Genomic DNA, 57,671 nt, shown 5'->3' with positions numbered 1-57,671 from the left:
AGTTCCACATGAAGCGGCGCAGCTCATCCCAGTTGTGGGAAATCACCACTTCCTCGTCGGCGTCGGTCACCCGGCTTTCATCCCAGGCTGGCAGCGGCACGGCTTTCGGCTTTTCCTGCTGTTCGATGTACTTGGCGGCGGCGCGGCCGACCACCACGCATTCCAGCAGCGAATTGCTGGCCAGGCGGTTGGCGCCGTGCAGGCCGGTGTAGGCGGTCTCGCCGACCGCATACAAGCCCGGCAGGTCGGTACGGCCGTTGAGGTCGGTGACGATGCCGCCGCAGGTGAAGTGGACCGCCGGCACCACAGGAATGGCCTGCTTGGTGATATCGATGCCGAGTTCCAGGCAACGTGCGTAGATGGTCGGGAAATGTTCTTTGAGGAATTCCGGCGATTTGTGGGTGATGTCGAGGTCGACATGATCCAGCCCGCGTTTCTTCATCTCGAAGTCGATGGCGCGGGCGACTACGTCGCGTGGCGCCAGTTCGGCGCGCTCATCGTGGGCCGGCATGAAACGCTGGCCGGCGTCGGCGCCTTCGGTATCCGGCAACTTGAGCACGCCGCCTTCGCCGCGAATAGCTTCGGTAATCAGGAAGGATTTGGCATACGGGTGATACAGGCAGGTCGGATGGAACTGGATGAATTCCATGTTGGCGATGCGGCAGCCGGCGCGCCAGGCCATGGCGATGCCGTCGCCGGTGGCGCTGTCGGGGTTGGTGGTGTACAGATAGACCTTGCCGGCGCCGCCGGTGGCCAGCACCGTATGATCGGCCGCCAGGGTCAGCACCTTGCCGGTCTTGACGTTTTTTGCGTACAGGCCGAGGCAACGCGGTTCGGTATCGCCGGTAGCGACCTTTTTGGAAGTGATCAAGTCAATCGCGTAATGATCTTCCAGCAGCGTGATGTTCGGATGAGCGCGCACCTTCTGTTCCAGCGTGACCTGCACCGCATGGCCGGTGGCGTCGGCAGCGTGAATGATGCGGCGCTGGCTGTGGCCGCCTTCGCGGGTCAGGTGGAAGCCCAGTTCGGCATTGGCGTCGGGCGTGAAAGGCACGCCTTGTTCGATCAGCCATTCGATTGCAGCGCGGCCGTTTTCGACGATGAAGCGGGTCGCGCTTTCATCGCACAGGCCGGCGCCGGCGACCAGCGTGTCGTCGATGTGCTGCTGGTGGCTATCGCCGGAATCCAGTACGGCAGCGATGCCGCCCTGAGCCCAGTTGCTGGCGCCGTCGAGCAGCGCGCGTTTGGAAATCACTGCGACCTTGTTGTTTTCCGCAAGGTGCAGTGCGACTGAAAGGCCGGCTAGTCCGCTACCGATAATGGCGACATCGAATTTCATGGCAAGTTGTTGGTTGTTTTTCTATTGGGATCGCCCCGGTCGGGGCGATGTCTCTTTCATTTGCTGCAGATGCTTCTGTCTTGGTGATTAGCCGACCACCACCGGTTTTACCTTGGCGGCAGCCTGTTTCGCCCGCGTGCGTGCAGTCTCGACATCGTCCGCGGTGGCCAACGCAACGCCCATGCGCCGGCGTGCGAACGATTCCGGCTTGCCGAACAGGCGGATATCGATGCCCGGCCCGCGCATGGCGTCCGCCACGCCCTCAAATGCAATTCCCTTGGCATCGTGCTGGCCGTAGATCACCGCCGACGCTGCCGGGCTGCGCAAGGCGACATTGACCGGCAAGCCGAGGATAGCCTTGGCATGCAGTTCGAATTCGCTTTGCTGCTGGCTGGCCATGGTCACCATGCCGGTATCGTGCGGACGCGGGCTGACTTCGGAGAACCAGACCATGTCGTTCTTGACGAATAATTCAACCCCAAACAAGCCCAGGCCGCCCAGGTTGTCGGTCACTTTCTTGGCGATATCGCGTGCCTTCAACAGCGCATCTGGATGCATCGGATGCGGTTGCCAGGATTCGACATAGTCGCCTTGCACCTGGACATGGCCGATTGGCTCGCAGAAATGGGTGGCGACGCTGCCGTCTTGTTCCAGCGCGCGTACGGTCAACAAGGTGATTTCATAATCGAAATCGATGAAGCCTTCGACAATGACCCGGCCCGAATCGACCCGGCCGCCGGCGGCAGCATAGGCCCAGGCGGCTTCGACTTCGTCGGCGCCGTCGATCTTCGACTGGCCTTTGCCGGACGAAGACATGACTGGTTTGATGACACAAGGAAAGCCGATTTCAGCGCAAGCGGCTTTCAGTTCCGCCAGGTTATTGGCAAAACGGTAAGGCGATGTCGCCAAGGCCAGCGTCTCGCCAGCCAGGCGGCGGATGCCTTCACGGTTCATGGTCAGCCAGGCGGCGCGCGCGGTTGGAATCACGGTGACCTTGCCGGCGGCTTCGAGGGCGACCAGGGTTTCGGTGGCGATGGCTTCGATTTCCGGCACGACCAAGTCCGGTTTCTCTTGCGCAATCAGCGCTTCCAGCGCGGCGCCATCGGCCATGTTGATGACGTGCGAACGATGTGCAACCTGATGGCCTGGCGCATTCGGATAACGGTCGACAGCAATCACTTCGACACCAAGCCGTTGCAGCGAAATAATGACTTCCTTGCCGAGTTCGCCGGAACCCAGCAGCATGACTTTGGTGGCGGAAGGAGAGAGCGGGGTACCGAGTCTGATTGGTGTCTTCATAGTGGAAAGGGGCTGCGACGATGGATGCATCGCAATATTCGTGGATGGATAAGATGAATGATGGCAGCGGCGGTACGGGTACGTAAAGGTTGATGCTATTTTGTTAACTTCAATTGACTATGAAATTCGCCACCGGTATTCGCGGCCAAGGGGCTGACAATACCAAATAATGCGGATCATGGACAGGGGACCTCGAAAAACCTGCTGCACGCTGGAGTAATAAAAAAAGCCGCCAGAACCATCTGGCGGCTTGTCTTGCAGCTCAGGCATAGCCGTAAGGATATGCCATTTATTTCATTAGCGCTCTTCTTGGTAGATATCGTAGTCCTTGGTTTCCTTGACGAACAACATGCCGATCACGAAAGTGGCGGCAGCGATCACGATCGGATACCACAGGCCGTAGTAAATATCGCCCTTGAACGCCACCAGCGCAAACGCTGTGGTTGGCAGCAAGCCGCCGAACCAGCCGTTACCGATGTGGTAAGGCATCGACATCGAGGTGTAGCGGATGCGGGTCGGGAACATTTCCACCAGCATCGCTGCAATCGGGCCGTACACCATGGTCACGTAGAGCACCAGGATGAACAACAGCAGCAAGACCATTGGCTTGTTCATCTGATCCGGATCAGCCTTGGTCGGATAGCCTGCACCCTTGATGTCGGCCGCCAGTTCAGCCGTGAAGGCCTTGTCCTTGGCGGCAGCTTCTTCCTTCGACAGGCCGCTGGCATCGTACGAGGTCAGGATCTTGTCGCCGATCTTGATGGTGGCGGGAGAGCCCGGCGCGCCGGCGACATTCTCATAGTTCACCGAAGCCGCTGACAATTTGGCTTTGGCGATATCGCAGGAAGAGGTGAACTTCTTGGTGCCGGTCGGATTGAACTGGAACTGGCAGGACGCAGGATCGGCAGTGACGATCACCGGTGCGCTTTTCAGTGCAGCTTCCAATGCTGGATTTGCATAGTGGGTCAGGCCGGAGAAGATCGGGAAGTAGGTCAGTGCCGCGATCAGGCAGCCGGCCATGATGATTGGCTTGCGGCCGATCTTGTCCGACAGCGAGCCGAAGATCACGAAGAACGGCGTTCCCAGCAACAGGGCCAGCGCGATCAGGATGTTGGCGGTCGACATGTCGACCTTGAGCGACTGGGTCAGGAAGAACAGTGCGTAGAACTGACCTGTATACCAGACCACGGCTTGGCCGGCGGTCAGGCCGATCAGCGCCAGGATCACCAGTTTCAGGTTTTTCCATTGGCCGAAGGCTTCGGTCAGCGGCGCCTTGGAGGTCTTGCCTTCCGCTTTCATCTTGGCGAACGCAGGCGATTCATTCATCGACAGACGGATCCAGACCGAGACGGCCAGCAGGATCACCGAGACCAGGAACGGAATGCGCCAGCCCCAGGCCGAAAACGCTTCTTCGCCGACCGCGCTACGCACGCCGAGGATTACCAGCAGCGACAGGAACAGTCCCATTGTTGCAGTAGTCTGGATCCAGGAAGTGAAGGCGCCGCGCTTGTCGTCCGGAGCGTGCTCGGCGACATAGGTCGCAGCACCTCCGTACTCACCGCCGAGTGCCAGACCTTGCAAGATGCGCAGGACGATCAGGATGATCGGTGCAGTAATGCCGATGGTTGCGTAATTCGGCAGGATGCCGACGATGAAGGTCGAAGCCCCCATGATCAGGATCGTCACCAGGAAAGTGAATTTACGGCCGATCATGTCGCCCAGGCGGCCGAACACCAATGCGCCGAACGGCCGCACGATAAAGCCCGCCGCAAATGCCAGCAGGGCGAAAATGAAGCCGGTATTCGGATCAGTGCCGGAAAAGAACTGCTTGGCGATAATTGCCGCCAGCGAGCCGTACAGGTAGAAGTCGTACCATTCGAAAACGGTGCCGAGGGATGACGCAAAAATGACTTTGCGTTCCTCTGGAGTAATGCCGCGTGCGGCCGGTTTAAGCCCACCTGCGGTCGGTTGTAATGTGGCCATGCCTGTCTCCTAGATTATTTATATTTGTACAGCTAATCTGGAGTGTGCAATTGAAACCTTACGCAGGACTTGCTTGAAACTTACGGGAAGCTTACATAAGACCTGCTCAGCGCCTTACTCCCAGGCTGTAGACGGTGGTTTGTCGATACACCTGGCCTGGACGCAATATGACCGCCTCGGCATCAGGGCCGTTGACCTGATTGGGATAGGCCTGCGCTTCCAGGCAGAAGCCATCGTGCGTTGCATACGGCACGGCGCCGCGCCCCTGCACGCCACCCAGGAAATTGCCGCTATAGAACTGCAAGCCGGTTTCGGTGGTGGCGACCGATAGCTCGCGTCCCGAGCCGGGGTCATAGACGTTGGCTACCTGGCGCAAGCTGCCGCGCTCTTCACCCTCTTTCCAATCCAGGCAATAACAGTGATCGAAACCGCCGGCCAGCGCAATCTGTGCATCCGGCCAGGACAGCCGCGGGCCGATCGGAGCCGGCTGGCGGAAGTCGAAGGCGCTGCCGGCGACTTCGGCGGGGTCGGTCGGAATCAGTTGCTTGTCGATCTTCAGGAAGTGGTCGGCATCAATCGTCAGCAAATGATCGCCGATGCCGCTGCTGCCGCCATTCAGATTGAAATAGCCGTGAGAAGTCAGGTTGACCGGCGTCGGCGCGTCGGTGATGGCCTGGTAGTCGATCGACAAGCTGCCCTGGTCGTCCAGCCGGTACAGTACTTCGACCTGCAGGTTGCCGGGAAATCCGGCTTCGCCCTCGGGTGACGTCAATGTCAGTCGCAAGCCGTCGGCTTCCGGCCGGGCTTGCCAGCGCGCCAGGTGGAAGCCGCTGTCGCCGCCGTGCAGGTGGTTGCCGGCTTCATTGCGATCGACCAGGTAGTCGGCGCCGTCGAGCGCGAAGCGGCCGCCGGCAATCCGGTTGGCCCAGCGTCCGACCAATGCGCCGAAGTACTCCTTGTTGCCGACATAGGCTTGGGCATCCGGGTAACCGAGCAGGATATCGGCCATGCGGCCGTAGCGGTCTGGAGCGAACCATGAGATCAAGGTGGCGCCGCGATTGCTGATGGTAATACGCATGTCTTGCGCATTCTGCAGCGTGTACAAAGTATCGCCGTTGTCGGTGTCGCTGCTGGAAATGGGAAATTGGATCATGGCTTGAAATAGGAAGTGGTGGCCGATTGGTTGATCATGATTACGGTTGCTTGACGGCGTGTAACGAAGCCTGCGCAGTGCGCTCCTGGTATTCGCGCGGCGTGCAGCCCAGTTCACGCTTGAACACCGCGTGCATGTACTGGACTGAGGTGAAGCCGCAACTGACGGCGATGTCGGCGATGCTGCGGGTTTCGTGTTCGAGAATGGTCTTTGCCGCATCGAGCTTGAAGCGCAGGATTTCATCGTGCACGCTACGCCCGAGTTCGCGCCGGAAATACGATTCCAGCGACGAGCGCGAGACACCGACATAGTCGGCGACTTGTTCGGTCTTGATGCCCTGGCAGGCGTACTGGCGAATGAAATGCAGCGCCTGCATCACGTGCGGATGGCTGAGCGGTTCATGCTGGCTTGAGGCGAGCACATTGATGCCGATCGGCGGCACCAGGATGCAGCTGCCGCCGAGCTGTACGCCATGCAGCATCTGATGCAGCAAGTGGGCCGCGGTGCGCCCCATTTCTTCGGTGCCCTGGATTACCGAACTAAGCGGCACCCGCGTCAGCGTACGCGCCAGTGGATCGTTGTCGATGCCGATCAGCGCCACTTGTTCAGGCACCGCGATGCCGGCGCTCAGGCAAGCCTGCAGCAATTGCCGCGCGCGCGCATCGCTCACAGCGATAATGCCGATCGGTTTGGGCAGGCTGTGAAGCCAGGCGATCTGCTGTTCCACCGCAGTATCCCAGGCCGGCGCGCTGGTGCTGACCCCGCGATAAATTTCGGCATCCATGCCATCTCTTTGCATCAGCCGCTGAAAGGCTTTTTCGCGCTCCTGCGCCCAGCGATTGACCGATGCCTCCGGCAGGCTGAAACAGGCGAAGCGCGTCAACCCCGCTTCGATCAAATGATCGTAGGCCAGTTTGATCAGCTTGAAATTGTCGGTGGCCACGTAAGGGATATTCTGAGGATAGTCGGCTTCGTCCTGATACGAACCACCCACTGCGACCACCGGAAGGCGGGTATCGGAGAGCGCCTCGCAGACTGCCGGGTCGTCAAAGTCAGCGATGATGCCATCGCCATGCCAGCGTTCGATACCGGGCAGGCGGCAGCGGAAATCCTCTTCCAGGAACAGATCCCAGGATGCGCGAGTGCTGCTCAGGTAATTGCCGATGCCCGTGATGATGCCGCGATCGTAGATCTTGTTGGCATTGAACAGCAAGGCGATGCGATGCGTGGTCGGCAGCTTTTTCATCGGTGTCTCCTGACGGCAGGTACGGAATTTTCTTGTTTTTTAGCCATCGCACCCTGGTGCCATGGCGATGAAATCCAGTCAGCGGATTGTACCCAGCATGCGCCTCCGCGTCAGGCCAAATCGTCTTATGTGCGGTTGCAATAGAAAGAATCGCTATCGGCGTTGGTGGATTTCGTAATTGTTCGGCGAGGGCACTGGTTGCTAGTATTCAGCCACGTTTTGAATCCCAGGCAAGCCTAGCCGAATAATCACAGGAGACCAGCATGTCCTATTTCCCGAATGTCGAACCGATACGTTTTGAAGGTCCTGAAAGCGCATCGCCGCTGGCATTCCGCCATTACGATGCCGATAAAATCATCCTCGGCAAGCCGATGCGCGAGCACCTGCGGATGGGCGCCTGCTACTGGCACACTTTTGTCTGGCCCGGTTCCGACGTGTTTGGCGCCGGCACCTTCAAACGCCCCTGGCATGCAGCCGGTGAACCGCTGGCGATGGCGCACAAGAAAGCCGATGCCGCCTTTGAATTTTTTTCCAAGCTGGGCATCGACTACTACACTTTCCACGATACCGATGTCGCTCCGGAAGGCGCCAGCCTGGCCGAATACCGCAACAACTTTGCCGAGATGGTCGATGTGCTCGAACGCAAGCAGGAGCAGACTGGTGTGCGCTTGTTGTGGGGCACCGCAAACTGCTTCAGCAATCCGCGCTTTGCCGCCGGCGCCGCCAGCAATCCGAATCCTGAATTGTTTGCCTATGCCGCAGCGCAGGTATTCAGCGCGATGAATGCGACGCAGCGCCTGGGCGGCGCCAACTACGTGCTGTGGGGCGGACGCGAAGGTTACGAGACGCTGCTCAATACCGATCTCAAGCGCGAGCGCGAACAACTGGCGCGCTTCATGCGCATGGTGGTCGATCACAAATACAAGATCGGTTTCAAGGGCACGATCCTGATCGAACCGAAGCCGCAAGAGCCGACCAAACATCAATACGATTACGACAGCGCCACGGTCTACGGCTTCCTCAAGCAATACGGCCTGGAGCAAGAGATCAAGGTGAATATCGAAGCCAATCATGCGACCCTGGCCGGCCACAGCTTCCAGCACGAAATCGCCACTGCGGCCTCGCTCGGCATCCTTGGCAGTATCGACGCCAATCGCGGCGATCCGCAAAACGGCTGGGATACCGACCAATTCCCGAACAGCGTCGAAGAGATGACGCTGGCTACCTACGAAATCCTCAAGGCCGGCGGCTTCACCACTGGCGGCTATAACTTCGACTCCAAGGTGCGCCGTCAAAGCCTGGACGAGATCGATCTGTTCCACGGCCATGTCGGCGCGATGGATGTGCTGGCGCTGTCGCTGGAACGTGCCGCAGGCATGATTGAAAACGACGTGCTGGCGAAGTTCAAGGCCGAACGTTATGCCGGCTGGGATGGTCAGTTCGGCCGCGATGTACTGGCGGGTAATTTCAGCCTGGCCGATGTTGCCGAATATGCGTTCAGCAAGCAACTGAACCCGCAAGCCGTCAGCGGCCGTCAGGAAATGCTGGAAAACCTGGTCAATCGCGCCATCTACAAGTGATTCGGGCGCAGCCATGTTCATAGGAATAGATCTCGGCACTTCCGGCCTCAAGGCGATCCTGCTGGACCGCCAAGACCGGGTTCGCGCCAGCGTCACCATGCCGCTTGCGGTCAGGCAGCCGCAAGCCATGTGGCGCGAGCAGGATCCTGCCGACTGGTGGGCGGCCTGCGAGCAGGCGCTGGAAGCTTTGCTGGCGGCAGCCGCCAAGGAGGGCATTCGTACCGACGATATTGAAGCAATCGGCCTGACCGGGCAAATGCATGGCGCTACCGTGTTGGATAAACACGGTGAAGTGCTGCGTCCGGCCATCTTGTGGAATGACGGCCGCAGCTTTGCCGAATGCGCCGAACTGGAAAAACGCGTGCCGACATCGCGCCACATCACCGGCAACCTGATGATGCCGGGATTTACCGCACCCAAGCTGCTATGGTTGGCGCGCCATGAGCCGCAAGTATTTGAACGCATCGCCATGGTGCTGCTGCCCAAGGATTGGCTGCGTTATCGGCTGACCGGCCGCTACGCCAGCGACATGTCGGACGCCGCCGGCACCATGTGGCTTGATGTCGGTCGGCGCGACTGGAGCGACGAATTATTGAATGCCACCGGCTTGCATCGCAGTCAAATGCCGGCGCTCTACGAGGGTACGCAAATCACCGGACATCTGAAACCTGAACTGGCGCAGCGCTGGGGTTTGAAATCGATTCCCTTGGTGGCCGGCGCGGGCGATAACGCAGCGGGTGCAATTGGCGTCGGCGTGGTGCGTGCGGGGCAAGCCATGCTGTCGCTCGGTACCTCCGGTGTCTTCTTTGCCGCCAGCGATGGCTTCCATGCGAATCCGGAAAAGGCGGTGCACAGTTTCTGCCATGCGCTGCCGGATACCTGGCACCTGATGTCGGTGATGTTGTCGGCGGCATCCTGTCTCGATTTCACGGCGCGCCTGACCGGCTATCCCGATGTGGCGGCATTACTGACTGCTGCAGAAGAACGCGCCGCCAGACAGCTGGATGACGATGCGCCGCTGTTCCTGCCTTACCTGAACGGCGAGCGCACGCCGCACAATGATCCGGCGGCAAAAGGCGTGTTCTTTGGCTTGCAGGCGACAACGCTGCCTGCCGACCTGGCCTATGCAACGCTGGAAGGCGTTGGTTTTGGCCTGGCCGACGGTATCGACGCTCTGCAATCGACCGGCCTGGCGCCCACCGATGTGACCCTGATCGGCGGCGGTTCGCGCAGCGCTTTCTGGGCGCAAATGCTGGCCGATATCAGCGGCTGCACACTGACTCGTCGCCACGGCGGCGATGTCGGTCCGGCGCTCGGTGCAGCACGGCTGGCGCGGCTTGGCGTCGTGGAGGAAAGCGGCGACCAGGCAACGCTGGAACAGATTTGTGCGGTGCCGGAAACAATCGCCGTATATCGGCCAGACCCGCAACGCCATGCGCGTTATGCAGTGCGCAGAGAAAAATTCAAGCAGATTTACCAGCAGTTGAAATCCTTGTTTTAAAGCCCGAAGTCAACAGTCCAAACTTAATAACAACGAAGGAGACACAAGCATGAACAAGTATCTGAAAACGACACTGATTGCCGCTGCACTGACCGTGATCAGTAATGCAGCAATGGCGGATGCCAAGAATCCGAAGATCGGTTTTTCGATTGATGACCTGCGCGTCGAACGCTGGGCGCGCGACCGCGATTTCTTCACCGCAGCCGCAGAAAAGCTAGGCGCCAAGGTGTATGTGCAGTCTGCCGACGCCAGCGAGCAGCGCCAGATTTCGCAAATTGAAAATCTGATTTCGCGCGGCGTTGACGCCATCGTGATCGTTCCTTTCAACGCTACCGTGCTGAACAATGCCGTCAAGGAAGCCAAGAAAGCCGGCATCAAAGTGCTGTCATACGACCGCCTGATCCTGAACGCCGATATCGATGCCTACATTTCTTTCGATAACGAAAAGGTCGGCGAAATGCAGGCCGAGGGCGTGCTCAAGGCGCAGCCAAAAGGTAACTACTACCTGCTGGGCGGCTCGCCAACCGACAACAATGCCAAGATGCTGCGCGAAGGCCAGTTGAAGATACTCAAACCGTCCATCGACAAGGGTGACATCAAGATCGTCGGCCAGCAATGGGTCAAGGATTGGAGTCCGACTGAAGCGCTGACAATCGTGGAAAACGCGTTGACCGCCAACAATAACAAGATCGACGCCATCGTCGCATCCAACGATGGTACTGCGGGTGGCGCGATCCAGGCGCTGGCTGCGCAAAAGATGGCTGGCAAGGTGCCGGTATCGGGCCAGGATGCCGATCTGGCGGCGGTCAAGCGTGTGGTTGCCGGAACCCAGGTGATGACCGTCTACAAGCCGCTCAACCTGATTGCATCGGAAGCGGCCAAGCTGACTGTGCAACTGGTGCGCAATGAAAAGCCGGATTACAACTCGCAATACGACAACGGTATCAAGAAGGTTAACACCGTGCTGCTGAAGCCGACCGCCTTGACCAAGGACAACGTCGGCTTGCTGGTGCAAGACGGCTTCTATACCCAGGCGCAGATCTCCGGCAAATAATCGCGACGCAGGCGGACGGGGCGGCAAGCCAGAAGAGATGGCTTGGTCGCCGCGTTCCCTGTTCTTTTTCCTCACTCGTTTCAACAGGAACAAGCATGTCCGATTATTTGCTGGAAATGAAAGGCATCGTCAAGCAGTTCGGTGCGGTGCGGGCGCTGGATGGCATCGCGCTGAAGGTGCGCGCCGGAGAGTGCGTCGGCCTGTGCGGCGAAAACGGCGCCGGTAAATCGACGCTGATGAAGGTGCTGTCCGGCGTCTATCCGCACGGTAGCTGGGAAGGCGAAATCCTGTGGGATGGCCAGCCGCTGAAAGCGCAGTCGATACGCGATACGGAAGCCGCCGGCATCGTCATCATCCATCAGGAGCTGATGCTGGTGCCGGAACTGTCGGTGGCTGAAAACATCTTCATGGGCCACGAACTGACCTTGCCGGGCGGCCGGATGAATTATCCCGCCATGTATCGCCGCGCCGATGAACTGGTGCGCGAACTGAAGATGCCGGAAATGAACGTCGCGCTGCCCGTCATGCAATACGGCGGCGGCCACCAGCAACTGGTGGAGATCGCCAAGGCGCTCAACAAGAAAGCCAGGTTGCTGATCCTGGATGAGCCATCGTCGTCGCTGACCACGTCAGAAATTGCGGTGCTGCTCGATATCATCCGCGACCTCAAGGCCAAGGGCGTGGCTTGCGTTTACATTTCACACAAGCTCGACGAAGTCGCCGCGATCTGCGACACCGTGTCGGTGATTCGCGACGGTCAGCATATCGCCACCACGCCGATGCAGGAGTTGAACGTGGAGCGCATCATCGCCCAGATGGTGGGGCGCGAAATGAACAATCTGTATCCGAAGCAGGAGCATGCAATCGGCGAAGTGGTGTTCGAGGCGCGCCATATCAGTTGCTACGATGTCGACAACCCTGCCAGAAAAAAAGTCGACGATATTTCGTTCTCGTTGCGCAAGGGAGAAATCCTCGGCGTCGCCGGGCTGGTCGGAGCCGGGCGCACCGAGTTGGTGTCTGCACTGTTTGGCGCTTATCCGGGCCGCCAGGAAGGCGAAGTCTGGCTCGACGGCAAGCAAGTCGATACCGGCTCGCCAATGAAGTCGCTGAGGCTCGGCTTGTGCATGGTGCCGGAAGACCGCAAGCGCCACGGCATCGTCGCTGATCTCAACGTCGGCCAGAACATCACGCTGACTGTATTGCAGGAATTTTCGCGGTTTGGCCGCATCGATGCCGAGGCCGAACTGCAAACCATCCAGCAGCAGATCGGCAAGTTGCGCCTGAAGACGGCCAGTCCTTTCCTGCCGATCACCAGCCTCTCCGGTGGCAACCAGCAAAAGGCGGTGCTCGCCAAAATGCTGCTTGCCAAGCCGCGGGTGCTGATTCTGGACGAGCCGACGCGCGGCGTCGATGTCGGCGCCAAGTATGAGATCTATAAATTGATGTTCGATCTGGCAGAGCAGGGTGTGGCCATCATCATGGTGTCCTCCGAACTGGCCGAGGTATTGGGCGTGTCGGACCGTGTCCTGGTGATCGGCGAAGGCAAGCTGCGTGGCGATTTCGTCAACCAGGGCCTGACGCAGGAAACCGTGCTGGCCGCCGCCATCAGCCAGTCGCCGCAGAGCGACAACATTCATCGGGAATTCGCATGACATCCATCAATCTCAAGCAATTATTCAGTCGCTACAAAATCCTCGCCTTGCTGATCGCCATTGCCATCATCTGGGCATTTTTCACCTGGAAAACTGAAGGCGGCTTCCTGACGCCGCGCAATCTTTCCAACCTGCTGCGGCAGATGTCGATTACCGGCATCCTGGCCTGCGGCATGGTGCTGGTCATTATCGGTGGCGAAATCGATCTGTCGGTGGGATCGCTGCTTGGCCTGCTGGGCGGCATTGCCGCGGTGCTCAACGTCACCTACCATCTGCCGCTGCCGTTGAACCTGGCGCTGGTACTGCTGTGCGGCTTGCTGATCGGCTTGTTCAATGGCTACCTGACCGCCTACATGAAAATCCCATCGTTTATCGTCGGCCTCGGCGGCATGCTGGCGTTTCGCGGCATATTGCTGGGCGTGACCGGCGGCATGACGATCGCCCCAGTATCGAGCGATCTGGTGTATCTGGGGCAGGGCTATCTGCCGACACAGTTCGGTGTACTGCTCGGCGCAGGGTTGTTTGCACTGACCGTGTTCCTGACCTGGCGTCAGCGCAGCAACCGCGTCACTCACGCATTGACGGTGCCGCCACTGTGGCGCGATGCGGTACGCGTGCTGGCCATCGGCGCGGTGCTGTTGGCCTTTGTACGCACGCTCAACGACTATGACGGCATTCCGGTGCCGGTGCTGCTGTTGTTGGCGCTGCTCGGCATCTTCAGCTACGTCACCACCCAGACAGTATTCGGCCGTCGCGTCTACTCGGTCGGCAGCAACATGGAGGCGACCCGGCTTTCCGGCGTCAACGTGCAGGCAGTCAAGTTATGGATCTTCGGCATCATGGGCGTGATGTGCGCGTTGGCTGGCCTGGTCAATACCGCGCGCCTGGCGGCCGGCTCGCCGTCAGCCGGCAACATGGGCGAACTGGATGCCATCGCGGCGTGTTTTATCGGCGGCACCTCGATGCGCGGCGGCTCGGGCACGGTGTACGGCGCCCTGATCGGGGCGCTGGTGATGGCCAGCCTGGACAACGGCATGTCGATGCTGGATGTGGATACCTACTGGCAAATGATCGTCAAGGGCAGCATTCTGATGCTGGCGGTATGGGTGGACGTGAGCACGCGCGGCAGCCGTCAATAATGTCGTGCCCAAGCGGGCCTGTTATTTGTGATAGCTGTAATTTGTGACAGCTGTGCAAATATTGCCGGCAAGTTACAATGAATTCGTCTTCTACAACTCTCCCCGAGTTTGGACTTAGCCCGCAGCCGCAAGGATTGCGGGCTTTTTTTCGATTCGGGAGTTGAATAAGGTGCGCACCGCGATTTTTGCAGCGTCATGACGCGGTCATACTATTGTCATGTTCGCTGTGTAATATCGTCAATGTTGATTTATCGCGCACTCGATTCAGCTGCAACCCGCTTGTGGGAGCTGCCTGGTCCGTGAGTGGCCAGCGCATCGACAGGCTTGCCGGTAGCCTCGATCACCGGCACCAGATTCATATCCATTGACTGACCCGCAACCGCAAGGTGTGCGGGTTTTTGCTTTTTTGCGTTGCAAACGCTTGTCGCTGATGCAATAACATGAACGCTATAATGGCTCTTTCCGATAGCCATAAAAGCGCGATCCTGCCGTCACGGGGCTTGTCTGGCGTCGTCCATCCATCCAGCTGAATATGTCGATTTCTGCCGCACAAGCCGCTTCGCCCTTGCTATTTTCAGACTTGCCGGCAACGATTCGCCAGGCCGGTTTGCATTATCTGGTCAATCCCGGGCAACTGGCGCTGCTGGAGCAGGGCGGTATCGTGCTGCCGCCCGGTTTGGCGAACGCAGTGTTGAAGCGCAAGGTCGAATTCGCTGCCGGCAGATGCTGTGCAATGCAGGCCCTGCAGGCGCTAGGCTACGGTGGACGGGAAACCCTGCCCATCGGGCAGCACAGGGCGCCGCTCTGGCCTGAAGGCTTCGTCGGCTCAATCAGCCATGGCGACGGCCAGGCGCTCGCTGTAGCGGCAGCAAGCCGGGATTGGGGCGGTATCGGCATCGATATCGAACGCCTCCTCGATCACGATGCGGCGCAACCGTTAGTGCCTTATCTGATGACACCCGCGGAGCTGACCATTGGCAGCGCCGCCGGAATGTCTCTCGAACGCTGGCTGACGGTGGTTTTCTCAGCCAAGGAAAGTCTGTTCAAAGCGCTGTATCCGTATGTCGGCAGATATTTCGATTTCCTGGATGCGGAAGTGTGCGCGCTCCAGCCGGCACACGATGCCCTTACGTTGCAACTGGCGACGACACTCTCACCGCAATGCAGCAAGGGCAGCCGCTATCCGATTCGTGTGAATTATTTAAATAATAATATTGTGACACTATGCCTGTTACCGCCATCTAGTCTGGCGCCGGCGACCGTGTCCGGATGACTTCGCAATAACGAAAAAGATGGGCCTGCGGGGCTGGATATTTGCTGATCGGCATCTATACTGAAAAGCCCCGGGAGGTGTTTATGAAAGCATCGAAAATCATCGAGATGTGGGGCAGGGCCAGTTGCCAGGTGCCGCTCACCAGTGACGACGAAATAGTGCAGATGTTCGCCAACGAGATTGCGAAATTGTCATACAAGCTCACCGAAGAAGAGCTGTATCGACTGATTGCGGTCGGCGCCCTGGTATATCAGCGCGGCTTCCGCGAATTCGACAGCAACAGCATGGCCGATCTGCTGATCAGAACTCTGCGCGAGGGTGGGCGAGCTTGACGGAGCACCCCCCAAGTAAATCTGTTCACCAAATAGCAATAATTAAAACAACATCAATAAAAAAGCCCGCGTCCATATGGAGGCAGGCTTTTTGCGTTTGTCTTGATGGTGTTTAAATCCGATAAATTTTATCGCCGGTCTGGACGATCACAAATTTCCCATCGGTAATCTGCGTCAACGCCCGCCCATCGGCCAGCCGGTAAGTCCTCGGTCCCGGCATGGAACTGACGACGCCGCCAGCCGCGGCAATTTCAATCGGGCTTTCATACCCTTCGACATGATAGCCATTTCCTGATTTGTCTTTCGCATCGAACTTTTCTATCAAGTCCATATGAGTCTCCTTATGATTGAGGTTGGCATGCCGGAAGTAACAATACCATATTGATTGCGATTTTGACGAAAGACTGTACATGGTGATTGGCTAGCGTGTCTGGCTCGAATATTTTATTTATTCCGTAGAAGGTATTTTCAATCACCTGCTGGATCGTGGTATCTCACTTCCTTTGGACCGTTCGCCAATATTGAATAATGTGGGTTGCAACTAATGCCCGAGCGAGTGACCAAACCAGAAGGCATGCGGATTGTTGGTATCTGCCGGGGCATTGGTTTTATCCAGAGCCGATCCGATCAAGCCGCGATCAATGTTGATCAGCATGAGCAAGTAATCGATGACGGTGCCGGCTTCGATGTATTGGCAGCCGATCTTCAGCGCTGTAATTTTCTCGATCGCGAGTGTTGAGCCATCGCGGCGCCACAGAAGAAACCAGCGCGTCGCGACGATCTTTTTATCGAGCGAGGGATCGGGGTCTGGAGATAGCGCAGACAAGATCAGTTCGGCGTGCTCCCAGTGCCGTTGATTGATCGCAATCAAGGCATGCCACCACAGGCGATGTCTGCTTTCCAGGTTCAGTAAAGGTTCCAAGGACTTGCTCCATTTTCCAAGTATCTTTGGCGGCCGCGCGTCACAACCTTGTGCATTGATTCTGGCAATACTTCAAGTGCACAAATAAGTTTTTCTGCGCGGTGCTTGTACTGCATTGGAGATCAACGATCTCGCTTTGCAATTCGTTGAACATTGACTCTATTTTGTAATTTCCCGGATTCGCGTTGAGTACACCTTCTCAGGGATTGACCAGACGTGGCGTGATCATGATCATGCGTTCAATCTGGCGTTTCTTTTCAGATTTGTACTGGAACAGTCGGCCCACCAATGGAATGTTTCCCAGTAGAGGAATTTTCGAATTGTCGACTGTGGTTTCGTCGACGATGTAACCGCCAATCAATAGACTGTCGCCCGCGTTGATGACGGCCTGTGTGTTGATTCTCTTGCGGGAAGCAACGGGAATCTGGTCGACTTGTGCCGTGTTGGAAATCGCGCCATCCTCGATTGTCACTAGCAGCTTGATCTTGTCTGAGCTGTCCTCTTTGATGATTTGCGGAGTGATTAGCAAGATTAGCTCTGCCGCCAGCCGATACAGGTTGGCGTTGTCTTGGCCGGCAACGCTCACGAACAAGTCCTGCTGGTTTTTCAGCACTACTTCGGTATTGTCGAGGGTCACGACGCGCGGACGTCTCTCGATTCTCGCGTCGCCTCGGCGTATCAGTGCATCCAGTGTGAGCGAGAAATAGCGCCGGCTGTCGCCGAACAAAACCGAGGTGATCAGACCGGCCCGATTGTCGATGAATGTGTTGGCGATAGCGCTTAGGTTGGTGGCGGCGTTGTTGCCGGTTGTGGTCGATCCGTTGGACAGGTCGTGATGTCCCTCATTGAACGAACGCAGGTTGACGCCAATTTTTTCCGAGTTTTCCGCATCCAGGTCAATGACCGTGGCTTCGATCTCGACTAGATCGTTTTTGACATCGAGCTGCTTGATCAGCTTGTCGTACATGCCCATCCTGGCCGAGGTGTCGCGTACGATGACGGCGTTGATATGGGGATCGGCTTCTATGCGCGGCTCATTGCCTTGAATGAGATCTTCTTCTGCAAGCAGGGAAGTGGCGTATGCCGATGGCTGGCTGGCAATGGGCAGAGTGATTACGTCGCTGCCAACCTGTCTTACGCCTTGCGTTTTGACTGGTGCGGCCGCGCTCTCAGGCAACTGCGTCTGCTGGCGCACTTTCATGATGTTTTTCAGTAAACTGGCCACGCCGGGAATCACACTGTCGGCTTGGCCGTTCTTGATATCCTTGGCCCAGGCATGCTGCAGGCGATAGATCTTGGCGGTCATCGGAGATTGCTTGTTTTCTTCTGCGGAATCAACCATCTGCGCCAATTCTTCGACCGCGCTCAGATAGCGGGGAGGGCCGGCAACCAGAAGACTATTTTCCGGAGCCATCCAACGAATTGAAAAGCGCGGTTCGTCCAGGTGAAAATCTTTCAACAGCATGTGCATGCGGTCAAATTTGTCAGAGGATAAGCTGATTGTCCTTCTGCTGATCTCAGACAGCGAATTGATATACAGAATATGGCCGTCGTAGAACCAGGTGAAACCAAAACTGGACGACAGATCGTTCAGCAGCGACTCGAGCGGCTGGTTGAAATTCCCGCTGATGTTGCCGCTAACTTGCGGGCTGATAATCAACGGTATCTGATTATTGCCAAAAATGGTCCTGAGCAGATCGGGTAAATTCTGATCGTGTACTGTGATTTCGACTTGTTTGCTTTTTGTCGCCGGTAATGACGCGGCATGCGCTGGTGTTCCCGCGAACCCGAGCTGCAGTGTAGCAATAGATAGGAAAAGGAGCGCCTTGACGGCGTTGCCGGATATCGTTGTGAGTTGCCTTTTCATTCTCTGTCCCCGAGTATGCCGCTTGGTGTTTTACGACGTGGCTCTGACTGTATTTGTTAAATTTCAATCACTCGATTTTTATCGTCATCGGCATTCGGAGATATAGGGGGTGTCTTAAATTTTTAGATGCCCGCTGAAATTGATGTATGCGCAAAGAGAACCTTCGATTAGGTAATGTGGCCGTGGGTAAGAATGCGGCTGGCCATCGCTTCTCGTTTTCTTGGTAACGGGTAATCGTGGGGGCACTAATGACGTTGATTTATCTTGTGCGGTATGCGACGGCTTGAAGGCGTTCGGACCTGCAAACACGCTTCTTTCATTGGGAAATAGAGCAAGTCTGCTGGTCGTCGGTGATCAACCGTAGGCGATGGCATGCGATACTTTCAACAATATGCGCACGATTGCGCGAGGAGGATGGTATGCGCACAATAGGCCTGATCGGCGGCATGAGCTGGGAATCCAGCCTTGAGTACTACCGGATCATCAATCAACTGGTGCGTGAGCGCCTGGGGCCGCTACGGTCGGCGCAACTGCTGATGTACAGCGTCGATTTCGGTCCCATTGAGCGTGCCCAGCATGAAGGGCGTTGGGATGACGCGGCGTTGCTGCTGGAGGATGCCGCGCGGCGATTGCATGCGGGCGGCGCCGAGTGCATCGTGCTGTGCACGAATACGATGCACCTCATGGCCGACCGTATCCAGGCTGCGGTGCCTATCCCGTTTTTGCACATCGCCGATCCGGCGGGGCGTGCCGCAACGCAGTCGGGAGCACGCACCGTAGGGCTGCTGGGCACCGGCTTTACGATGACGCAGCCGTTTCTGCGGGAGCGACTCACCGAGCGGCACGGTTTGACTGTGCTGGTGCCGTCGCCAGAGGAGCGCGAAGCCGTGCATAAAATCATTTACGATGAATTGTGCGTCGGCGTGGTGCGCGATGCATCCCGAAAAGTTTATCAGCAGGTCATCGCTGCATTGGCTGAGCGTGGCGCCGAGGCTGTCATTCTCGGCTGCACCGAGATCAGTCTGCTGGTCAAGCCGGAGGACAGCAAGCTGCCGTTGATCGATACGACGGCATTGCATGCGCAAGCGGCGGTCGACTTTGCGCTGAGGGTGGATGACTAGCGTCTGCCTTGCTGCGATCGGTCGCGGCGCGTACCATGGGGGCCGACGCCGGTATTGGCAGTATTTTCAGAGGACGCAGTAATGAACGATGTTTTGACAAGAGATGAATTCGACGCCTTGGGGCAAATCGGCAGCGGGCCGCAACACGGACGGGTGAGTGCATGTGTCGCGCGCAATACCAAGCGCCTGATCGGCCTGAAGTACATCTCACATGAACGCAATGGCACCCTGTCGCTGACCGACAAGGGCAAGCAGACCCTGTTCATCAGGAATTGCATCGATGGTTTGCGTGCCGTGGCGAATGACCCAGGCGCGAAGCTGGCGGCCGACGTTGCTATGTTCCTCGGAAAGAAAGGCCACATCAGCCCCCGGGCTGGCGGCGATGGCTTCGATATCACTGAAAAAGGGCGGGAATCGCTGGCTGATATTGACTCATCGGCTGCCTGATTAAGTTACGCACCGAGTACTAACCTTAGGCGCTTGGTAAAAACCTATATAAATCAAATACTTGATTAAATTTCTTGATGGTTATCCACAGGACTGTCCACAATTTCTGTGGGTAACTTTTTGAAAAGTATGAGTTTGCAGCGTGATTGACATGCAGCAACTTACGAAGCGATCCATGGAAAAAACGAATTCTTTATTGCAAGTCGGCCTGGTCGGTTACGGCTTTGCCGGCGCGACTTTTCATGCGCCGTTGATCGGCCATTCCGGACGTACTGCGGTCGCCGCTATTGTCAGCAGTCAGGCCGAGCGTGCCGCCGGTGATTGGCCGGCAGCGCGCATCTACGCCGATCTCGATGCGATGCTGGCCGATTCCGGCATAGAGTGCGTGGTCATCGCCACACCAAACGACACTCATTTTGAGTTTGCGCAGCGAGCGCTCGAAGCCGGCAAGCACGTCGTGGTCGACAAACCGATCACCTTGAATGCGGCGGATGCACGCACCCTGGCGGGCATCGCAAGTCAGCGCAAGCTGTTGTTGGCGCCGTTTCATAACCGTCGTTGGGATGGCGATTTCCGTACCGTGCAGGCGCTGGTAGCCAGCGGGCGGCTTGGTCGCATCACGCATTTCGAGTCGCATTTCGACCGTTTCCGGCCGGAGGTGCGGCAACGCTGGCGGGAAAACGCCGATAGCGGCGGCGGTTTGTTGTATGACCTTGGGCCGCACCTGGTCGACCAGGCGTTGGCGCTGTTCGGCGTGCCGGAAACCGTCAGTGCGACCGTCGGCGCCTATCGCGATGGCGCCAAGGCAGACGATTATGTGCACTTGCAACTTGGCTACGCCGACAAGCAGGTCGTATTGCACGCAAGCGCGCTAAGTGCACTGGAGGCGCCGCGCTTTACCGTGCACGGCACTCGCGGCAGTTATCTGAAGGCAGGGCTCGATGTCCAGGAGGATCAACTCAAGGCCGGTCTGCGTCCTGGACAGCAGGGGTGGGGCAAAAACTTGCCCGGGATCATCCGGCAAGTTGATGGCGAACTCGATGTGCGTGGCGAATTGGCGACACTGGATGGCGCGTATCAAGAGTTTTATCGAATGGTAGCGGCATCTATCCAGGATGGTTCACCGTCTCCTGTCACTGCCAGCGATGCGGTAACTGTCTTGGAAATCCTCGATCTGGCGCGCCAGAGCGCCGTTGATGGGCGCCGGTTGAGGTTTGCTGTTGCAAAGGATTAGGCTGTGGTTCGGTATCGGGTGGGGACGGTAGTGATAGCGCTATCATTTGCATGAATAACTGATATGCGTTAAATAAAGTAGTCGATCAACGATCAGCTCGATATAGTTACACCTGTCTCCTCCAACACCTCCTAAGGTTTGGATTCAAGCCCGCACCGTAAGGTCTAGCGGGCTTTTTTTTACGTTGTGGAAATGAAGAGGCGGGCGGGGAAGTCGGGTTGCACAGCAGGTGTTGTAAATATGTAGCAACGACTACGATATATCTTGCGTTATAACTCAGTAGGGCGCATAATTCACGAATCGCATAAGATGATTTGTGCAAAAAGCGTCAATACAAGAGTAGATTCGTCACACGTCGGGGCCACTTTCCAGATAGGACTGGGTTTCGGGAATCTTCTCCTGTATTGATGAATATAAAAAACCTGCCTACCTAACGGTCGCAGGTTTTTTTGTTTCTATACCGTATTTTTACTATATTGCAGTGCATCATATTTTGGAATATAGTTGTTTCGTCTCCTCCAACCCCTATGGTTTGGATTCAGCCCGCGCCGCAAGGTACAGCGGGCTTTTTTTTGTCCATGGCAAAGGCGTGAGACTGTCGGATTGCGTGAATGCGCTTGGCGAGCGCTCTCAATCAGCGCCGCAAAGTGGCGCATATTTGCTGCCGATGCTGCCAACCGTGCTACAGGTGCGATTTGGTGGTCCGGCCGCGTTGTAGCCTGGCATCCGAGCGCGCATTGCGGTTGTAGCTAGACAGGAAGCCGCGCGTCTTGAGTTCCTTGCGCAACAGGAAAATGGCGAGCACGGTGGCGAAGCTGGCGGAGGCGAGGATGACTAACATTTTTTGTCGCTTTCAAAAGGGTTATCCGATTACAGCAAAATTCGCGCCAGATATCCCTTTTTCTGCAGGCGTGTGGTTTCAGCGCGCCATCAGGGTATCCAGCAACCAGCTGCCAGCCGGCCCCAGTCCACGCTGGCGCGACCACACAGCGTCGACCTGTATGCTTTTCGGCCAGCCGCGCACCTGCAGTTCCAGCAGGCTGTTGGCGGCAAAACGTTTGGCCAGCCAATACGGCAATTCGGCCCAGCCGAAGCCCAGCTCCGTCATTTCCAGTAGCAGCAGGTAGCTGGATGCGGTCCAGCATTTGCCGCGGCGGCGTTGCACGACATCGTCGACATAAGTACTTAACCGTAATTCACGGGCGCTGTGCAGCATGTCGGTGGTGATGTGCTCGGCTTTGGCCAACGGGTGCTGTTTGCCGACATACAAGCCGATGGCGGAGCGGTCGGGTACTGATTCGAAGCCGATATCCGGCGGATAATCCGGCTGCGCTGCCACCAGTCCGAGGTTGGCGCGTCCTTCCTGCACCAGCGACACGACGTCGTTGCGCTCCGCAATCATGCATTCCAGCTCCAGTTCGGGGTAGCGCTGTTCGAAACTGGTGAGTATCAGTTCGAAGCGGTCCGACTGGTAAGTGTCGGACAGGACCAAGGTCAGTTGCGGTTCCAGTCCGCCGGCCAGCCTGTGTGCCGAACGTTCCAGGCGGTCGCTGGCTTCGATCACCTGCTGCGCATGCACCAGCATCGCCCGGCCTTGTTCGGTCAGGGTGGGGCGGCGGGTGCTGCGATCGAACAGGGACAGGCCGAGGTCTATCTCCAAATTGGCAATTGCTTCGCTGACGGTGGATTGCTGTTTGCCGAGTTTGCGCGCCGCCGCCGAAAACGAGCCTTGGGTGGCGGCTTCGACGAACATGAACAGGGTTTCCAGGGAATGGCGCATGGCGATTTCGCTCTAATGTATCGGTTTATCCGATGATTACTACTTTGATAGTATCAGAATAAACGAAGAAAATAGCCTCATTGGATACACGCGAAACAACGGAGGCAATATGAATATCAAGAAAACCTGGATCGAGCGCGCTACCCACGCGCTGATTTTTGAAGTGCTGGCAGTAGCGATTACCGCGCCGATACTGGCATGGGTCATGAAGGTGCCGATGGCGCACGCGGGCCTGCTGACTTTGATGATTTCACTGGTCGCGATGACCTGGAACATGATTTTCAATGCGCTGTTCGACCGCGTCGAGCGGCATTGGCGGCTGGTCCGCACCATGAGCATGCGGGTGGTGCACGCTATAGCATTTGAAGCCGGTCTGGTGGCGACCGTGGTGCCGCTTGTCGCATGGTGGCTAGACATGAGCCTGCTCGACGCTTTGATTCTCGATATCGGCTTGGTCCTTTTCTTCTTGCCTTACACCTTCGTGTTCAACCTCGTGTACGACAAATTGCGCGAGGCAATGCTGAAGCGGCGCGGATTGCTCAACGCGTAAGCCGACATCGCGTGCCGTTGGTCACGCGATGCGATTCAACAGTAGATCCAGCTAGGGGATTATTGGAAGTAGCCGCTGCCGATAACCAGCGGCTTGCCGACAATACCGGCGCCGATCAGTCGTCGTGCGACGCCTTCGATCTTGGTCTGGAATGCCCGATAGGTGCCGAGCAGGTCGAGTTTCGGATCCTTCGAATGCGACAGATCCGAGAGAGTGGCTCGGGGCACCAGGCACTGGTATTGCTGGAATTCGACTACTACCGAAAACAGGATGCCGGCGTTGGTCAGGCGAGGTGCGGCAAGTACGTTGTCCATCATGGTCTCCACGATAATACGGTTGCGCAGAGTCAGACGGGATCGATAGAGCAGGCTATCTGGCTGCCTCCCCATGTTGCACGGAAACACGCTGGCTGGCAAGGATAATACCGCGCCGCATTGACGCCAGGACTTGTTATATACCTGTCGAATATCAGGTATGTGAACAATAAAGCATACAGGCAAAGGGTGGATTGCTATAGTTCGCCCTGTCTCCTCCAACACCTCCTAGGTTTGGATTCAGCCCGCAACCGCAAGGTTCTGCGGGCTTTTTTTTGTTTATCGGATTAAATATGAAAAACCCGTCTCACCGAAACGATGAGACGGGTTTTTAAAGAGGTTGCTGGAGGATTGGTGGTTTAGTGCGCCATGCAGTAGCCATCCAGCTCCAGCAACAACTGCTGCTTGGCTGCAGGTGGCAGGAAAGTCGCCTCGAAACTGTTGCGCGCCAGCATCACCAGTTCGGTGCGGCTCAAGCGTAGCGATGCCGCTACCGCCAGGAAGTTGGCATTCATGTAGCCGCCGAAGTAGGCCGGATCGTCGGAGTTGACGGTCACCGCCAGGCCGGCGTGCAGCAGGCGCGCCAGGTTGTGCTTGCGCATGTCGTCGACCACGCACAGCTTGAGGTTGGATAGCGGGCATACCGTCAACGGAATGCGTTCTGCCGCCAGCCGTTTCATCAGGACCGGATCTTCCTCGCTGCGCACGCCATGGTCGATGCGCTCCACATGCAGTATATCCAATGCGTCGCGGACATATTCCGGCGGGCCTTCTTCGCCAGCGTGCGCCACCAGATGGAAACCGAGCTCGCCGCAACGGGCGAAGACACGGGCGAATTTTTCCGGCGGGTTGCCGCGCTCGGCGGAATCGAGGCCGATGCCTATCCACAGGTCGCGATATTCGGCGCGCAGCGGCAAGGCTTGTTCCAAGGTGGCGAATGCTTCTTCTTCCGACATGTGGCGCAGGAACGACATGATCATGGCGCTGCTGAAGCCATGCTTGTCGCGCGCTTCGCGCAGGGCGCGGGCGATGCCGGAGAACACGACATCGATGCCGATGCCGCGTTCGGTGTGGGTTTGCGGGTCGAAGAAAATTTCGGCGTGGCGCACATTGTCGGCGCGTGAGCGCACGATGTAGGCCATCGTCATTTCATAGAAATCCTGTTCGGTCTGCAGCACTGCCGCGCCTGCATAGTACAGGTCGAGGAAGGATTGCAGGTCGGTGAAGGCATAGGCGGCGCGCAGTTCTTCCACCGACGCGTAAGGCAGCGCGACATTGTTGCGCTGGGCTAGCGCAAACAGCAACTCCGGTTCCAGCGTGCCTTCGATATGCAGGTGCAGTTCCGCCTTCGGCAAACCTTCGATGAAAGAGACCAGGTCGGCGGCGAGCGGCGGGGTGGTGCTGATTGAATTCATGTGTGCTTCCATTTGTTGATGGGACTAGGGCGTGTTGCCATGCAGTTTTGAGGTACGAACACGCAGCATGCGACGCCTGCAAGCCCTTCCTTATGGGGCACTCGTTCGCCTCGGCCTCGCGAGTCTATAACTTGGCTTGAACGGATATCCCAACTCGCATGACAACGTGCCCACATCGGCAATTTTACAGAATTGCGATCACATCTCTTCAATTTCTTGATTTACGCGCCTTCCGAGCGCAAATGAGGCGCGTTCAATTAAGAGTCTAACCACTCTCGTTTTTTTTCGATATCGATTTGAATCGGAGCGCAGCGCCGGAGGTGATGGCGCAGGAGGAGCTGCACAAGAATTCCGCACAGTTGCGGGAGATGCATCTGCCGCTAGTTGGCAGGCACGCGACTTATGGTTATTGAGACCTTAAATGCGTCCTGATCGTTTGAAGAGGCGATTTTTCGGCTACAAAATCAGTAGTTCTCGCAGCGCTACTTGTTCGCCTCTGGGTCGGCAGATCAAACATTGCTTAAAATTGGATTGATCCGGGTTTTGTCAAGGCAAGACTGGAGTCAAAGGCATCATTATTTCCCCTTCAAATTTCGCCGTTGGCAATTCAGGAAGATCGCCGGTCAGAATACTTTCAAATTTGATGACTTTGTGTGTGTCATTACTTTTGATCTCCATATAGCCACTTACTGGATCATATAAATTCTCCTTGAGAGAGAAAACGGCCGCCACAGGGTCGCTTGGGTTCAGGTCGTAGACGCCATCAGGAAGTGTTGCGTAGAACAGGATTCCGAACACAGCTACCGTCCGGTCTGGCGAAGCGCTTTTTTGTGTATTACTAAGTGAGAACCACCTAAAGCCGTCGGGACCGATCTCATCATGCACTTGAATGCCATAACATGCACTGTAATTAATAGCGAGATTGAATTCTTTACTGGCAACATTTGTGATTTTAAAATCGCAATAGGTTGTGCGTGTATCTGCGTTTGTCGTTGATGTTTCCTCTGAAAGATACGATCGGAGAGTTCGAGTGGGCTTCGGGATATTGCTTGTGTCAATTGCCATGATTGGGCCTCTTGAAATGAAGGGCGAGTAAGTGATCTCAAATTATTTTGCGATGTCAATCCCGCCGTTCATTGCCACCGCGCAGTTGATGTTAGTGTCGAAATAAACGCAGTCGAGGAATCGCTTCATTTATTAGGAAAACACTGATTCATTCATCGAGCAATGTTCTCTACGGTTGGCTGTTCTGAATACTGATTCGCCAAGTCTTCGATACGATCATCTGCACTTGTCGGAGAGGGGGGGCTGGTGCGGGCAACAAGAATACCGCGCAACTCAGCGCAACTATCACACGTTGCAATTTGTTTTTGATAGGCAGGTTATTCGCGGTCGCGGAAGCCCTAAGTGCGTCGCGAGCATTTCGCATCCAATCGACTGAAAAGGCCGTGGTTCAGCTAAACAAAGCGGCATTTTCTATTGCCGCATTTGTTTATCGCCTCGTCGCCCGATTTCCACTTCAGAAAATTTAATTTATCAGTGCGTCTCTAGTGCGAGGCGCCGAGAAACTGTTGCAGTTCCAATGTTTTTGGATTGGCAAAAATTTCTTCCGGCGGTCCGATTTCGTGCACTTTTCCCTGATGCATGAACACTACCCGATCGCACACTTCACGTGCAAAGCGCATCTCGTGCGTGACCATCAGCAGCGTCATGCCTTCTTCCGCCAGGCCGCGCACCACCGTCAGCACTTCGTTCACCAGTTCCGGATCGAGCGCCGAGGTGATTTCATCGCACAACAGCGCCTGTGGCTGCATCGTCAATGCCCGGGCAATCGCCACTCGTTGCTGCTGGCCACCGGACAGCTGGTCAGGGTAGGCGTCGAACTTCTCGGCCAAGCCGACACGCGCCAGGTTTTCCTCTGCCGACTTGCGCGCTTCGCTCTCGCTGCTACCCTTGACGATCATCGGCGACAGCATCACGTTGCGGCCAACCGTCAGGTGTGGGAACAGGTTGAATTGCTGGAAGATCATGCCGACCTTGAGCCGCAATGCGCGCAATTCCAGTTCGGTCTTGCCCAGATGCGAGCCGGCGACGCTGATGTTGCCTTCGTCGATGCTTTCCAGGCCGTTGATACAGCGCAGCAGCGTGCTTTTGCCGGAGCCGCTCTTGCCGATGATGGCAATCACTTCGCCGGGTTCGACGTCGAGCCGGATGCCTTTCAGCACCTGGTTGTCGCCGAAGCTTTTCTTGACGTTATCAATGGCGATGAGTGGCATTGAATTTCCTTTCCAGGGATTGGCTGTATTTGGACAGTGGCCAGCACAGCGCAAAATACATAAGGGCCACCAGCGCGTACACGGTGAACGGCTGGAATGTGGCGTTGGTGATCATGGTGCCGGCTTTCGACAATTCGACGAAGCCGATGATGGAGGTAACCGCGGTGCCCTTGACGATCTGCACGCTGAAGCCGACCGTCGGGGGAATCGCGATCCGCAGCGCTTGCGGCAGGATCACATGGCGCATCTGCTGCATGTAGCTCATCGCCAGGCACGACGACGCTTCCCACTGACCGCGCGGGATTGCTGCGACGCAGCCGCGCCAGATTTCAGCCAGGTAAGCGCTGCTCCAGCAGGTCAGCGCCAACCCGGCAGCAAGCCAGGCCGGCACTTCCAGGCCGAACAGCGCCAGGCCGAAGAAAGCCAGGAACAATTGCATCAGCAGCGGCGTGCCCTGGAACAGCTCGATGTACATCTTGGTAATGGTGCGCAGCCACGCGTGCTTTGACGTTCTGAGGAACAGTACGATCAATCCCAGCAAGCCGCCCATCGCAAACGAGGCCAGCGACAGCAGCACAGTCCAGCGCAACGCCAGCAACAGGTTGCGGACGATATCCCAAAGCGAGAATGAAATCATGTAGCCTCCTTGGCGACAGGACGACCAAACAGCCAGTTGCCGAGCAAGCGCAATAGTTGACGCAGGCCGATCGCCAGTACCAGATAGATCGCGGTAGACAACAGGTACGATTCAAACGAGCGGAAATTGCGGCCCTGGATGAAATTGGCGGCATACGCCAGTTCTTCCACTGCAATTTGCGAGCAGACTGCCGAACCCAGCATCACGATCACCACCTGGCTCGACAATGCCGGCCAGATTTTTTGCAAGGCAGGCGGCAGGATGACGTGGCGGAAAATCTGTAGTCGGGTCATGGCCAGGCTCAAGCCAGCTTCGATCTGGCCGCGGGCGACAGCGGCGATGCCAGCGCGGATGATCTCGCAGCTGTAGGCACCGAGGTTGATCACCATCGCCAATATTGCCGCTTCCATTTCGGTGATCTGCAGGCCGATGCCTGGCAAGCCGAAGAAAATGAAGAACAGCTGGATCAGGAACGGCGTGTTGCGGATCAATTCAACGTAGGCGTTGATCAAGGGCCGCAGCCAGCGCGGCCCCTGGGTCTTGGCCCAGGCAGCGAAAATGCCGACGGCGATGCCGAGCACGCCGCCGATCGCGATCAGTTCGATCGTGACCAGCACGCCCTTGATCAGCACGGCAGGGTAGTCGAACGGCGCCAGGAAATCGAAGTGGTAGCTCATGTGCTGCCTTATGTCCGGAATGAAGGACCGATTACAGGTTGGCAGGCAACGGCATTCCCAGCCATTTCACGCTGATCGCGTTGAGTTCGCCGTCCTTCTTGGTTTGCGCCAGGATGGCGTTCACTTTGGCGAGCAGTTTTGGTTCGTCCAGGTTGAGACCGATCGAGCATGGCGAATTCTTGATCAGGAATTTCGTTTCAGGCTTCTTCGGTGGATTCTTGGCGATGATCGCGGCAGCAACCACGTTGCCGGTCGCAACCAGTTGCACCTGGCCTGACAGGAAAGCGCTGATGGTGCCGTTGTTGTCTTCGTAGCGCTTGATGGTGGTGCTGGCTGGAGCGACTTTTGTCAGTTCCAGGTCTTCCACCGCGCCGCGGGTCACGCCTACAGTCTTGCCAGCCAGGTCGGCGGCGCTGTGGACCTGTTGATCGGCGCCGCCAAACACGCCGTTATAGAACGGTGCATAGGCGTCGCTGAAGGCGATGACTTTTTCACGTTCCGGATTCTTGCCGAGGCTGGAAATGATCAGGTCGACCTTCTTGGTTTGCAGATAAGGCACGCGATTGGCGCTGGTCACCGGTACCAGTTCGATCTTGACGCCCATCTTCTTGGCGATCAGCGTCGCCACATCGATATCCAGGCCTTGTGGCTTGAGATCGCTGGTGACTGAACCGAACGGCGGGAAATCTTGCGGCACCGCGACTTTGAGCACGCCGCTCTTGACGATGTCATCCAGCGCGTCGGCGCGTGCAGTCGTGCTGAACAAGGCTGCTGCGGCGAACATGGCGAGCAGAATTTTCGGGAATTTCATGTTAAGACTCCTTCAGCTGGGGTGATGTTGGAAATAACGGTTGATGGATCTGGGCGGCGCTGTCGTTCAATGGCGCCAATGCTTTTTGCAGCAGCGACAGGGGATCGCTGCGGACGGAATGATTGAGGCCGGCTTCGACATTGCACAGATGCTCGTGCATCAGTTGTTCGGCTTGCGCCAGATCGCCGTTTTCCAGTGCAGCGACGATACCGACATGTTCGGCGCAGGACTGCTTGGCATGATGTGAAGACTGGTACTGCATGGCGGTCAGCGTGGTGCGCGTAGTGAGATCGCGCAGGGTATCGGCCAGCAAGGTATTGCCAAACGATTCGCACAGGCAGACATGGAAGTCGCCCAGCAAAAAGCTGCGGTTCGCTACATCTTCCCCATCAAGCGACGCTTGTTCGCGTTCCACGTGCTGGCGCAATGTGCGGATGGCATCGCCGCTGATCGGCCGCGCATGGCGCAGCAACCCCAGTTCCAGCACCCGGCGCGCTTCGAAAGCGTCACGCGCATCTTCCAGGGTCGGCTCGATCACGTACCAGCCGCGCCGCGCGCTGACCGTGACGATGCCGCGCGTCACCAACCGGGTCAGGGCTTCGCGGATCTGGGTGCGGCTGACGCCGAACAGTTCCGCCAATTGCTGTTCTCCCAGCCGCGTGCCAGGCGCCAGCTTGCGCGCCAGCATCGCTTCGGTGATGCGTTCGGCGATCTGGGCGGAGGATTTGGTGGCGGTGGTCATATTGATGGCTCAGCAATTCGTGTGCCAGCCTGCCGGCCTCAGCTGGTGCATCAAACTGATATACAAGATTGATGTATCAGTTCACCAAATTGGTATCTTATGCCAAGAACTGTCACTAAAAAGGGGAGTAGCTGCGCTTTTTTGGCACGTTTACGGGCGTGACGTAGATGTCAAAAAAATATGATTCGTGTACTCCGCACATGGCAAAATGGCGGACGTCTACCAAGCAGCTTTTGAAGTGTTCACCAGGATCAAGAAATGACCCAGATAGTCAACGCCGATTTATCCAATCCCCGCCACGCTGCAGCTATTGTTGAACTGTTAAATGAGTACGCCATGGACGCCATGGGCGGCGGCCAAGAGTTGGCCGATTTCGTCAAAGCCAACCTGATCACTGCCCTCGGCAAACGGAGCGACGTACATGTGGTGCTGGCCTTTGCCGACGATGAGCCGGCCGGCCTGGCGATATGCATAGAAGGATTTTCCACTTTCGCCTGTCAGCCGTTGCTGAACATCCACGACTTGGCGGTGGCGGGTAAATTTCGTGGCCGGGGCATTTCCCGCTTGCTGATCCAGCAGGTTGAACGGGTGGCGCTTGGCCTCGGCTGTTGCAAGATCACGCTGGAAGTGTTGAGCGGCAATCAGCCGGCGCGCGCGCTGTACCAGTCGACCGGGTTTGCCGGCTATGAGTTGAATCCGGCGATGGGCCAGGCCTTGCTGCTGCAGAAGAAACTGTAGGGCACCCCATGCGCAGATAAAAAAAGACCGGGCAGATCGATGATCCGTCCGGTCTTTTTCATTGCCTTGGCCACAGAAGCGGCGCGAAGATCAACCGGTATTGCGCAAGCCCGCAGCAATGCCGTTGATGCTCAAGTGGATGCCGCGCTTGACTCGTTCTTCGGTAACCCGGCCGGCTGCGGTGACGCTGCGATGGCGCTTGATCAGTTCAACCTGCAAGTGATTCAGCGGATCGAGGTAGGCGAAGCGGTTCTTGATCGAACGCGCCAGCAGCGGGTTGCCAGACAGACGATCCTTGGCGCCGGTGATAGCCGACAGGATATTGCTGGTGCGCTCATGTTCATCGACGATGCGTTTGAAGATGCTGTTGCGCAGCTTGCGGTCGGTGACCAGTCCGGCGTAGCGCGACGCCACTGCCAGATCGGTCTTTGACAGCACCATGTCCATGTTCGACAGCAGGGTCGCGAAGAACGGCCATTCCTTGTACATCGCGCGCAGGGTCGCCAGCTTTTGCGCTTTCAGCTTGCTGTCCTTGCCTTCCTGCAGCCAGCTCTCGATGGCGCTACCGAAGCCGTACCAACCCGGCAGCAGCAAGCGGCATTGGCCCCAAGAAAAGCCCCACGGAATCGCGCGCAAGTCTTCGATGCGACGGGTTGCCTTGCGCGAAGCAGGGCGCGAGCCGATATTCAATTCGGCGATTTCGGCAATCGGCGTCGCGGCAAAGAAGTAATCGGTGAAGCCTGGGGTTTCATAGACCAGGTTGCGGTACGACTGGTAGGCGCGTTCCGACAGGCCATCCATCAACTCTTCGAACTCGCCCAGCTTCTTGCTTTGCTTGGCGTCGGCGTTGTTCGGCATCAGGCTCGCTTCCAGCGTTGCCGCCACCAGCAGCTCCAGGTTGCGGCGACCGATTTCCGGGTTGGAGAATTTCGAGGCGATGATTTCGCCTTGCTCGGTCAGGCGGATCTGGCCGTTGACGGTGCCCGGCGGCTGCGCCAGGATCGCCTGGTAGCTTGGGCCGCCGCCGCGGCCGACGGTGCCGCCACGGCCATGGAACAGGCGCAGCTTGACGCCGGCGCGGTCGAATACGCGCACCAGCTGGATTTCCGCTTTATACAGTTCCCAGTTGGAGGTCAGGAAACCGCCGTCCTTGTTGGAGTCGGAATAGCCCAGCATCACTTCCTGCAACTTGCCTTGCTTGGCGATCAGGCGCGTCACCGGCGGCAGCGCCATGAACTGTTCCATGATGGCGGCAGCGCGACGCAGGTCGGGAATGGTTTCAAACAGCGGGATCACCATCACTTCCAGAGTGCCGGTGTCTTTGCCACCCTTGGCATCCGGACGCAGCAGACCGGTTTCCTGTTGCAGCAACAAGACTTCCAGCAGGTCGGAGACGGTCTCGGTATGCGAGATGATGTAATTGCGGATCGAGCGGGCGCCGTAGCGTTGGCGCATTTCGCCGGCGGCGCGCAGGATCGACAGCTCTGAAACGGTCTCGTCGGAATAGTCGATGTACGGCGAGTACAGCAGGCGTGGCTTGGCCAGTTCTGCCAGCAGCAGTTCGATCTTCTGTTCTTCGCTGAGTTTGTCGTAGGCGGCTTCCACCTGTGCCTGCGCAAACAGTTCGGTCAGTACGCGTTCATGGACGTCGGAACTCTGGCGCATGTCGAGCGAGGCCAGGTGGAAGCCGAAAATCTCGGAGGCGCGCTTGAGTGTCGCCAGGCGCGGTTTGATCAATGCGCTACCATGGTGAGCGCGCAACGAATCTTCGACGATTTGCAGTTCCTGCGTGAATTCCTGCGGGGTTGCGTAATGCGCAGCGGCGCCGACTTCCTGGCGCAGGATGTTGGTTGCGCCGAGTTCGCGCGCGGTCGAGGCCAGGCGGGCGTAGATGCCGATCAATGCCCGTCGGTACGGTTCGTCGGAGCGGTGATCCGACGTATCCGGCGAACTTTCCGCCAATGCCAGTAGCTCCTGGTTGACGCTGACCATCAGGGTCGACACCGACAGCTCGGCGCCCAGTGCATGCACTTCTTCCAGGTAGAAATCGAAGATGGTGGTCGATTGCCGCGTCAATGCGCGTTGCATGGTGCTGGCGTTGACGTTGGGGTTGCCATCGCGGTCGCCGCCGATCCAGCTGCCCATTTGCACGAATGGCGCCAGTTCGGCATTGGCGCTACCTTGGCGCGCACGCGTTGGAAATTGCGTGGCGATTTCGCCTTCGATGTCGTCATACAGCGCCGGCAGTTCGCGCAGGAAGGTGATGCGGTAATAGGACAGCGCATTTTCGATTTCGTCGGCGACGGTCAGCTTGGTATAGCGCAGCATGCGGGTTTGCCACAAGGTGGCGATACGGCCGCGCAGCAGTTCGGTATTGTCGCGCAGTTCCTTGGCGGTCAGTGGGCGGTCGCGCTCGGCCAGCAGGCGGGCGATTTCGCGTTCCGCATCGAGGATGCTCTTGCGCTGCACTTCGGTCGGGTGCGCCGTCAACACTGGTGAAATCAGCGCATCTTTGAGGAAGTTGCGCACTGTTGCGCCGGAGACGCCGGCATCGTCCAGCTTGCTCAGTGCATGGGCAACGCTGCCGGCCTGCGGCGCAGAGCCTGCCAGCAAGTGGGCGCGGCGGCGGCGGTTGTGGTGCTGGTCTTCGGCGATATTGGCCAGGTGCGAAAAATAGGAAAACGCGCGCACCACCGAATTGGTCTGGTCGCGCGTCAATTTCTTGAGCAGCTTGTCGAGATCGGCGCCGGCTTGGGGATCCGACTCGCGGCGGAAGCGGACCGCTGTCTGGCGAATCGTTTCTACTACTTCAAATACCGCATCGCCCTCTTGTTCGCGCAGCACGTCGCCCAGCAAGCGGCCCAGCAGACGAATATCTTCTTTCAGCGGCGCATCTTTGTTTGGGGGGGATTTTTTTACCTGGACAGCAGAATTCAATTGTTTTGCCATTTTAACGAGTGCAATCAGCTTTTCTGGGGTGAGGGACGAAGGGCTTGGAACGGGTCAAACGCTTGCGATATAGCTATTTCGATATAGGATGTACAACTGAGGCTACAGGGAGCACATGTTAAAATCCGCAGCGAAAACAATGTATTTCGTTGGGCATTTTTGATATGGCTTGTTGGCGTTCGGATAACTCTGTCCGGCAACATCTGCTGCATCAAGTCTGCATAGCTAACATCTGAAAGAACCTGTGTCGAAAATATCCTCCCCATCCAAGTTAGTCATTGCATCACGTGAAAGCCGGCTGGCCATGTGGCAAGCGGAACACGTGCGCGCCCGGTTAGTTGCATTATATCCAGACTGTAATATAGAAATCCTCGGCATGACCACCCGCGGCGATCAAATTCTTGATCGTACCTTATCGAAGGTCGGCGGCAAGGGTTTGTTCGTCAAGGAACTGGAAGTGGCGATGGCAGAAGGCCGTGCCGACCTGGCGGTGCATTCGCTCAAGGACATGCCGATGGAATTGCCGTCGGGTTTTGCGCTGGCCGCCGTGCTGGAGCGCGAAGACCCGCGCGATGCTTTCGTCTCGAATGATTATGCGTCGCTGGATGCGCTGCCTGCCGGCGCCGTGGTCGGCACCAGCAGCCTGCGCCGCCAGGCGCTGATCGCGGCGCGCTTTCCGCAATTGCAGATCAAGCCGTTGCGCGGCAATCTCGATACCCGTCTGGCCAAGCTCGATCGCGGCGAATACGCCGCCATCATCCTGGCTGCGGCCGGCTTGAAACGGCTCGGCCTGGCCGATCGCATCAAGGCCTTGATTGAACCGGAACAGAGTTTGCCGGCGCCGGGGCAGGGCGCGATGGCCATCGAGATTCGCGCCGATCGCGCCGACTTGCAGCAGATACTGGCGCCGCTGAACCATGTGTCGACCGCGCAGGCGGTGACTGCCGAGCGCACCTTGTCGCGCGCTTTCGGCGGTAGCTGCCAGGTTCCGCTGGCGGCGTTTGCGACGATCGCCGGCGATCAGATGCGCTTGCGCGCGATGATCGGCACGCCGGATGGCAAACAAGTGGTGACAGCCGACGCCAGCGGCGCGGCCGATGCGCCGGATACCCTCGGCCGGAAGATTGCAGAAGCGCTGGAAACCCAGGGCGCTGCGGCGATCCTGGCGCAGTGCAAAGAGGAGAGTTAGTGGGCTGTTGTAGGCTCCTGGTGTCCTTCCGCAATGATGTTGCGAGTCCCATACCATTACTAGTACTGCAAGGCGGCCATGCAGCTTGATTCGTCCCTGCCTCCGATTGTCGTCACCCGGCCTGCGGCGCAAGCTGCTGCATTGGCCAGCCACATTGCGGCCCGCGGCCGCCAGCCGATCATTTTTCCGCTGCTGGAAATCCTGCCGCTGGATGACAACGCGGCGCTGCAGGCTGCGCTGGCCCGGCTCGACGACTACGCGCTGGCGGTGTTCGTCAGCCCCAACGCGGTGGACGCTGCGTTCCAGCATATCGCCCAATGGCCATCGCAACTACCGATCGGTATTGTCGGCGAGGGCAGCCGCGCCGCACTGGCTCGGCATGGCCTGACGGCGCAGAACATCACGATCTTCAGCCCGCCCGATCCGGCCAGGTCAGATTCCGAAGGTTTGCTACAGGCGCTCGACCTGGCCGCCTTGCGCGGCCGCCGGGTATTGCTGGTGCGCGGTGAAAGCGGCCGCGAATTGCTGGCCGATGCTTTGCGGGCAGCCGAGATCGAAGTGTTGCCCATCGCCGCCTACCGGCGCCAGGCGCCGCGGCTCGATAACGCGCTAAAAGTGCAGCTGCAACTGCTGCTGGACAGCCGCAACGACTGGATCGTGACCAGTTCGGAAGCGCTCAGGCATCTGATCGAGCTGGTCCGGCAAGTCGAAAACGGTAGCGGTGTTGCAAAAATCCAACAGCAGAAACTCGTTGTCCCACATGCCCGTATTGCCGAAACGGCATATGCGCTTGGATTTACCGATGTCACACTTACCGGCTCAGGCGACGAACGGCTACTCGACGCGTTACAATTCCCGCTATGAACGAATCGCAACCTACTCCAGAATCGAGCCAGCAAGCTGGTCCTGCCGTCAGCGCGACGGCTCCGGCGGCGCCGCAGTCCGAGCTGCCGCCATTCAAGGTCAATGAGGCCAAGAGTCCGAGGCGACAGCTTGGACTGGTCTACCTGATCCTGTTGTTGCTAGCCTTGCTGCTGGCAGCGCAATGGTGGTCGATGCACACCGAGAATACCCGCCTGCGCCAGGAAATCGCGCATCGTCTGCAGGTTGGCGACAGCACCAATACCGAAACCAAGGTGCTGGTGAAGTCGGTGCAGGACAATACCAAGGAACTGCAGGGCAAGGTCAGCGTGCTGGAGAACAAGCAGGTCGAGGCGCAAAGCCAGCAACTGGCGCTGGAACAGCTGTACAAGGATTTGTCGCAGAACAGCGACGAGCAGGCGTTGTCGGAAGTCGAGAATGTTTTGTCTACCGCCAGCCAGCAACTGCAGTTGGCTGGCAACGTGCAAGGCGCGCTGATTGCCTTGCAAAATGCCGACAAGAGCCTGTCGCGCTCCGACAAGCCGCAATTCATCATCGTCCGCCGCGCGATCGCGCACGACATCGAAAAGTTGAAGGCTTTGCCGACGCTGGATGTCACCGGGATTGCAGTACGCCTGGACAGTGTGATCGGCCAGGTCGACAGCATGCCGCTGTTGTCGGATGAAAAGCCGATCGTCGGCGTCAGCCAGCCGAACAACCAGGCCGTTGTCAAAACCAAGCCTGCCAAGGCTGGAGCAGGCGGCGCGTCGGCGCCTGCTGCGGACGCAACCGCAAGCGACTGGAAGATCAGCCTGAAAAACACCTGGCAAAGCTGGAGCAGCGAGATGTGGACCGAGATCAGTCAGCTGATTCGCGTACGCAGCGTCGACAATCCGGACGCTTTGCTGCTGTCGCCGACCCAGGCTTACTACGCCCGGGAAAACCTGAAACTGCGTTTGCTCAATGCGCGTCTCGGCCTGCTGTCGCGTAACGAATCGGCTTTCCGCAGCGACCTGATCGCCGCCCAGGAAACCATCACCAAGTATTTCGATACCCGCGCCAAGCAGACCCAGACCGTGCAAACGATGCTGAAGCAGGTCCAGGGCAGCAATCTTTCGATCACCATGCCGGCGCTGGATAGCCCCGTGGCGATCCGTACTTACAAAGGCAAGCCATAGTCATATGCGATTCTTTCTCCGGCTTGTTGCCCTGTTCGCGGTCGCCATCGGTCTGGCAGTGGTGGCGCGTTATAACCCCGGTAACGTGGTGCTGTTCTTCCCACCATACCGAATTGACCTGTCGCTGAATTTCTTTGTCGTATTGCTGCTGATCCTGTTCATACTGCTGTATGTCGTGATCCGGGCGATTCGTGTCACCCAGAAATTGCCTGCGCGCGTGATCGGCTATCGCCGCCACAAGCGTGAAACGACATCCAACAACGCGTTGCGCGACTCCCTGAAATCGCTCTTCGAAGGCCGTTTCGGCCAGGCGGAAAAAGCCGCTACGCGCGCTGCTGAACTGCCGGATAACCTTGGCGTGGCGGCCTTGATCGGCGCTCGCGCGGCACACCGCATGGGGCAACCTGAGCGGCGCGATATCTGGCTGGCCAGCATTGAAGATAATGAGCCTCTGAAAACCGCACGGCTGATCACCACGCTGGATTTGCTGGTCGACGAGCACAAATCGCAGGCGGCGCTGGAAGCAGTCAGTGAGTTGAATGCCAGCGGCACGCGCCACATCCACGCATTGCGGTTGGCGCTGAAAGCCAACCAGCAAGCCAAGAACTGGCCGGAAGTGTTGCGCCTGGTGCGGACGCTGAACAAGCACGATGCCTTGCATCCGGCACTGTCGACGCGTTTGCGCGAACTGGCTTACGACGGCTTGCTGTCGGACGACTCGCACGATGCCGAGTCGATTGCCCGCATGTGGGCGACTGTGCCGAGTGAAGACCGGATCAAGCCATTCATCGCGATGCGCGCCGCCAGCGCATTCAACAAGCGCGGTTTGCGCGATGAAGCCCGCACCATTGTCGAGAAATCCTTGGCAGCGGAATGGGATGTGCGTCTGTTGCCGGTCTACCGCGACGCTGCGGCCGCGGCAGCTTCTCCCGAATTGTTGGCGCAAATCGAACATTGCGAACAGTGGTTGCTGAAGGCACCGAATAATGCCGAACTGGCGTTGACCTTGGGAACATTCTGCTTCAAACAGAAATTGTGGGGCAAGGCGCAGCGCCATCTGGAGCAGGCTTTGTCGGATGCAGAATCGCCAGCGACGGTGCGCGAAGCGCATCTGAAGCTGGCGCAATTGCACGAAGCGATCGATCAACCGGAACTGGCGGCCGAACATTATCGGCAGTGCGCATTGGCGACGATGTTGTAGGCTAGCTGATTCCTTGCGTCGCCTGTGGCAGGAAATCAAGCGGGGGCCGGGATTTACGCAGTGTTTGCGCGTAAATCCCGGCCCCCGTTTTTATGTCGATAACGCCACCGGAGAGTGGCGAAAATGACTCAATTTTTGGCAGTTTTGTAAAAAATGCCAATCCTACCCTATACTTATCGTCCGTCTTTATCATGGAAGAGATTCGTTGAACAACCTGTTATTGGTTATTGCAGCATTATTTTTGGTAGCACTCAATGGCTTTTTTGTTGCTGCCGAATTCGGTTTAGTCAAATTACGCCAGACCCGTATCCGCGCCATCGCCAAGACCCAAGGCCTGCGCGGCCGGATTCTGGCCATAGTGCATCGCCAGCTGGACGCCTATCTGTCCGCCTGCCAACTCGGTATCACGCTCGCTTCGCTGGGACTCGGCTGGATCGGCGAACCGGCGTTTGCCAACCTGCTGCATCCCGTGTTCGATCTGCTCGGCATCGGCTCCCCTGAACTGATCCACGGCATTTCTTTCTTCTTTGCCTTTTTCCTGATTTCGTTTTTGCATATCGTGGTTGGTGAGTTGGCGCCAAAGACTGTCGCCATCCGTAATCCCGAGGTGGTCGGCCTATGGTGCGCCGTGCCGCTGTATGGCTTCTACTGGGCCATGTATCCGGCCATCTGGGCTCTCAATGCCAGCGCCAACTGGTTGTTGCGCCTGCTCGGCCTGGGCGCTGCGCATGGCCATGATGCCCATTATTCAGCGGATGAGTTGAAGCTGATTTTGCGCGGCAGCAGCCGCGCCGGCCAAAAATTCAACCGCGACGAGTGGAATGTTCTGGCGCAGTCTCTCGATTTCAGTGAGCTTGAAGTGTCCGACCTGATGCGCCCGATCAATGAAATCACGGCGTTGCACCAGTCGCGCAGCCTGGCGGAAAACCTGGAAACCATCTATCGCCATCGTTTCAGCCGTTATCCCTATTTCGACCAGAACGGTATCAACGTGCTGGGCGTGATCCATCTGAAGGATCTGTTCATCGCGCAACAGGAAGGCAAATCGATTGAAAGCCTGAGTGCTTATTTGCGTCCGGTTGAATACGTCTCGCCGCGCATGGCGGCACTGGAACTGTTCCGCCGCTTCCGTACTGGCGCGCCGCACTTTGCGATCATCGGCAAGAAGGGCGCGAAGCCGGAAGGCTTCATCACGCTCGATAACCTGCTGGGGGCGATGGTGGGCGAGATCCGTGACGAATTCCGCCGCAACGACAACGAATGGAGCCGCCTGGATGACGGCACCTTGCTCGGCAAGGGTAGCCTGCCGATCTTTAGCCTCGAACGTATCCTCGGCATTGATGTGGTGATTGACGGAGACGAGGATGTCGACTCGGTCGGCGGCCTGATCATGGCCAAGCTGGGCGATCTGCCGCACGAAGGCCAGAAGATCGAATTCGATGGCTTTGATATCGTCGTCAAGAAAATGAACGGGCCGCGCATCGTGCTGGTGAAAGTCTATCCGGCGCAGCGCGTAGCCGACGCCGAATAGGTTTGTTTCCTAACGATTGCTAGTACCAGTATTTGGCTTTTTGCGCCCAAGGATCGTTGGGGTGCTGGCTCTTCAATAACTGGTATGCCGCTTTCGAGACGCGGCTAGCGTTGCTGCTGCAGGCGCCTCGGGTGCGCTGGATCAGGAAGTACAGCGCCTTCGGCACGTCGGCGTCGGCCGGATTCTGTTTGGCGTAGCTCAACAGCTTGTCGCCGAAGTAGTTGATGCCGCCGCCGGCCTTGGCGATTTGCTGTGATTCCTTGCGTGCCCGCTGTTGCTCGTCGCTATTCAGGTACGAGACGTTTGCCGACCTGCTGGCGGGAGCCACACACCAGTCGCCGAAATTCTGCCAGACCGCCACCTCCGGCTGCAATTCCGGGCTATTCGCCCAGATCATCAGTGCTGCAATTTCCTTGTCGGCGGGCGTGCGCGCTTGCTGGTAGCGCTGCCACAGGCCTGCGGTGGTTTTCTTGTCCTGGGCGATGGTAGCGCTGACCTGATCGACGCTGGCGTAATCACCCAGCACCAGCCCGCGCATCCAGATGCTTTCGGCGAGGCGCGTTTTCCAAACCTTCGGCGTGCTGGCGTCTTGTGCCAGAACCAGCCATTCGCTCAGCGGCAAGGCATGGTTGAGGGTGGCGAAACCGTCATCGTCGAGGCCGTCGCTGCTGACTTCCAACCAGCGCCGCTGGGCCGCATCGGCTTCCGCTGCGGCGGCGGCATCGTTCGGCTTTGCGGCGGCGTTCTTGCGCGCCTCGACGGCATAGCTCTTGGCGTAGCTTTCTGCCTGGTCGACCGGATGCCGCCACAAGGCTCCGATGAAGTCGACGCGCTTCGGCGCTACCGGCAGCGCCAATGCGCGCCACAGGTTGACGCTGCTGGCCAGCGTCTTGTCGCTTCCCTTGATTTCCGGAGCAGCACTGCGCCACACAGCGGCGTCCTGCTTCTGCGCCTGCAGGTGGCGGGTTGCGTAATAGCGTGCGCTTTGATAAGCGGGGGAGTCGACTGGCAAGCTGTCAGCCGCTTTCATCAATTCCGGCGCTGCCTTGCCGGGCGGTGCGCTGCTCAGGGCTGCAATCAGCCATTCCGGGCTCTTTTCCTTTTGCCACTGGCTTTGCGCCAGCGCGTACGCTTCGGCTGCGGCCGCTGCGCGTTTGAGGTCGTCGGCGCTCGGCTTGCCGGTGATTGCTGTGGTGACGGAACCGCGCTGTTGCATGGTAAGGATCCAGCGCGTCATCGGATCAAGTTTGGACCATAGCGCGCTGTCCGGATTCTCGAAGCGGTCGAGCAGGACCAGGTAGTCGGTCAGTTCTTGTGCGGTTTGGTCGCTGACAGGATTGAACGATGCACTGCTCAGTTTTTTACCCAGCTCCAGCAGCCGTTGTTCAGGATTCAGGCGCAGGTCCAGGCGCGCCAGCATGCCTTGCGCCGGCGCATATTGGCTGGCAATCGCGCGCAATTCCTTGCGGGCAGTTTGCAGGTCGCTGGCATAGGCGGGCGAGCCGGCAGTTTCGTTCAGTTCGGCCTGACGGATCAACGACCTGGCCGCGAGGTAAGGGGCAATGCGTTGCCATGGCGACTTGCCGTCCGCAGCAATCGCCTGGAACTGCTTGCGCGCGCTCGTGAAATCCTGCTTGTAGAACAGGGTGGCGGCGCTTTGGTAAGCGTAGTCGGCTTTCAGCCATGCCGGAGCGGCATCCGGCAGCGGCGCCAGTGTCGTGGCGTTGCCGCCCGCGCATTGGCTGAACACGGCATCCTGGTTCTTCACCCACAATTTCAGCCATTGGCCGGCGTCCAGCTTCTTGCGTGATTCCAGGGTCCTGGTGGCGTTGTCGAACGCATCTTTCGGGCAGTTCAGATAGTTTTGGAAACTGTCTTTCGCGCCTACCGCGCGCCATGGATCGAGCGTGGTGATGGCGCTGTCGGCATACGGTTGGCGCGCTTGCAGCCAAGAGTCGACGCCGTCGTGGCTATACGCCCGATCCTGCAGCAGGGCAGTGCCCCAGCCCGCGATGCCGAGCGCCTCCGGTGCAGCGGCGCCGATTGGCTGATTATGCAAAGCGCGATAGGCCATGAACAGGTAGACCCGCCAATATCCGCTGCCGATTACGCCCAGTGTGCCGGATGCATAGCGCGCCAGTTCCGGTTGCGCGACAAAGCTCTCCGGTGCAAAGCGGTTGTAGTCGTCATCATCGCCGCCGCTGGCGTGCGCCAATACCGGCGCCAGCGCCAGCAGTGCGCATGCGCCTAGCCGGCGCCGGAACCACGGTGTACTTGGTTGTAAGTGTGTCAGTAGGCGTTGCAGCGGCAGGATTTTCATATGCGTCAAGAAGGAAAGGGCTGAAATCGATGATTGTGGATTTTACAATACAAGCGATCCCAAACGTACCGACCAACTTGCCATTGGCGTGGCCGACCACGCGTTGCGGTTGAACAGATACAGCCGTTGGCTGCGCAGTTTGGCGGGCCACGGTTGTTCGTCGAGCGACAGGCCCAGGCTCGGCTGGCATTCCGGGCGCGGGAAGCGGCCGTCGTCATCGAGAATGGCGCGCATGTGCCGCGTATCGCTGGCCATCCGGAACGCCATCGGCACGATTTCGTCGGCAGGCAGGTCGCTTAACCAGGCATCGCCGACGCACCAGGACGCCAGTGCGGTGATCGACAGCGCTACATTGTCCGGCAGCGTCGCGCGGCTGCTTCTGACGACCTCGGCAAGGAAGGGTTTCTGGCTGTGCATGACTTCAAAGTCGAGCTGTACCACCTGACTCGGACTGCGCGCGGCAGCGGCCAGCACTGCGGTGACGATGGTCTTTTTCTGTTTTTCATTCAAGACCGGTTTGTGTTTGCCGCGCGCCATGTCGATATGCACGATAGGCACTACCGGCGCCTTTTGCTGCAAACCGGTTTTCGAATACCAGGTCGCCGGCAATTGCAGCGGCTGCTGGCGGCGGCGCACATTGGCGACGCCGTCGCGCAGCATGATGGTGGTGTCGAGCACGGCAACGCCGATGCGTTGGTCTTGCAAGGAAGAGCGCGATTTGGCACGCGATTCGGCGGCTTTTGCTGTGATGTCGTTGCTGTTGAGCCAGGTGCGGACATCGTCGGGCCGTTCCCATACCCATAGCATCAGCGGCGGCAATGCCGCCAGTGCTGCCTGCCGGCTGGCGAACGGCGTTGGTGCTGGTGTCGTTGTTGAGGTCGTCGACGGCGGTACATCCACGCCCTTGGCAAACATGTCGGCGCTGCTGGCGAGCAGCAGTGCACACGCCAGCCAGTGTTTCAAGCTGAGGCGCCGCGCCGGCGTAGTGATGGGGAAAATTTTGTTCAAGGTGAAGTCCTGGATCGGGTAAGGCAACGGTGTCGCGGGTAACGAATGGGCAATTGGCGAAGTAATAAAAAGGGCAGGAATGGCTTCCTGCCCTTGTACCGAGATTGCCGGCGACTCGTTATTGCGCGGCGCCGTTTATTGCATGAACCAGCCGTGGCTGACCACGATGGACTGGCCGGTCAGCGCGTTGGATTCGAAGCCGCCCAGGAAGATCGCGGTTTGCGCGACGTCGTGGGTGGTGGTGAATTCGCCGTCCACGGTATCCTTCAGCATCACGTTCTTGACCACCTGGTCTTCGGTGATGCCGAGTTCCTTGGCTTGTTCCGGAATCTGTTTTTCCACCAGCGGAGTGCGCACGAAACCAGGGCAGATGACGTTGGCGCGAATCTTGTTCTTGGCGCCTTCCTTGGCAACTACCTTGGCCAGCCCGATCAGGCCGTGCTTGGCGGTGACGTACGGCGCTTTCAGCGGCGACGCTTCGTGCGAGTGGACCGAGCCCATATAGATGATGGAGCCGCCGTTGCCCTTCTTGATCATCTCGCGCATCGCGGCGCGGGTAGTCAGGTAGGCGCCGTCCAGGTGAATCGCCAGCATCTTCTTCCAGTTGTCCAGCGTCGAGTCGACGATCGGGGCAATGATCTGGATACCCGCATTGCTGATCAGCACGTCGATGCTGCCGTAGGCGGCGACGGTGTCGGCGATACCCTTGTCGACCTGGGCTTCGTCGGTGACGTTCATGGCGACGGCCATGGCAATGCCGCCCGACTGGGTGATTTCATTTGCAGTAGCGGTGGCGGCATCGAGAGCCAGGTCGGCGATGACGACCTTGGCGCCGGCGCGTGCGTATTCGATGGCGATTTCCTTGCCGATGCCGCTGGCGGAACCGGTGATCAGTGCAACTTTATCTTTGAGTGACATGGCATTTCCTTTTTTTTTGGTTACTTGGCAAGATAATCGTAAGCGACTGTGCCTAATGGCAGAGTCAGGTCAGACAGAATGTGTACCGCGGAGATGACTTCCAGCACCGGCAGGTCGGCGATAGGCGCCAGCGCATGCGGATGCAGGTCGAGCGCACCGGGGCCGCTCCAGGCGCCTTTGACGGTGATATCGGTCAGACTGTACTGTACCAGTTCGCAGATGCGCGGGGTGCCGTCGACATGCGGAATGATCTTCAACAGGAAGGCAGGCGTTTCCAGCGACTTCTTGATGACATCATTGTCGAGCGTCTTGTGCTTGTAGCCCATGGTGCCGGTGGCGACCCGGAAGTCGCTGTAGTCCAGCGTGCCCATCAGCGTATCGGTGTGGACCTGCAGTTCCGGATTGCCGAGTTTCTTGGGGAAGCCCCACAGTTCACGGCCGCCGGCAATCGGCGGGTGATCGTTCAGGTACATGCTGTGCACATAGCCGCCGGCGACACCGTCCAGCGTCACCGGGATAACTTGTCCCGATTCGCAGTAATGGCCGAAACCGGTGGAGTCGGGCATCTTGATGAATTCGAACTTGACGATGGGTTCAACGAATTGCAACGGCGCAGGGATAATTTTCTTGAGGGCTTCCGGATCGGTGCGATAGGTGATGATCAGGAATTCGCGATCGACGAAACGGTAAGGACCGGGAGGGAAGGCCGGATTGTGGAGCGGCATCGCAAAAGCATTTTTGCGGACTTCGTTTTCAGTCATATATCTTCCTTTTTGAAAAGATTTGCTGGCGGCGATACGACAGCTGATGCTACGTGTATGGCTTATTTGGGACCACGGGTGCTGCAAAAGGTTTAATATTTTTCAGCATTCATCGGAAGATCGGCTGCCAGTTTTTAACTTTTGTTAACGAGCATTTGGCGCGTGGATCGGCAACCAGATAAAGATACATGCTCGGCCTTCTTAACGATACATAACAATTGTGACAAGGCCATCTCAAATTCCGTCCGCCTTCGAGTTTCAATGCGGCTTTTCCGCGCGCCAGACCAGTCACAGACTAGCCACGGATCGCCCATATCTGCAATGATTGCACAAAATGCAATTATTTGTTGTTTATCGTAATTTGCTTGAGTCGTGATAGCGTTATCAGCTACAGTTGCGCTCTTTTTTATATTTTTTCAAATTCACGATTCGGGGAGGAATCGGAGGCTGAATCAATAGAGATAAAAAAAACAACCTGTTATGATCAGAGCAGGCTCTACTGCGCTTTTGCGGTTAGTGGGCCGTGACGAGATTCTAAAAAGAACGTAGTGAAATCGGAGAGGACAAATGGCAAAACCAGCGCTGTATAAATCGCTCTATGTGCAAGTATTGACCGCCATCGTGATCGGCGTCGTGCTTGGGCATCTCTATCCTGAAACCGGGGCTGCAATGAAGCCGCTCGGCGATGGTTTCATCAAACTGATCAAGATGATCATCGCGCCGGTCATTTTCTGTACCGTCGTGATCGGCATCGCCGGCATGGAAGACATGAAGAAAGTCGGCAAGACCGGCGGTCTGGCGTTGCTGTACTTTGAAATCATGAGCACCGTGGCGCTGATCCTCGGCATGATCGTGGTCAACGTCTGGCATCCGGGTACCGGCATGCACATCGATCTCAACACGCTCGACACCAAGAGCATCGCTGCCTATACGGGCCCAGGCAAGATGGAGTCGACGGTCGATTTCTTCTTCCACATCATTCCTGGCAGCTTTGTTGATGCGTTTGCCAAGAACGAAATCCTGCAAGTGCTGCTGATCGCGATCCTGTTTGGTTTCTCGCTGCATAAATTTGGCGGCCGCGGTACGCTGGTGTTCGATTTCATCGAGAAGTTCTCGCATGTGCTGTTCGGCATGGTCGGCCTGATCATGAAAGTCGCTCCAATCGGCGCGTTCGGCGCAATGGCTTTCACCATCGGTAAGTACGGCGTCGGCTCGCTGTTGTCGCTGGGCCAATTGATGGGAGCGTTCTACCTGACCTGCCTGCTGTTCATTTTTGGCGTGCTGGGCGTGGTCGCCCGGATACACGGTTTCAGCGTCTGGAAGTTCGTCAAGTACATCAAGGAAGAGCTGCTGATCGTGCTGGGCACCTCGTCCTCGGAATCGGTGCTGCCGCGCCTGATGGGCAAACTGGAAAACCTCGGCGCCAAGAAGTCTGTGGTCGGCCTGGTGATTCCGACCGGTTATTCCTTCAACCTGGACGGCACCTCGATCTACCTGACCATGGCCGCGATATTCATCGCCCAAGCTACCGATACGCCGATGTCGCTGATGCAACAGCTGACTCTGCTGGCGGTGCTGCTGCTGACTTCCAAAGGCGCAGCAGGCGTTACCGGCAGCGGCTTTATCGTGCTGGCGGCGACCTTGTCGGCCGTTGGCCATGTGCCGGTAGCCGGATTGGCGCTGATCCTGGGGATCGACCGCTTCATGTCGGAAGCCCGCGCGCTGACCAACACCATCGGCAACGGCGTGGCGACTCTGATCGTGGCGAAATGGACTGGCGAGCTGGACGAACAGCGCTTGCACAGCCAGTTGGATGGCAAGGCGATTGATTCTGAGCAGGAGCTGGCGAAACACGACGCAGCGATTGCCCAGGCTGATCAGCGCGATCACGCGTAATTTATCGGTGGGCATGCATGCCTGACGGATGGCAGGTTTAAAGAAATAAAAAAAGGGGGATGCGCAATGCATCCCCCTTTTTTATTTTCATCGCGTAGGGTGGGCAATTTATTGCCCACGCTTTGTCGTGGCAAGCGATGCCTGCGTGTCCGGATTCCGCGTGGGCATGCGTGCCCACCCTACGTTGAGCACAAATGAAAAGGGAGATGCATGATGCATCTCCCTTTTCTATTCGGCTTACCGCAGTCGAGGCTTAGTCGCGTAGGGTGGGCAATTTATTGCCCACGCCTTGTCGTGGCAAGCGATGCCTGCGTATCCGGATTCCGCGTGGGCATGCGTGCCCACCCTACGTTGGGCACAAATGAAAAGGGAGATGCATGATGCATCTCCCTTTTCTATTCGGCTTACCCGAGGTTTAGCCCAGCTTGGCAGCATGCTCCCGCGTTTCATGGAACACCACCTGCGGCCAGCGTTCCTGTGTCAGGCGCAGGTTGACGCCCGAGGTTGCCAGGTAGGCCATGTTACCGGCAGCGTCGTAGGCGACATTGTGGCCGGCGGATGATTTCTCGAAATCGGCCAGGATCTTCTTGTCGTCGCAAGTGATCCAGCGTGCGCTGCTGATGCTGGTGCCTTCGAACACGGCATCGACGCCATATTCGTTGAGCAGGCGGCTCGCCACCACTTCAAACTGCAGCACGCCAACGCCGCCCAGCACCAGGTCGCTGCTGGTGACCGGCTTGAATACCTGGATCGCACCTTCTTCACCGAGCTGTTGCAGGCCTTTGTGCAACTGCTTGATCTTGAGCGGATTACGGATGCGCACCGAGCGGAAGAAGTCCGGCGCGAAGTAGGGGATGCCGGTGAACTGCAGCAGTTCGCCTTCGGAGAAGCTGTCGCCGATCTGCATGTTGCCGTGGTTCGGTAAACCGATGATGTCGCCGGCGTAAGCTTCTTCAACTTGTTCACGGCTCGACGCCATGAAGGTCACCACGCTCGATACCTTGATCTCGCGGTTCAGGCGCAGATGCTTGATTTTCATGCCGCGCTGGAAGTGGCCGGAGCAGACGCGCAGGAACGCAATGCGGTCGCGGTGCGCCGGGTCCATATTGGCCTGGATCTTGAACACGAAGCCGGTGAAGGCCGCTTCCGTCGGCTGCACGGTACGCACGGTGGCGTCGCGTGCGCCTGGCGGTTGCGCCCAGTCGATCAGCGCATTGAGGATTTCGCGGATACCGAAGTTGTTGATGGCCGAACCGAAGAACACCGGGGTTTGCACGCCGGCCAGGAATGCTTCCTGGTCGAACGGATGCGAGGCGCCGTGCACCAGCTCGACTTCCATCCGCAGTTGTTCGATTTCACGCGGAAACATTTCATCCAGGCGCGGATTGTCGATGCCCTTGATGACTTCAAAGTCCTGGTCCGCCTTGTCATTGCCGGCGGCAAACAGCAGGATTTCATCACGCAGCAGGTGATACACGCCGCGGAAGGTCTTGCCCATGCCGATCGGCCAGGTCACTGGCGCGCACTGGATCTTCAGCACCGATTCCAGCTCGTCGAGCAATTCCAGCGGATCGCGGGTTTCGCGGTCCATCTTGTTCATCAGGGTGATGATCGGCGTATTGCGCATGCGGCAGACGTTGAGCAGCTTGATGGTCTGCGTTTCCACACCTTTGGCGGCGTCGATCACCATCAACGCCGAGTCGACGGCTGTCAGCACGCGATAGGTATCTTCCGAGAAGTCCTGGTGGCCCGGTGTGTCGAGCAGGTTGACCACGTGGTCGCGGTATTCGAACTGCATGACCGAGCTGGCGACCGAAATGCCGCGCTGCTTTTCGATGTCCATCCAGTCCGAGGTCGCGTGGCGGCCGCTCTTGCGGCCCTTGACGGTGCCGGCCAGCTGGATCGCGCCCGAGAACAGCAGCAGTTTTTCGGTCAGCGTGGTTTTACCGGCGTCCGGGTGGGAAATGATGCCGAAAGTGCGGCGGCGTGCCACTTCGCTGGCGATTTGCTCGCTGGAAACGGTGTTGGCAACGATGTCGGCATCTTCGCCAATGGCGTTCGGCTGCTCGGAAATAGGCTCTTGCATGATGCGTGGTTCAGGCGATCTCGGTCGCCTGCCTTGAGAATAATGAATGCGTGAATGCGAGGAAAACGGGAAACCTGCCTGCGGCGGCCGTTGTTGCGATGGCTCGTTGGCATGTGGGCAGTTTCGATAACCCGCGATTATAACGTATGTGGCGTTGTCGACCACGGTTGTCTCCTATATGAAGCACTAAAATGCAGGCGGACGCCGAGGATGAAGGAGTGGCTGTTGCCTAGCTGGTCAATGTAAGAAATTCGATATTAATTTACTAATATTCCCATGTTTTTTGCGCTGTCTGGATCGATTACCCCACATCGGCGTCTGGCGTTTCGAAATCGGTAATGAAATCAGCAGTGGAATTAGCAACAGATTTGTGGGTGGCGCTCTGTATAATTCCATCCTCATGTCCGTATCCGAATCCAACAAACCACCGCGATCCACTGATCGCCCAAGCCCCCAGAGCACTGCCAGCCGTCCATCCCAGCCGCGCTCCGGGTCGTCACGTCCTGAACCTGCGCGGCAGGCGCCGGAACGCAATCCGCTGCCGCCTATCGTTTTCCCTGAGGAATTGCCGGTTTCCGGCAAACGCGCCGAAATATCGGCGGCGCTTGCTGCTAATCAGGTCATCATCGTTTGCGGCGAAACCGGCTCCGGTAAAACCACCCAGCTGCCGAAGATCTGCCTGGAACTGGGACGCGGCCTGAACGGCATGATCGGCCACACCCAGCCGCGCCGGATTGCCGCCTCCTCGACCGCCAAGCGCATCGCGCAGGAACTCAATTCGCCGCTGGGCGAGCACGTCGGTTACAAGGTGCGTTTCAACGACACCCTGACCAAGGGCGCCTGGATCAAGCTGATGACCGACGGCATCTTGCTGGCGGAGACGCAGACCGACCCGCTGCTGCGTCAGTACGACACCATCATTATCGACGAGGCGCACGAGCGCAGCCTGAACATTGATTTCCTGCTGGGCTACCTGAAGCAGTTGCTACCGAAGCGCCCCGACCTGAAGGTCATCATTACTTCTGCAACCATCGATGCCGACCGTTTCGCCCGCCATTTCGGCACGCCTGAAAAGCCGGCGCCGGTCATCGAAGTCTCCGGCCGCTTGTATGAAGTGGAAGTACGCTATCGGCCGGTCGATAATGCCGACCGCAGCGGCGTCAATCCTGCCGCCGGAGCGGCGGCAGCCAAGCCGAATGCGCCGCAAAGCGCCGCTCAGCGCGACCGCGAACAACGCGACCTGATGGATGCGGTGGTCGATGCGGTCGACGAATTGGCGCGTATCGGTTCCGGCGATGTGCTGGTGTTCTTGCCGGGCGAGCGCGAAATCCGCGACGCCGCCGAAGCGTTGCGCAAGCATCATCCGGCGCATGTCGAGATATTGCCGCTGTTCGCGCGGCTATCGGCGCAGGAACAGGAACGAGTGTTCAAGTCATCGAATGCACGTCGCATCGTACTGGCCACCAACGTTGCCGAAACATCGTTGACAGTGCCGGGCATCCGCTATGTGGTTGATGCCGGCCTGGCGCGGGTGAAGCGCTACAGCTACCGCAACAAGGTCGAGCAGTTGCAGATCGAACCGATTGCACAGTCGGCCGCCAACCAGCGCGCCGGTCGTTGCGGCCGGGTTGCTGCCGGCGTTTGCATCCGCTTGTACGAAGAGCAGGATTATCTGCAGCGGCCGAAATTCACCGAGCCGGAAATCCTGCGTTCGTCGCTGGCTTCGGTCATTCTGCGGATGAAGTCGTTGCATCTGACCGATGTCGAGACTTTCCCGTTCATCGAGCCGCCGCCGGGCCGGGCGATTGCCGACGGTTACCAACTGTTGCAGGAGTTGGGTGCGGTCGATGACAACAACCAGCTGACCAAGACCGGCCGCCAGTTGGCCAAGCTGCCGCTGGATCCACGCGTCGGCCGCATGATTTTGGCGGCGCTGGATAATGTCTGCCTGAGCGAAATGCTGATCATCGCTGCCGCCTTGTCGGTGCAGGATCCGCGCGACCGGCCAATGGAGGCGCAGGGCGCTGCCGACCAGGCGCACAAGAAGTTCGCTGATGAGAAATCGGAATTCCTGAGTTACCTGAAGATCTGGAAATGGTTCGAGGAGGCGATCGAGCACAAGAAAACCAATCGCCAGCTGATGGATAACTGCCGCGCCAATTTCCTGTCGCAGCTGCGCCTTCGCGAATGGCGCGATGTCCATTCGCAGTTGCTGACGATCGTGCGCGAGCAGGGCTGGCGCCTGAACGAAGCGCCGGCTACCTACGAGCAGTTGCATTGCGCATTGCTGACCGGCTTGCTCGGCAACGTCGGTTTCAAGGCCGACGACGATCCGCATTACCTGGGCGCGCGCGGCATCAAGTTCCATCTGTGGCCGGGTTCGCACCTGTCGAAGAAGGCCGGCAAATGGGTGATGGCGGCTGAGCTGGTCGACACCAGCCGTCTGTATGCGCGCTGCATCGCCCAGATCCAGCCGGAATGGCTGGAAAAGGTTGGCGCCCATCTGCTGAAAAAATCGTATGGCGAGCCGCGCTGGGAAAAGCGCACGGCGCAAGTATCGGCGTCGGAACGAGCCACCTTGTACGGGCTGGTGGTGTACAGCCAGCGCCGCATCAATTTCGGCTTGATCAATCCGCAGGAAGCGCGCGAGATTTTTATTCGCGATGCGCTGGTTGGCGGCGAGTTCGAAACGCGGGCGCCGTTCTTTGCACATAACCTGAAGCTGATCCGCGAGATCGAGAACCTGGAGCACAAGTCGCGCCGACTTGACGTGCTGGTCGACGATGACCTGATCGCGGCGTTCTACGACAAGCTGATTCCGGCCGATATCTGCAACGGCATCACGTTTGAAAAATGGCACAAGGATGTCAGCGTTCAGACGCCCAAGCTGCTGTTCCTGAACCGCGACGATTTGATGCGTCATGAAGCAGCCGGTATTACCACCGAGCTGTTTCCAAAAGTGATGCGCGTGGCCGGCATCGAAATGGCCCTGTCGTATCACTTCGAGCCGGGTACGCCGCGTGACGGTGTGACGCTGACGGTGCCGTTGTTCGCGCTGAACCAGGTCTATGTTGACCGCTGCGATTGGCTGGTGGCTGGCATGCTGAAGGAAAAGGTGCATCTGCTGCTGAAGTCATTGCCGCAAAAGATCCGTCGCAACTGCGTGCCGCTGCCGGACTATGCCGCCGGATTTTGCGAACGTATCCAGGCGCGCCACGTGTTCGGTCATGGCAATCTACTGGATGCGTTGATGGCGGATATCCGCAGTGAAACCAGCGTCGCCACGCGCAGCACCGATTTCAAACTGGAAACGCTGCCTGCGCATCATTCGATGAATTTCAAGATTGTCGATGAGCACGGTCGCCAGCTCGACATGGGACGTAATCTGTCTGCCTTGCAGGCTGAGTTCGGTGGCCAGGCGCGTGAGAGTTTCCAGAAGCTGGCGGTGGCGACGGCGGTAGCCGAGGCGCCAAAGGCAGACACGGAAGCGACGCCGGCAGGCAAAGCCCCGGCGACAGCTGCACAAGCGCGTAGCGCGCAGCAGGCGCCGTCCAAAGGCAGCAGCAACACCAGCAGCAACGCACAATTCACCAACCTGACCGGCTGGACCTTCGGCGAACTGCCTGAGCTGCTGGAAATCCAGCAGGGCAAACAGACCCTGATCGGCTTCCCGGCTCTGGTCGATCGCCAAAGCCATTGCGACCTGGAAGTGTTCGACGATCCGAACGAGGCGGCGCGCATCCATCATCTTGGCCTGCGTCGGCTGTTTGCGTTGCAGCTCAAGGAGCAATTGAAATTCCTTGAGAAAAACATTCCCGGCTTGCAGCAGATGGGCATGCAATTCCTGGCGCTCGGTTCGCAGGAAGAGCTGCGCGACCAGATCATTCACGCCGGCCTGGAGCGCGCCTGCCTGCAGCAGCCGTTGCCGAAGAATGCTACTGAGTTCAACCAGCGCAAGGATGAAGGCAAGTCGCGCCTGGGTTTGCTGTGCAATGAAATTGCCCGGCTGGCGGCGCTGATCCTGGCAGAGTATTACGGCTTGCCGAAGAAGCTGCAAGGCGCCAAGGGACATCCGCAATCGGTCGCCGATATCCAGGCCCAGATGCAGTCGCTGGTCAGCAAGCGTTTCATTGCCGACAATGACTATGCCAACCTGACGCATTTCCCGCGTTACCTGAAGGCGATCAATGTGCGGCTGGAAAAATTGCGCGCCGATCCGGCTCGTGACGCCAAGTTGATGGCGGAATGGGCGCAGGTCGCCACACCGTGGCAGCGCGCGCAGAAGGATCGGGGCGGCAAGGCCGATCCGAAGCAGGCCGAGTTCCGCTGGTTGCTGGAAGAGCTGAGGGTGTCGCTGTTTGCACAAGAGTTGCGCACGCCGATGCCGGTGTCGGTCAAGCGCCTGCAAAAGGTATGGGAGTCGATGCAGCGATAAGGATAGCTGGAGCGGTGTTGGCAGAACGTTACCAACGCCTGAAGTCGCGGATTTAAAGGGGTTTTCGCGTAAAATTGCGCCAAATACCGACCACAAACTATTTCTGATAGAAAACAATGACCATCAAATCCGACAAATGGATACGCCGCATGGCGCAGGAAACCGGCATGATCGAGCCGTTCGAGCCGGGCCAGGTGCGCGAGGCCAACGGCCAGAAGATCGTGTCTTACGGCACTTCGTCGTACGGTTACGATATCCGCTGCGCTAACGAATTCAAGATTTTCACGAACATCAACTCGACGATTGTCGATCCGAAGAATTTCGACGAGAAATCGTTCGTCGATTTCACCGGCGATGTCTGCATCATCCCGCCCAACTCGTTTGCGCTGGCGCGCACCATGGAATATTTTCGCATCCCGCGCAGCGTACTGACCATCTGCCTCGGCAAGTCGACCTATGCGCGTTGCGGCATCATCGTCAACGTCACGCCGTTCGAGCCGGAATGGGAAGGCTATGTGACGCTGGAATTCTCCAACACCACGCCGCTACCAGCCAAGATTTATGCCGGTGAAGGTTGCGCCCAGGTGCTGTTTTTCGAGAGCGATGAAATCTGCGAAACCTCCTACAAGGACCGCGGCGGCAAGTACCAGGGCCAGCACGGCGTCACCCTTCCAAAGACCTGAAGACCAGACATGCCAAAGAACAAGCGGCCGGTGCCGCGCAAAGCAAGCGAATCGAACAAGTCGAACGAATGGGCGGACGACAAGGATGAAATCCAGACCCAGGCGCTGTGCGACCTGGCGATTGTGCTGGCCGAACAGGACGACAGCGAAGACGCCGCCGAAGTTGAAGCGCGGCGGCAATCGCATGCCGACCTGCATAAGGTCATCCGGAAAAGCCTGCAGCAGAAGAAGGACGAGATCCTGTACGACGCCATCGAGCGCACCAGGTATGCCGACAGCGATGCTTTTCAGTTCCTGAAAACCACCATCGAAGAAGCCTCGGAAGTGTTGCTGGTGCGACGCGATAACGGCAAGGCGCTGGAATTGAATGTATTCGTCATTCCATTGTTCGCCCGCGTCGCCGGCGGCCTCAAGCGTGAGCAGTGTTTCCAGGACGACGAGGCATTCGCAGCGCTGAGCGCTAGCCTCAAGGAAGCGCAGCTGGAGAGCCCGGATGCGAGCGTGGTGCTGGTCAGCCATGCCTACCACATGGACGAGATAGACGGCATCCGCTACAGCGATCTGTTTGAAATGAATCGCGACGCATTCGCCGCGATGGCCGACAAGAAGCTGGCGCCGGCAACGGCCATTGAACGCAGTTTTGGTACCTGGCCGGATAACCAGTTCGCTGCCGACGACGAGGCGCTGGAATTGCGCTTCCTGCTCGGCTTCGCGCTCAAGAGCGCCGACGATCCGTTTTACCTGGTGCCTGCCGACGAGGCTGCCGCCGATGCCTATTTCACGGCGCGCCAAGAGCGTTTCCAGCAGTGGGCCGAGCGCGTCGCGCCACTGGTGCAGCGTTGCCTGGTGACCGACGGCAGTGATATCGCGATCCATTTCCTGTACCAGGACCTGTTCCATGGCGGCAAGGAGCGCGGCATGGCTGAATACTTCATGCTGCTGATGATGTCCGATCTGAATCACGGCCTGGAGCAGAAGGGCTGCGCGCCGTATGACGCCAAGGCTGTGGTCGGCCCGGCCGATGTGCGCGGCGAGATGCTGTTGCGGGTCAGCCTGTATGGCCATGATGGCGCACTGTTGGTCTCAGCGGAAAAGCCGCTGGGCGCTACAGGCGATTTGCAGGCCGAGATCGACGATGTGTATGACGCGCTGACCACCATCGGCATCACGTCACTGGCGGTCGCCATGAAGTTCGATGCTGACGGCCAGCCGCTTGACGTGCAAGCGTACCCGGTTTGATATAACCTGGCCGGCTATTCGTATTCTGGAAAATGCAATGACTGAAGAAGACGCACAAAAAATCGCCACTCACCGCCATTACAAAGGCGGCCTGTATCGCTACATTGGCATCGCTCGCCATTCGGAAACCGACGAAGCGATGGTGGTCTACGAACATTTGTGGCCGCATGCGCCAGGCTTGTGGGTGCGGCCGGCAGAGCTGTTCAACGGCTTGCTGGAAAACGGTGCAAGGCGTTTCGCACCGCTGTAAAGCCAAAGTCAAATCGCTGACATAAAAAAACCGGGAAGCTCGATCGAGCCTCCCGGTTTTTTATTAGCCATGCCTGCTGCGCAATTTACTGTCGTACGCAATCCACGAAGTAATCGCGCTTGCCATTCACTTCGCGTTTCACCAGTCCATGCACGTCGGTTTCGAAGCCCGGGAATTTCTCGTTGAAATCGCGCGCGAACTTCAGGTAGTCGACGATGGTCTTGTTGAAGCGCTCACCCGGAATCAGCAATGGAATGCCCGGTGGGTAAGGCGTCAGCAGGATCGAAGTGACGCGGCCTTCCAACTGGTCGATCGGTACGCGGTCGATTTCGCGGTGCGCCATCTTGGCAAACGCATCGGATGGCTTCATCGCCGGTTGCATGTCGGATAAGTACATCTCGGTGGTCAGGCGCGCCACATCATAGGCCTTGTAGGTCTCGTGGATCTGCTGGCACAGGTCGCGCAGGCCGAGGCGTTCGTAGCGGGCATTCTTGCCGTGGTTGGCGGCGGCGAATTCAGGCAGGATGCGCCAGATCGGCTGGTTCTTGTCGTAGTCGTCCTTGAACTGCTGCAACGCGGTCAACAGCGTGTTCCAGCGGCCCTTGGTGATGCCGATGGTGAACATGATGAAGAACGAGTACAGGCCGCATTTCTCGACGATAACGCCGTGCTCGGCCAAATACTTGGTGACGATCGAAGCCGGGATGCCGCTCTCGCCGAACTTGCCTTCCAGCGACAGGCCGGGCGTCACGATGGTGGCCTTGATCGGATCGAGCATGTTGAAGTTCGGCGCCAGGTTGCCGAAACCATGCCAGTCATCTTCAGCACGGATGACCCAGTCTTCGCGGCTGCCGATACCGTCTTCCGAGAAGCTGTTCGGGCCCCACACCTGGAACCACCAATCCTTGCCCCATTCTTCGTCGATCTTCTTCATCGCGCGGCGGAAGTCCAGCGCTTCCAGAATGCTTTCTTCCACCAGTGCGGTGCCGCCCGGTGCTTCCATCATGGCCGCGGCAACGTCGCAGGAGGCGATGATCGAATACTGCGGCGAGGTCGAGGTGTGCATCAGGTAGGCTTCGTTGAAAGCGTCCTGGTCCAGTTGCACGCTTTCCGATTCGCGCACCAGGATCTGCGATGCCTGCGACAGGCCGGCCAGCAGCTTGTGGGTCGACTGGGTCGAGAAGATCATCGATTTCTTGGCGCGCGGACGATCCTTGCCGATGGCGTGCATGTCTTTGTAGAAATCGTGGAAAGTCGCATGCGGCAGCCACGCTTCGTCGAAGTGCAGGGTGTCGATTTCGCCGTCCAGCATGTTCTTCAGCGTTTCGACGTTATAGATCACGCCGTCGTAGGTCGATTGCGTGATGGTCAGGATGCGCGGCTTCTTGTTGAGGGCTTCGCGCGCGAACGGATTCGCTTCGATTTTCTTCTGGATGCTTTCCAGCGTGAATTCTTCCAGCGGGATCGGGCCGATGATGCCGAGGTGATTGCGGGTCGGCATCAGGAACACTGGAATCGCGCCGGTCATGATGATCGAGTGCAGGATCGATTTGTGGCAGTTGCGGTCGACCACCACGATATCGCCGGGAGCAACCGTCGAGTGCCACACCATCTTGTTGCTGGTGCTGGTGCCGTTGGTGACGAAGTAGCAGTGGTCGGCATTGAAGATGCGGGCGGCATTGCGCTCCGAGGCCGCGACAGGACCGGTGTGGTCGAGCAGCTGGCCGAGTTCTTCGACGGCGTTGCAGACGTCGGCGCGCAGCATGTTCTCACCGAAAAATTGGTGGAACATCTGGCCGATCGGCGATTTCAGGAAAGCCACGCCGCCCGAGTGTCCAGGGCAGTGCCACGAGTAGGAACCGTCTTGCGCGTAATGCACCAGTGCTCGGAAAAACGGTGGCGACAGGCCATCCAGATACGATTTCGCTTCGCGGATGATGTGGCGCGCGACGAACTCCGGGGTGTCTTCAAACATGTGGATGAAGCCATGCAGTTCGCGCAGGATATCGTTCGGGATGTGGCGCGAGGTGCGGGTTTCGCCATACAGGTAGATCGGGATGTCGGCGTTCTTGTGGCGGATTTCT

At 58.1% G+C, this 57,671-nt stretch carries 47 protein-coding genes (2 of these 47 cut by a window edge); 22 read left to right on the top strand and 25 right to left on the bottom strand.

The window, feature by feature from the left end; all coding sequences use genetic code 11:
* The 5 genes from nadB to ACIPF8_RS19645 all read right to left on the bottom strand — a co-directional run.
* Positions 1–1,339, bottom strand: partial view of an L-aspartate oxidase gene (gene nadB / locus ACIPF8_RS19665; protein WP_400424183.1) — the 5' portion only. It extends 263 nt beyond the left edge of the window; only the first 1,339 of its 1,602 coding nucleotides appear in the window; it begins with the start codon at positions 1,337–1,339; the stop codon falls past the left edge of the window.
* Between the two features lie 87 nt (positions 1,340–1,426).
* A complete protein-coding gene (purT, locus tag ACIPF8_RS19660) occupies positions 1,427–2,638 on the bottom strand; it encodes a formate-dependent phosphoribosylglycinamide formyltransferase (protein WP_400424182.1) in 1,212 nt (403 codons plus the stop codon).
* Positions 2,639–2,935: 297 nt separating this feature from the next.
* Entirely contained in the window at positions 2,936–4,621 is a 1,686-nt protein-coding gene (locus ACIPF8_RS19655; protein WP_400424180.1) for an MFS transporter, read from the bottom strand.
* 106 nt (positions 4,622–4,727) lie between these two features.
* Positions 4,728–5,774: an aldose epimerase family protein gene (locus ACIPF8_RS19650; RefSeq protein WP_400424178.1), complete on the bottom strand. Its 1,047-nt coding sequence runs from the start codon at positions 5,772–5,774 to the stop codon at positions 4,728–4,730.
* Between the two features lie 40 nt (positions 5,775–5,814).
* Positions 5,815–7,020 (bottom strand): XylR family transcriptional regulator, encoded by a 1,206-nt coding sequence (locus tag ACIPF8_RS19645; protein WP_400424177.1) that lies wholly within the window; start codon positions 7,018–7,020, stop codon positions 5,815–5,817.
* A gap of 263 nt (positions 7,021–7,283) precedes the next feature.
* On the opposite strand from ACIPF8_RS19645, the gene xylA reads away from it, so the two are divergent.
* From xylA to ACIPF8_RS19610, 7 genes are all read left to right on the top strand, one after another.
* Entirely contained in the window at positions 7,284–8,600 is a 1,317-nt protein-coding gene (xylA, locus tag ACIPF8_RS19640) for a xylose isomerase (RefSeq protein WP_400424175.1), read from the top strand.
* Positions 8,601–8,613: 13 nt separating this feature from the next.
* Positions 8,614–10,101 carry a xylulokinase gene (xylB, locus tag ACIPF8_RS19635; RefSeq protein ID WP_400424173.1) on the top strand — a complete coding sequence of 496 codons (1,488 nt, stop codon included), beginning with the start codon at positions 8,614–8,616 and terminating at the stop codon, positions 10,099–10,101.
* 49 nt (positions 10,102–10,150) lie between these two features.
* Positions 10,151–11,155 (top strand): D-xylose ABC transporter substrate-binding protein, encoded by a 1,005-nt coding sequence (gene xylF, locus ACIPF8_RS19630; protein ID WP_400424171.1) that lies wholly within the window; start codon positions 10,151–10,153, stop codon positions 11,153–11,155.
* 95 nt (positions 11,156–11,250) lie between these two features.
* Positions 11,251–12,807: a D-xylose ABC transporter ATP-binding protein gene (xylG, locus tag ACIPF8_RS19625; RefSeq protein ID WP_400424170.1), complete on the top strand. Its 1,557-nt coding sequence runs from the start codon at positions 11,251–11,253 to the stop codon at positions 12,805–12,807.
* Positions 12,804–13,946 (top strand): sugar ABC transporter permease, encoded by a 1,143-nt coding sequence (locus ACIPF8_RS19620; protein WP_400424168.1) that lies wholly within the window; start codon positions 12,804–12,806, stop codon positions 13,944–13,946. The genes xylG and ACIPF8_RS19620 overlap by 4 nt, the downstream gene beginning before the upstream one ends.
* 532 nt (positions 13,947–14,478) lie before the next feature.
* Positions 14,479–15,219 carry a 4'-phosphopantetheinyl transferase gene (locus ACIPF8_RS19615; protein WP_400424166.1) on the top strand — a complete coding sequence of 247 codons (741 nt, stop codon included), beginning with the start codon at positions 14,479–14,481 and terminating at the stop codon, positions 15,217–15,219.
* A gap of 83 nt (positions 15,220–15,302) precedes the next feature.
* The gene (locus ACIPF8_RS19610) at positions 15,303–15,551 is read left to right on the top strand and encodes a hypothetical protein (RefSeq protein ID WP_082798063.1); all 249 of its coding nucleotides are present in this window, start codon (positions 15,303–15,305) and stop codon (positions 15,549–15,551) included.
* 112 nt (positions 15,552–15,663) lie between these two features.
* Here ACIPF8_RS19610 and ACIPF8_RS19605 read toward each other — a convergent pair whose 3' ends face one another.
* The 3 genes from ACIPF8_RS19605 to sctC form a co-directional block, all read right to left on the bottom strand.
* A complete protein-coding gene (locus ACIPF8_RS19605; RefSeq protein WP_400424164.1) occupies positions 15,664–15,882 on the bottom strand; it encodes a hypothetical protein in 219 nt (72 codons plus the stop codon).
* A gap of 210 nt (positions 15,883–16,092) precedes the next feature.
* Positions 16,093–16,422, bottom strand: coding sequence for a hypothetical protein (locus ACIPF8_RS19600; RefSeq protein WP_400424163.1), 330 nt, complete (start codon positions 16,420–16,422; stop codon positions 16,093–16,095).
* Positions 16,423–16,672: 250 nt separating this feature from the next.
* Positions 16,673–18,133 carry a type III secretion system outer membrane ring subunit SctC gene (gene sctC, locus ACIPF8_RS19595; protein ID WP_400424161.1) on the bottom strand — a complete coding sequence of 487 codons (1,461 nt, stop codon included), beginning with the start codon at positions 18,131–18,133 and terminating at the stop codon, positions 16,673–16,675.
* 626 nt (positions 18,134–18,759) lie between these two features.
* Between sctC and ACIPF8_RS19590 the strand changes: the two genes are divergently transcribed.
* The 3 genes from ACIPF8_RS19590 (at position 18,760) to ACIPF8_RS19580 (ending at position 21,142) form a co-directional block, all read left to right on the top strand.
* Entirely contained in the window at positions 18,760–19,461 is a 702-nt protein-coding gene (locus ACIPF8_RS19590) for an aspartate/glutamate racemase family protein (RefSeq protein WP_400424159.1), read from the top strand.
* Positions 19,462–19,542: 81 nt separating this feature from the next.
* A complete protein-coding gene (locus tag ACIPF8_RS19585; RefSeq protein ID WP_400424157.1) occupies positions 19,543–19,908 on the top strand; it encodes a hypothetical protein in 366 nt (121 codons plus the stop codon).
* Positions 19,909–20,083: 175 nt separating this feature from the next.
* Positions 20,084–21,142: an oxidoreductase gene (locus tag ACIPF8_RS19580; protein ID WP_400424155.1), complete on the top strand. Its 1,059-nt coding sequence runs from the start codon at positions 20,084–20,086 to the stop codon at positions 21,140–21,142.
* Positions 21,143–21,824: 682 nt separating this feature from the next.
* On the opposite strand, the gene ACIPF8_RS19575 is transcribed toward ACIPF8_RS19580, so the two are convergent.
* Both ACIPF8_RS19575 and ACIPF8_RS19570 read right to left on the bottom strand, forming a co-directional pair.
* On the bottom strand, positions 21,825–21,983 hold the full coding sequence (locus ACIPF8_RS19575) for a hypothetical protein (RefSeq protein WP_400424153.1): 159 nt from the start codon (positions 21,981–21,983) through the stop codon (positions 21,825–21,827).
* Positions 21,984–22,061: 78 nt separating this feature from the next.
* Entirely contained in the window at positions 22,062–22,922 is an 861-nt protein-coding gene (locus tag ACIPF8_RS19570; protein ID WP_400424151.1) for a LysR family transcriptional regulator, read from the bottom strand.
* A 109-nt stretch (positions 22,923–23,031) separates the two neighbouring features.
* Here ACIPF8_RS19570 and ACIPF8_RS19565 point away from each other — a divergent pair, with 109 nt between their 5' ends.
* Entirely contained in the window at positions 23,032–23,472 is a 441-nt protein-coding gene (locus ACIPF8_RS19565) for a multidrug/biocide efflux PACE transporter (protein ID WP_400424149.1), read from the top strand.
* A gap of 59 nt (positions 23,473–23,531) precedes the next feature.
* On the opposite strand, the gene ACIPF8_RS19560 is transcribed toward ACIPF8_RS19565, so the two are convergent.
* The 8 genes from ACIPF8_RS19560 to ACIPF8_RS19525 form a co-directional block, all read right to left on the bottom strand.
* Positions 23,532–23,786: a DUF1488 family protein gene (locus ACIPF8_RS19560; RefSeq protein WP_061533927.1), complete on the bottom strand. Its 255-nt coding sequence runs from the start codon at positions 23,784–23,786 to the stop codon at positions 23,532–23,534.
* 359 nt (positions 23,787–24,145) lie between these two features.
* A complete protein-coding gene (locus ACIPF8_RS19555; protein ID WP_400424147.1) occupies positions 24,146–25,201 on the bottom strand; it encodes an adenosine deaminase in 1,056 nt (351 codons plus the stop codon).
* Between the two features lie 546 nt (positions 25,202–25,747).
* Complete coding sequence (locus ACIPF8_RS19550; protein WP_400424145.1) at positions 25,748–26,266, bottom strand: hypothetical protein; 519 nt, start codon at positions 26,264–26,266, stop codon at positions 25,748–25,750.
* 482 nt (positions 26,267–26,748) lie between these two features.
* Positions 26,749–27,477 (bottom strand): amino acid ABC transporter ATP-binding protein, encoded by a 729-nt coding sequence (locus ACIPF8_RS19545; RefSeq protein WP_400424143.1) that lies wholly within the window; start codon positions 27,475–27,477, stop codon positions 26,749–26,751.
* Positions 27,458–28,114, bottom strand: coding sequence for an amino acid ABC transporter permease (locus ACIPF8_RS19540; RefSeq protein ID WP_400424142.1), 657 nt, complete (start codon positions 28,112–28,114; stop codon positions 27,458–27,460). The genes ACIPF8_RS19545 and ACIPF8_RS19540 overlap by 20 nt, the downstream gene beginning before the upstream one ends.
* Positions 28,111–28,791, bottom strand: a complete 681-nt coding sequence (locus ACIPF8_RS19535; RefSeq protein WP_400424140.1) for an amino acid ABC transporter permease — start codon at positions 28,789–28,791, stop codon at positions 28,111–28,113. The genes ACIPF8_RS19540 and ACIPF8_RS19535 overlap by 4 nt, the downstream gene beginning before the upstream one ends.
* Before the next feature lie 31 nt (positions 28,792–28,822).
* Positions 28,823–29,602 (bottom strand): transporter substrate-binding domain-containing protein, encoded by a 780-nt coding sequence (locus ACIPF8_RS19530; RefSeq protein WP_400424138.1) that lies wholly within the window; start codon positions 29,600–29,602, stop codon positions 28,823–28,825.
* Between the two features lies 1 nt (position 29,603).
* Entirely contained in the window at positions 29,604–30,344 is a 741-nt protein-coding gene (locus ACIPF8_RS19525; RefSeq protein ID WP_400424136.1) for a GntR family transcriptional regulator, read from the bottom strand.
* A 258-nt stretch (positions 30,345–30,602) separates the two neighbouring features.
* Here ACIPF8_RS19525 and ACIPF8_RS19520 point away from each other — a divergent pair, with 258 nt between their 5' ends.
* Positions 30,603–31,082, top strand: a complete 480-nt coding sequence (locus ACIPF8_RS19520; RefSeq protein ID WP_400424134.1) for a GNAT family N-acetyltransferase — start codon at positions 30,603–30,605, stop codon at positions 31,080–31,082.
* A 90-nt stretch (positions 31,083–31,172) separates the two neighbouring features.
* Here ACIPF8_RS19520 and ppc read toward each other — a convergent pair whose 3' ends face one another.
* On the bottom strand, positions 31,173–34,031 hold the full coding sequence (ppc, locus tag ACIPF8_RS19515) for a phosphoenolpyruvate carboxylase (RefSeq protein WP_400424132.1): 2,859 nt from the start codon (positions 34,029–34,031) through the stop codon (positions 31,173–31,175).
* A gap of 244 nt (positions 34,032–34,275) precedes the next feature.
* Between ppc and hemC the strand changes: the two genes are divergently transcribed.
* The 5 genes from hemC to ACIPF8_RS19490 all read left to right on the top strand — a co-directional run bounded on the left by hemC (position 34,276) and on the right by ACIPF8_RS19490 (position 39,991).
* Positions 34,276–35,220, top strand: coding sequence for a hydroxymethylbilane synthase (hemC, locus tag ACIPF8_RS19510; RefSeq protein ID WP_400424130.1), 945 nt, complete (start codon positions 34,276–34,278; stop codon positions 35,218–35,220).
* A gap of 78 nt (positions 35,221–35,298) precedes the next feature.
* Positions 35,299–36,084, top strand: a complete 786-nt coding sequence (locus ACIPF8_RS19505; protein ID WP_400424128.1) for a uroporphyrinogen-III synthase — start codon at positions 35,299–35,301, stop codon at positions 36,082–36,084.
* On the top strand, positions 36,081–37,259 hold the full coding sequence (locus ACIPF8_RS19500; protein ID WP_400424126.1) for a uroporphyrinogen-III C-methyltransferase: 1,179 nt from the start codon (positions 36,081–36,083) through the stop codon (positions 37,257–37,259). The genes ACIPF8_RS19505 and ACIPF8_RS19500 overlap by 4 nt, the downstream gene beginning before the upstream one ends.
* A 4-nt stretch (positions 37,260–37,263) precedes the next feature.
* Positions 37,264–38,460 carry a heme biosynthesis protein HemY gene (locus ACIPF8_RS19495; protein WP_400424125.1) on the top strand — a complete coding sequence of 399 codons (1,197 nt, stop codon included), beginning with the start codon at positions 37,264–37,266 and terminating at the stop codon, positions 38,458–38,460.
* 205 nt (positions 38,461–38,665) lie between these two features.
* The gene (locus ACIPF8_RS19490; RefSeq protein ID WP_400424123.1) at positions 38,666–39,991 is read left to right on the top strand and encodes a hemolysin family protein; all 1,326 of its coding nucleotides are present in this window, start codon (positions 38,666–38,668) and stop codon (positions 39,989–39,991) included.
* A 19-nt stretch (positions 39,992–40,010) separates the two neighbouring features.
* Here the strand turns inward: ACIPF8_RS19490 and ACIPF8_RS19485 are convergent, their stop codons facing one another.
* The 4 genes from ACIPF8_RS19485 to ACIPF8_RS19470 form a co-directional block, all read right to left on the bottom strand.
* On the bottom strand, positions 40,011–42,311 hold the full coding sequence (locus ACIPF8_RS19485) for a hypothetical protein (protein WP_400424122.1): 2,301 nt from the start codon (positions 42,309–42,311) through the stop codon (positions 40,011–40,013).
* A 42-nt stretch (positions 42,312–42,353) separates the two neighbouring features.
* On the bottom strand, positions 42,354–43,319 hold the full coding sequence (locus ACIPF8_RS19480) for a hypothetical protein (protein WP_400424120.1): 966 nt from the start codon (positions 43,317–43,319) through the stop codon (positions 42,354–42,356).
* Between the two features lie 135 nt (positions 43,320–43,454).
* A complete protein-coding gene (locus ACIPF8_RS19475; protein WP_211454055.1) occupies positions 43,455–44,237 on the bottom strand; it encodes a 3-hydroxybutyrate dehydrogenase in 783 nt (260 codons plus the stop codon).
* Positions 44,238–44,257: 20 nt separating this feature from the next.
* Entirely contained in the window at positions 44,258–44,998 is a 741-nt protein-coding gene (locus tag ACIPF8_RS19470) for an acetoacetate decarboxylase (protein WP_400424117.1), read from the bottom strand.
* Between the two features lie 567 nt (positions 44,999–45,565).
* On the opposite strand from ACIPF8_RS19470, the gene ACIPF8_RS19465 reads away from it, so the two are divergent.
* Entirely contained in the window at positions 45,566–46,894 is a 1,329-nt protein-coding gene (locus tag ACIPF8_RS19465) for a dicarboxylate/amino acid:cation symporter (RefSeq protein ID WP_400424116.1), read from the top strand.
* 415 nt (positions 46,895–47,309) lie between these two features.
* Here ACIPF8_RS19465 and ACIPF8_RS19460 read toward each other — a convergent pair whose 3' ends face one another.
* Entirely contained in the window at positions 47,310–48,980 is a 1,671-nt protein-coding gene (locus ACIPF8_RS19460) for a peptide chain release factor 3 (protein ID WP_400424114.1), read from the bottom strand.
* 400 nt (positions 48,981–49,380) lie between these two features.
* Here ACIPF8_RS19460 and hrpA point away from each other — a divergent pair, with 400 nt between their 5' ends.
* The 4 genes from hrpA to ACIPF8_RS19440 all read left to right on the top strand — a co-directional run bounded on the left by hrpA (position 49,381) and on the right by ACIPF8_RS19440 (position 55,587).
* Positions 49,381–53,415, top strand: coding sequence for an ATP-dependent RNA helicase HrpA (gene hrpA, locus ACIPF8_RS19455; RefSeq protein WP_400424112.1), 4,035 nt, complete (start codon positions 49,381–49,383; stop codon positions 53,413–53,415).
* Positions 53,416–53,531: 116 nt separating this feature from the next.
* Positions 53,532–54,098, top strand: a complete 567-nt coding sequence (dcd, locus tag ACIPF8_RS19450; protein ID WP_061533909.1) for a dCTP deaminase — start codon at positions 53,532–53,534, stop codon at positions 54,096–54,098.
* 9 nt (positions 54,099–54,107) lie between these two features.
* Positions 54,108–55,337, top strand: coding sequence for a DUF2863 family protein (locus ACIPF8_RS19445; RefSeq protein WP_400424111.1), 1,230 nt, complete (start codon positions 54,108–54,110; stop codon positions 55,335–55,337).
* Between the two features lie 37 nt (positions 55,338–55,374).
* Positions 55,375–55,587, top strand: coding sequence for a DUF1653 domain-containing protein (locus ACIPF8_RS19440; RefSeq protein WP_400424109.1), 213 nt, complete (start codon positions 55,375–55,377; stop codon positions 55,585–55,587).
* Between the two features lie 85 nt (positions 55,588–55,672).
* Here the strand turns inward: ACIPF8_RS19440 and ACIPF8_RS19435 are convergent, their stop codons facing one another.
* On the bottom strand, positions 55,673–57,671 hold the 3' portion of the coding sequence (locus ACIPF8_RS19435; RefSeq protein WP_400424107.1) for an Orn/Lys/Arg decarboxylase N-terminal domain-containing protein. The gene runs 266 nt beyond the window's last position; only the last 1,999 of its 2,265 coding nucleotides appear in the window; its start codon lies off the right edge, out of view; the stop codon is at positions 55,673–55,675.

The organism is Collimonas sp. NPDC087041 (assembly GCF_044745265.1).
Taxonomy (GTDB): domain Bacteria; phylum Pseudomonadota; class Gammaproteobacteria; order Burkholderiales; family Burkholderiaceae_D; genus Collimonas.
This window is presented reverse-complemented; position numbering and strand designations above follow the sequence as displayed.

Bases quoted from the DNA above. Each gene is read 5' to 3' on its own strand.
- purT (WP_400424182.1), bottom strand. From the start codon at position 2,638: ATGAAGACACCAATCAGACTCGGTACCCCGCTCTCTCCTTCCGCCACC.
- ACIPF8_RS19655 (WP_400424180.1), bottom strand. From the start codon at position 4,621: ATGGCCACATTACAACCGACCGCAGGTGGGCTTAAACCGGCCGCACGC.
- ACIPF8_RS19650 (WP_400424178.1), bottom strand. From the start codon at position 5,774: ATGATCCAATTTCCCATTTCCAGCAGCGACACCGACAACGGCGATACT.
- ACIPF8_RS19645 (WP_400424177.1), bottom strand. From the start codon at position 7,020: ATGAAAAAGCTGCCGACCACGCATCGCATCGCCTTGCTGTTCAATGCC.
- xylA (WP_400424175.1), top strand. From the start codon at position 7,284: ATGTCCTATTTCCCGAATGTCGAACCGATACGTTTTGAAGGTCCTGAA.
- xylB (WP_400424173.1), top strand. From the start codon at position 8,614: ATGTTCATAGGAATAGATCTCGGCACTTCCGGCCTCAAGGCGATCCTG.
- xylF (WP_400424171.1), top strand. From the start codon at position 10,151: ATGAACAAGTATCTGAAAACGACACTGATTGCCGCTGCACTGACCGTG.
- xylG (WP_400424170.1), top strand. From the start codon at position 11,251: ATGTCCGATTATTTGCTGGAAATGAAAGGCATCGTCAAGCAGTTCGGT.
- ACIPF8_RS19620 (WP_400424168.1), top strand. From the start codon at position 12,804: ATGACATCCATCAATCTCAAGCAATTATTCAGTCGCTACAAAATCCTC.
- ACIPF8_RS19615 (WP_400424166.1), top strand. From the start codon at position 14,479: ATGTCGATTTCTGCCGCACAAGCCGCTTCGCCCTTGCTATTTTCAGAC.
- ACIPF8_RS19610 (WP_082798063.1), top strand. From the start codon at position 15,303: ATGAAAGCATCGAAAATCATCGAGATGTGGGGCAGGGCCAGTTGCCAG.
- ACIPF8_RS19605 (WP_400424164.1), bottom strand. From the start codon at position 15,882: ATGGACTTGATAGAAAAGTTCGATGCGAAAGACAAATCAGGAAATGGC.
- ACIPF8_RS19590 (WP_400424159.1), top strand. From the start codon at position 18,760: ATGCGCACAATAGGCCTGATCGGCGGCATGAGCTGGGAATCCAGCCTT.
- ACIPF8_RS19585 (WP_400424157.1), top strand. From the start codon at position 19,543: ATGAACGATGTTTTGACAAGAGATGAATTCGACGCCTTGGGGCAAATC.
- ACIPF8_RS19580 (WP_400424155.1), top strand. From the start codon at position 20,084: ATGGAAAAAACGAATTCTTTATTGCAAGTCGGCCTGGTCGGTTACGGC.
- ACIPF8_RS19575 (WP_400424153.1), bottom strand. From the start codon at position 21,983: ATGTTAGTCATCCTCGCCTCCGCCAGCTTCGCCACCGTGCTCGCCATT.
- ACIPF8_RS19570 (WP_400424151.1), bottom strand. From the start codon at position 22,922: ATGCGCCATTCCCTGGAAACCCTGTTCATGTTCGTCGAAGCCGCCACC.
- ACIPF8_RS19565 (WP_400424149.1), top strand. From the start codon at position 23,032: ATGAATATCAAGAAAACCTGGATCGAGCGCGCTACCCACGCGCTGATT.
- ACIPF8_RS19560 (WP_061533927.1), bottom strand. From the start codon at position 23,786: ATGGACAACGTACTTGCCGCACCTCGCCTGACCAACGCCGGCATCCTG.
- ACIPF8_RS19555 (WP_400424147.1), bottom strand. From the start codon at position 25,201: ATGAATTCAATCAGCACCACCCCGCCGCTCGCCGCCGACCTGGTCTCT.
- ACIPF8_RS19550 (WP_400424145.1), bottom strand. From the start codon at position 26,266: ATGGCAATTGACACAAGCAATATCCCGAAGCCCACTCGAACTCTCCGA.
- ACIPF8_RS19545 (WP_400424143.1), bottom strand. From the start codon at position 27,477: ATGCCACTCATCGCCATTGATAACGTCAAGAAAAGCTTCGGCGACAAC.
- ACIPF8_RS19540 (WP_400424142.1), bottom strand. From the start codon at position 28,114: ATGATTTCATTCTCGCTTTGGGATATCGTCCGCAACCTGTTGCTGGCG.
- ACIPF8_RS19535 (WP_400424140.1), bottom strand. From the start codon at position 28,791: ATGAGCTACCACTTCGATTTCCTGGCGCCGTTCGACTACCCTGCCGTG.
- ACIPF8_RS19530 (WP_400424138.1), bottom strand. From the start codon at position 29,602: ATGAAATTCCCGAAAATTCTGCTCGCCATGTTCGCCGCAGCAGCCTTG.
- ACIPF8_RS19525 (WP_400424136.1), bottom strand. From the start codon at position 30,344: ATGACCACCGCCACCAAATCCTCCGCCCAGATCGCCGAACGCATCACC.
- ACIPF8_RS19520 (WP_400424134.1), top strand. From the start codon at position 30,603: ATGACCCAGATAGTCAACGCCGATTTATCCAATCCCCGCCACGCTGCA.
- ppc (WP_400424132.1), bottom strand. From the start codon at position 34,031: ATGGCAAAACAATTGAATTCTGCTGTCCAGGTAAAAAAATCCCCCCCA.
- ACIPF8_RS19505 (WP_400424128.1), top strand. From the start codon at position 35,299: ATGCAGCTTGATTCGTCCCTGCCTCCGATTGTCGTCACCCGGCCTGCG.
- ACIPF8_RS19500 (WP_400424126.1), top strand. From the start codon at position 36,081: ATGAACGAATCGCAACCTACTCCAGAATCGAGCCAGCAAGCTGGTCCT.
- ACIPF8_RS19495 (WP_400424125.1), top strand. From the start codon at position 37,264: ATGCGATTCTTTCTCCGGCTTGTTGCCCTGTTCGCGGTCGCCATCGGT.
- ACIPF8_RS19485 (WP_400424122.1), bottom strand. From the start codon at position 42,311: ATGAAAATCCTGCCGCTGCAACGCCTACTGACACACTTACAACCAAGT.
- ACIPF8_RS19475 (WP_211454055.1), bottom strand. From the start codon at position 44,237: ATGTCACTCAAAGATAAAGTTGCACTGATCACCGGTTCCGCCAGCGGC.
- ACIPF8_RS19470 (WP_400424117.1), bottom strand. From the start codon at position 44,998: ATGACTGAAAACGAAGTCCGCAAAAATGCTTTTGCGATGCCGCTCCAC.
- ACIPF8_RS19465 (WP_400424116.1), top strand. From the start codon at position 45,566: ATGGCAAAACCAGCGCTGTATAAATCGCTCTATGTGCAAGTATTGACC.
- ACIPF8_RS19460 (WP_400424114.1), bottom strand. From the start codon at position 48,980: ATGCAAGAGCCTATTTCCGAGCAGCCGAACGCCATTGGCGAAGATGCC.
- hrpA (WP_400424112.1), top strand. From the start codon at position 49,381: ATGTCCGTATCCGAATCCAACAAACCACCGCGATCCACTGATCGCCCA.
- dcd (WP_061533909.1), top strand. From the start codon at position 53,532: ATGACCATCAAATCCGACAAATGGATACGCCGCATGGCGCAGGAAACC.
- ACIPF8_RS19445 (WP_400424111.1), top strand. From the start codon at position 54,108: ATGCCAAAGAACAAGCGGCCGGTGCCGCGCAAAGCAAGCGAATCGAAC.
- ACIPF8_RS19440 (WP_400424109.1), top strand. From the start codon at position 55,375: ATGACTGAAGAAGACGCACAAAAAATCGCCACTCACCGCCATTACAAA.